We start from the raw sequence: 54,823 nt of genomic DNA on the forward strand, positions 1-54,823 counted from the left end.
TCGCGCTGATAGCGCTTGGCTTCTTCGTCATTGAGTACGCCGCGGCGCAGGGCAGCGGCGATGCACACCACGCCGTCCAGTTGCTGTTCGGTGACGAAGGTGCGCCATTGCTTGGGCAAGTCCAGCTCATCCTGCGGCGTGACCACGGCATCGGAGGCGTTATAAACGCCGTCCTGATAGAAAAACAGCCGGACAATCTCATGCCCCCCAGCCAGTGCAGCCTGCGCGAACAGCAGGGCACGGCGCGAGGAGGGCGCATGGGCGGAGGAAAACACGGCAATGGCGAACTTCATGACGGACTCGATCAGCAAAACTGCGGCCATGATAAAGCTTTATCGGCGAGGCGGCGAAGTCGATATTGCCCACACGGCCTCATCGCCAGCAGGCTGGCTCCCACATTGACCGCTGCCGATCACAACTTCCCAGTGGCAGCTAGCCTGCTAGCGATGGCGGCAGGGGGGATGTCACAGGAAACCTCAGCGCGGCATATAGCCGAGCTGCCAGCGCCGGGGGATGCTCAGCGACAACAGCGCCACCACGCCCGCCAGCAAACCGCTGACGAACAGTGCCCTGAGTCCCAGATGATGCTCCAGCACCGCGCCGATGATGGCGCCGATGAACATCCCGCTCCAAGGCACCAGTTGCACCCGCCAGCCATTGCGCCGTTCGCCCAGCAGCCATCGGCCCAATCCGCGACCAAACCGTGATAACGCGCCGGTCACGTAAGTCAGTCCGACCGGCAGACCGTTCACTTCCTCCACCGCCGCGTTGAGCATGCCCATGGCGATGATCGCCGCCAGCAGCGCCGGTAGCTGCGTGTCATACGGCCAGGCGGCCGCTGCGCAGAGCAGGGTGGCGATGCACAACATCAACGGCAGTGCCCGTCGTCCGCCGAGCCGCCCAATGACGATGCCCAAAGCGTTGCCGACGATAAAGGTGAAAATCAGGATCACCAGCCGCAAGATCAGCCCGAGATTGCCATCGCTGATCGCCACCGCCAGTCGCGTGGTATTACCACTCATGAACGAGACGAAATCGCCGCTGGCCATGAAACCGATGGCGTCGGTCATTCCCGCCAGTACCGACAGGCTGGCAACCAGCGCGAGCCCGATCCGGCCGCGCCACTTCTGCGTGTGCAGGTGGCCGGGGCTGGCGCGATGGCTCGAAGCAGAAGGCAACATCGGCGAAGGTCTCCTTGAAGGGCGTTTACGGCTCTATGCCATATAAATCGCAATATTCCTGCCAGTCCATGCCGGCCATTTCCGCGACTTCGCGGTGCACCTCCAGACGCTGCGCCTGATACTCCTCGGGCGTTGCGACGGTGAGCTTCAACGTCAACTCCCAGGCAAACAGTTTCTGATTTTCAGCCTCGGCTTCGAAGGCTTCGTCCAGGCGTTCCTGACGGTATTGCGCCTGGGTTTCACCTTTGGCCTGGGCCAGCAGCGGGTTGAGATGGTCGAGGGTTTCGCGCAGTTCGGGACGTGCGTCGAGAAACAGCTGCAGGGCGTGTTCGTGTCGGTGGTCGGTGGCCGCCATATGTGCTCCTTGTGAGGCTGATGACCTTAGGGTGCCAAAGCGCCCCGTGCCTGTCGCGCTATAAATCCAGTAAAGCAGAACGATTCTTCTGGCTGCGGTGATACAGTCCGCTTTTTTCTGAATGAGCGAATGCAATGCGAATTCTGATGGTAGCGCTGGCAGCGACTGTGCTGGCCGGTTGCGCGGGTTCGGTAATGAACGATGCTCGCACCAAAAGCCCCTACAAAACCCTGACCTCGGACAAGCCCGAGAACGTCGTGGCGCAGTGCGTGCAATTCGCCTGGCAGGACGAGGCGGTGTTCGGGGTTGATGCGGGTGCGTATCTGCAGCCGGGCAAGAAGGGTGGTTCGACGGTTTACACGCGTTCGGCGGAATCGTTTGTCGATGTGGACGCTGGCGCCTCGGGTACGGTTTTGAGCTATTACGCGCAGAAGGACGACTTCTTCGCCAAGCGCCGGTTGGCGGCGTTGGCGACCTGTTTGTGAACAATCAACTTTTGCGTTGATTGATCGGTCGTCTTCGCGAGCAAGCTCGCTCCCACAGTTGTTGTGTTGGAACACGATCGGTGTTCAACCTGGATCCCTGTGGGAGCGGGCTTGCCCGCGATGAGGCCGGCTCAGTCAATCCATCAAGCGCTTTTGGAAAAAGTGCCGCTTGTGCCCCGGCGGATAATCGACAATCTCCCCGAACTCGCTGTACCCAAGCTTCTTGTAAAACTCCGGCGCCTGAAAATCGAAGGTGTCGAGCCAGATGCCTATGCAGCCCTTGTTCCTGGCGAACTCCTCGGCCATGTGCATCAGTTTCGAGCCAACGCCATGGCCCCGTCCCGCTTCCGGCACGGACAGCAACTCAATAAACAACCACTGATAAAACACCCGGCCATACAGCCCGCCGAGGATCGCGTCGTGCTCATCACGCACCAGCAGCGCAACCGGCTCAGGCGTTGTCGCGCCAGCCTTGGCCGCGTTATGGGCGCGCAGGGGCGCGAGAATGGCTTGGCGTTGTTCTTCCGTGGGGTTTTGCGACAGCTCGATACGCAAAGTCATGGCGACATCCTTATGGCGGTGAGCCCGCAGCCTATCGCGCCTCGGGGATTTCTACCAATCCTGTCTAGATGAGGTGGAACCGCTGCTTGTACGCCGGGGTCTAGCCTTTACAGCGTCATTTCAAACGCTAGCCGTCGAGGACTCCCCATGAACATTTTCGAAGCCCTGCGCGAAAGCCATGACCGCCAGCGCAGCTATGCCAAAACCCTGATCGAAACCAGCGGCGATACCCCTGAAAGGGTTGAGGCCTACAAGCAGCTCAAGGCCGAGCTTCAGGCCCATGAAACCGCTGAAGAACGCCATTTCTACATCCCGCTGATGGAGTTCGACAACGGCGTCGATCTCAGCCGCCACGCTATTTCCGAGCACCATGAGATGGACGAAATGATGGAAGAGCTGGATGAAACCGAGATGTCGAGCCCGGCATGGCTGGTCACCGCGAAGAAACTGTCGGACAAGGTGCATCACCATCTCAAGGAAGAAGAGCAGAAGTTCTTCCAGATGGCTGGCAAGTTGCTCGACGAAAAGCAGAAAGAGCAGCTCGCCGGACAATACGAAAAGGAGTTCAAGTCGCAGTTGTCGTGAGCGGCGAATGCGAGTTTTCGTACCTTTGGGCTGTACTCCTTTTGCCATAGGTGGGGTAAGAGTCGGCGCAATATACTGTGTTTATATCCAGTGTATTCGGCGTTTTGCTGGAGCAATCGGAGAGCCCTGCGACAAATCCGCCGATGGACAAAAAAATCACCTCCGTTAGCTTGAATGCCTCTCCTCGGGAAGGAGAGTTCTTAAATCAACGGAGTGAAAAACATGAATCAACCACAAGCTCAAACCCAACTGCGACACGGTCGTGTCACGTCTCCATCCAGCCGCGGTGCGGTGGCTATCGAGCAAGGATTGCTTGGTGCCTGGCAGGTCAACGAAATGGAAGGCGGCAAGAATTTTCCGGCACTGACTGCTGGCCCGTTTCCTGCCCCGTACGGCTCCGACAGTGACAGCGTCACGCCGCCTGCCGATGGCTTCATCCTCAGCGGCGGCAAGACCGACGCCCGTGATTGCGTGAACTTCACGGCTACCGAGATGAGCCAGAAATTGGGTCGTCCATTCACCTGGCCGCTGCTCAATGTCGAGCCAGGCCAGACGTTCAAAGTCGAATGGAACTACACCGCGCCGCACACCACTCGTGGTTATCGCTGGCTGATTACCAAGGATGGCTGGGACCCGCAGCAGCGCATCACTCGTGCACAACTTGAGGCGAAGCCGTTCGCCGAGGACTTCTACACTCAGGTGCCGTACTACAGCTATCCGAATGAATTGAAGGCCAAGGTCAATCACGAAGTGAAACTACCGGCGGGCAAAAAAGGTCATCACGTTATCGTGCTGATGTGGATCGTCGCCAACACCGGCAACGCCTTCTACCAGGCATTCGACGTGGACTTCAAATAAGTCCGTAACGCTGAACCCACACGTTCTGAAGGATTAGAACATGTCTAAAATCGACTTTACCTTGATGCAAAATCTGGCAGCCGATGCTGCCTCGCTGATGCCGAGCCTCGTCGGCAAGAAGATCCTCATGGGTTTCTGGCACAACTGGCCAGCAGGGCCGAGTGACGGATACCAACGGGGTCAATTCGCCAATGTCTCCCTGGAGAATGTGCCCACGGAATACAACGTGGTTGCCGTCGCCTTCATGAAGGGCAGCGGGATTCCGACCTTCAAACCGTTCAACGTTTCCGACGCCGAGTTTCGCCGTCAAGTCGGCGTGCTGAACAGTCAGGGACGAGCGGTGCTGATTTCCCTCGGTGGCGCCGATGCGCACATCGAATTGCGCAGCGGTCAGGAGCAACCGCTGGCCAGCGAGATCATCCGTCTGGTGGAAACCTACGGCTTCGATGGGCTGGACATCGATCTTGAACAGAGCGCGATTGACTTCGCTGCCAACAAGACCGTACTGCCGGCCGCGCTGAAACTGGTCAAGGATCACTACGCAGGCCAGGGCAAGCACTTCATCATCAGCATGGCCCCGGAGTTTCCGTATCTGACCACAAACGGTAAATACGTTGGTTACTTGCAGGCACTCGAAGGCTACTACGACTTCATCGCTCCGCAGTTTTATAACCAGGGTGGCGATGGGGTCTGGGTGCCAGAGGCCAACAACGGCGCAGGTGCGTGGATCGCGCAGAATAACGACGCGCTGAAAGAGGACTTCCTCTACTACCTGACCGAAAGTCTGGTGACCGGCACCCGTGGATTCATCAAAATTGCCGCCGACAAGTTTGTCATCGGCCTGCCAGCCAACATCGATGCAGCCGCCACTGGCTACGTGATCGACAAAACCGTCGTGGGCAACGTGCTCAAGCGTCTGGCAATCAAAGGACTGCCGATCAAGGGCCTGATGACCTGGTCGGTAAACTGGGACAACGGCACCAGCAAGGATCGTGTGCCGTATAACTGGGAGTTCAGTCGGCGTTATGGGTCGCTGATCCATGGCGCGGCTTCAGCCACGAAGGAAACGGCTGATGCGCTATCGAACGTTGCTCGTTAGCTGAAAATAAAGAAGCCCGGTAGCGCTGCCGGGCTTTTTTTATGGACGTAATTATTCGACCATGGGCGTCCATTGATGAGAAGGATCGAACGTCATGCCCAACACCGCCGAGCGGGTCAACATCGTCGAAACCCAAGTGTTGTCCCACGACTGGTATCTGCTGAAGAAGATTACCTTCGACTACTTGCGCAATAACGGCGAATGGCAACGTCAGAGCCGCGAGGTCTACGACCGGGGCAATGGTGCGGCGATTCTGTTGTTCAACCGCGAAAAACGCAGCGTGGTGCTGACTCGACAATTTCGTCTGCCGGTCTTCGTCAACGGCCATGATGGACTGTTGATCGAGGTGGCGGCGGGGCTGCTGGAAGGTGCCGCACCGGAACAACGAATTCGCGACGAGGCCGAAGAAGAAACCGGCTACCGCGTGCATGACGTGAAGAAAGTATTCGAGGCTTACATGAGCCCCGGCTCGGTGACCGAGAAGCTGCATTTCTTTATTGCCGAATACGACTCTGCGTCGAAGGTCGGCGCTGGCGGCGGTCTGGAAGAAGAGACTGAAGAACTGGAAGTGCTGGAGTGGTCTTTCGATGAGGCCTTGGCGGCGTTCCATCGCGGCGAGATCTGCGATGCCAAGACCATCATGCTGTTGCAATATGCGGCGATGAATAACCTGTTCGCGGCCTGAAACCGCTCTTTGTGGCGAGGGAGCTTGCTCCCGCTCCAGTGCGCAGCGCTGGCAAAAATATTGGGGCCGCTACGCAGCCCAGCGGGAGCAAGCTCCCTCGCCACAATCCTTACTCGCAGGTCACTCAAACAGATCGCCTGTTTTACCCGCGACTGACCATTGCCCACCCTCCAGCGTCAACAACCGTTCCTTCGCCTCAAGCCCCCCGGCGAATCCAGTCAACTTCCCCGACGCACCAATCACCCGATGACACGGCGCGATAATCGAAATCGGATTCCGCCCATTCGCTGCACCCACTGCCCGCACCGCGCTCGGGTTACCGATCTGCTCGGCAATCTGGCTATAGGTTCGGGTCTCGCCAAACGGAATGGTCAGCAACGCCGCCCAGACCTTTTTCTGAAACTCGGTACCGACAAAATCCAGCTCCACATCGAAGCAGTCACGGCTGCCGGCAAAATATTCTGCAAGTTGCCGAGCCGTTTTCACCAGAACCGGATTGTCTGGCGCCTCAGTCATCGGCCCGAGACGCACTCGCCCCGGTTTGTCGTTTTCCCAGAGGATGGCCGCCAGTCGTGAGCCGTTCGCGACCAGCTTCAACTCGCCGACGGGCGAGGGCAGGGTGATGAAGGTGAAAGACATGCAGGCGAACTCCGGATCAGGACAGCAATGGCGCCCAGCATACTGCCTGACCGAGGAGGCGCAATACGCAAACGGAGCCATACTGCTGGTTGCTCTTGAAGCGCTCCCTCTGTTGTTCACAGACCCTAAAAACAAAAAAGAGACCGACTCATGAAGTACGAACCTTTAGCCAAATCGCTGATAGCGACCTCCCTGGCACTCAGCTGTCTGATGGCCCACGCCGCGTCGGTGGCGTCGGTCGCCGCCGAAAACGGCATGGTGGTTACCGCTCAACATCTGGCCACGCACGTCGGTGTCGATGTGTTGAAAAGCGGTGGCAACGCAGTGGATGCGGCGGTCGCGGTGGGGTATGCGCTGGCGGTGGTTTATCCCGCAGCGGGCAACCTTGGCGGTGGCGGTTTCATGACCATTCAGTTGGCCGACGGGCGCAAGACGTTCCTCGACTTCCGCGAAAAAGCCCCGTTGGCGGCGACAGCCAATATGTATCTCGACAAGGACGGCAACGTCGTCCCGGACCTGAGCACTCGCGGGCATCTGGCGGTCGGCATCCCCGGCACCGTGTCGGGCATGGAGCTGGCGCTGACCAAGTACGGCACCAAACCGCGCAAGGAAATGATTGCCCCGGCGATCAAACTGGCGGAAGAAGGGTTTGAGCTGCAACAGGGCGACGTCGATCTGCTCGACTACGCCACCGATGTGTTCAAAAAGGACATGCGCGACTCTGGTTCGATCTTCCTGCACAACGGCGAGCCGATGCAGGTCGGGCAAAAACTGGTGCAGAAAGATCTCGGCAAAACCCTGCGGACGATTTCCGAGAAGGGCACTGACGGCTTCTATAAAGGCTGGGTAGCCGACGCCATCGTCACGTCGAGCCAGGCCAACAAAGGCATCATCACTCAGGCCGACCTCGACAAATACAAGACCCGCGAGCTGGCCCCGGTGGAGTGCGACTATCGTGGTTACCACGTGGTCTCGGCGCCGCCGCCAAGCTCCGGCGGTGTGGTGATCTGCCAGATCATGAACATTCTTGAAGGTTATCCGATGAAGGATCTGGGCTTCCATTCGGCCCAGGGCATGCACTACCAGATCGAAGCGATGCGCCACGCTTATGTGGATCGCAACAGCTACCTCGGCGATCCGGATTTCGTGAAAAACCCTATCGAGCACCTGCTCGACAAGAACTACGCGACCAAGCTGCGCGACGCGATTCAGCCGCAGAAGGCCGGTGTTTCGGCTGAACTGAAACCCGGTGTGGCGCCGCATGAAGGCAGCAACACCACCCACTATTCGATTGTCGACAAGTGGGGCAACGCAGTCTCGGTGACTTACACCCTCAACGACTGGTTCGGTGCGGGTGTGATGGCGAGCAAAACCGGGGTGATTCTCAACGACGAGATGGATGACTTCACCTCCAAGGTCGGCGTGCCGAACATGTACGGTCTGGTGCAGGGCGAGGCCAACGCCATCGCTCCGGGCAAGGCGCCGCTGTCGTCGATGAGCCCGACCATTGTCACCAAGGACGGTAAAGTGGTGATGGTGGTCGGCACGCCGGGTGGCAGCCGCATCATCACCGCGACGCTGCTGACCATGCTCAACGTCATCGACTACGGCATGGGCTTGCAGGAAGCGGTTGATGCGCCGCGCTTCCACCAGCAGTGGATGCCTGAGCAGACCAACCTCGAAGATTACGCCGCCAGTCCAGACACGAAGAAAATCCTCGAGAGCTGGGGCCACAAGTTTGCCGGGCCGCAAGATGCCAACCACATCGCGGCGATTCTGGTCGGCGCGCCATCACTGGGTGGCAAACCGGTCGGTAAAAACCGCTTCTACGGCGCCAACGATCCACGGCGCAACACAGGGTTGTCACTGGGTTACTGAGAGGCGTAAATAGGGGGCGGACTCGCGTCCGTCCCTGTCTCAAGTTCCGATCAAGGAAGACACACCATGGCCACCGCACTGCTGATCATCGACGTACAGCGCGCCCTCTGCTCGGGCGAATACGAGTGCTACGACATCCCCCGCGTAATCAACACCATCAACCACCTCAGCGCCCGCGCCCGCATGGCCGGAGTGCCGGTGGTGCTGATTCAGCACGAAGAAAAGGACAGCCCGCTGGCACACGGTGCTGAAGGCTGGCAACTGGCCGAAGGCCTGGAAACCTCGGAAAAAGACCTGCGCGTACGCAAAACCACCCCGGATTCGTTCTACCAGACCAACCTGCAAAAACTGCTGCCCAAGGAAGATTTCGATTCGCTGGTGATCTGTGGTCTGCAAACCGACTACTGCGTCAACGCCACCGTGCGCCAAGCCCATCAACTGGGCTACGACGTGGTGCTGGCAGCAAATGCACATTCCACCCTCGACAACGGCAACATGTCAGCCGAAGACATCATCGCCGAACACAACAAGGATTTGGCCCACCTGACCGGCGCCATGGCCCGTATCGACGTCAAACCCGCCGCTGACATCATTTTCTGAAAGCCCGGTAAACCCTGTGGGAGCGGGCTTGCCCGCGAAGGCTTAGGCACATCCGGCATCAACGTGACCTGACACTACGTCTTCGCGAGCAAGCTCGCTCCCACAGGGATTTGTTGCGCCCCAAAAATGGTGGGCGCATGCATAATGCCGCCGTCTGAAGAATGGAATCTGTCGATGCTCGCGTTCAATCTCCGCTATGCCTTGTTACTGACATCCCTGGTATTTATCCCGGTCGTTCACGCCAGCAGCTTCGATTGCGCCAGCGCTGCCAGCAAGACTGAAAAAACCATCTGTAGCGATTCTTATATTTCTGATCTTGATAAGAAACTGGGTGTTCTATGGCGTCCGACTTTGGCCAAAGTCGCTGATCCGAAAGCGTTGAAGGCCGACCAGCGAGGATGGCTAAAAAACCGCAATCAATGCGCCGAGGATGTTCCGTGTCTGCGTCGCGAGTATTTGATGCGGCTCAAGGCGCTTGAATACATGGTCAAGCCGTTCAGTTGGGATGCCACCTGGCAGATTATTCCCTGGGGCGTATCCTCCGGGGCCACGTTGCAAACAAAGCGCATCGACGCCGACCACATATCTTTCGATATATCGGCGGTGGCCGGCGCCAACTCGGGCGATATGGACGGTATTGCCACCATTGTTGGCACCGAAGCTCATTACAGCGGAACAGGTTGTTCGCTGAGGTTCAGTGCGTTCAATGGTTTGCTGGACGTTGCGCAAGACGGCTCCGATCCAGCTTGCGGCGGTGGGATGGGGGTCTACTACGGCGGACGTTATGTTGCGTCGGAACAATCACAGTCAATCGACTACGATCTGCTCAGCCTTGGCGTGGCACGAACTCAGCAGGAAGATGAACTGCTACATGCGCTGCTCAAGGATGATTACCAGACATTGCTGCAAAACAGCGGATCAATGGCGTCGGGCGATGCCTCCAGCGATATTCCGAATGCTCAAGTCGATGAATTCTGGCTGCGCGGCTTGGCCAGTAGCAACGCGGGGATTCTGATGCGCGCACCGGAAGGCAGACTGTGGCTGGTGTTGCTGGTTTTAGATGATCAGCGCGAATCCCGCGCTCGCTACTACACCAACGTGCCGGAATGGAAAAAACGAGTACCCAATGCATTGCTCGCCTGGCACAAACGAATATCGGGCGACCAGACTTTGCCACTGGACCTCATGCCCTGAGCTTGCAAAACCCGGTGGCGAGGGGATTTATCCCCGTTGGGCTGCACAGCAGCCCCGACCGCCCTCAAGTCGCAAACAAAACCCCGCGAATCTCCCCAACCCTCTGCGCCATTACCCCCTCCAGCACCAGCCGCGTAATCGTATCCGCTGCCGTCTGATAATCCTCATCCTGCGGTTCCTCACGGCCGGTGATGCGGCCCATTTGCCAGCCGATATTGGTGTAGGTGCGGGTGGCCGACCAGATAAACAGCATCAGATGTTCAGGATCAACCGGCGCCAGCAGGCCACGGTCGATCCAGCTGCGCAGGCAGTCGACGTTGCGTCGGGCTTCGGCGTGCAGAAGGTCGCGGCATTCGTCGGGCAACTGGCGGCCGCCGAGCAGCAGTTCGCCGCTGAATACCTTGGCGATGGCCGGGTGCTCGCGAGCGATACGGATACGGGCGGCGACGTAGGCGCGCAGGCCGATCAGCGGATCGTCGCTTTCGCGCAGCACGGCGGAAGCTTCCAGCAGCGGTTCGACAAACCCCAGCAACACTTTGCCGTAGAGGTTTTCCTTGGTCTGGAAGTAGTAATACAGGTTGGCCTTGGGCACCCCGGCACGGGCCGCGATGTCGCGGGTCTGGGTGGCGTCGAAGCCGTTGGCAGCGAATTCTTCGCTGGCGGCGGCAAGGATCAACTGCTCGTTGCGTACTCGGATGGCGCTCATGGATACACGGAATTGATGGACGGCATGGACAGGTTCTGGCGATTTCGGTTTCGCAATATACAAAACTATATAGCGGTCAGGCCAGCTTACTCGACGGACAGCGCTATGCTGGGTCGATCATTTAAAGGAACGAGGCAGGGATATGACGATTAAGGCACTGCGGGCCGACGCGACCCATCTGGATGCGGTGGCGCAGTTATTCGACGCATACAGAGGGTTTTATCAGCAACCGTCGAACCTTGAGCAATCGCGGGCGTTCATTGCCGAGCGCATGGCCAACAGCGAATCGGCGATTTTTCTCGCCCAGGATGAACGTGGTGAGGCACTGGGTTTTGTGCAGTTGTACCCGACGTTTTCCTCGATCGATGCCCACCGTACCTGGCTGCTCAGTGATCTGTTCACCGCCCAAGTCGCCCGTGGCCGGGGCGTCGGCAGACTGCTGATGAATACAGCGCGGGATTTTGCTGTGGAAACCGGCGCGAAGGGTCTGATGCTGGAAACCGCGACCGATAACTTCACCGCTCAGGGTTTGTACGAGTCGCTCGGTTATGTGCGGGATACGGGTTACTACACCTACCTGCTCGATTTGCGGCAGGGTTGATCCGCCTCAGCCGTGTTGAGCGAGCAAGCGTTCAATCTGCCCCAACTCCCAGGTACTGAGCAAACTCACCGGATCGGTGCCGTAGTTTTGCCAGCTGTCGAGCGCACCTTCGCGTCCATCGGGGCAGCGAGCGGACTCGCAGTGATGCAACCGTCCACCTTCAAAATCCAGTACCAGACACCAGCCTTCAATATCGACCGCGACCAGTCCCGCTCCGGCAGGCGTTTCGCTCAATCTGAGCGCCAGCACCCCCAGCGCAGCATCGCGCAAGGGCTGACAAACCTCGCGAGCAGTGAGAAGTGGCGGCATGTTCGAACTCAATGGGCAGGAAAGACCGCGCAAGCATAGAGCGCAGGCACGTTGATGTCAGCGATGACTGGCCCGATCCCGAACAATTCCGTAACATTCGCCACCCTCTTTTTCCGCGAAAAACAGCGACCACTCCCGTCGGTCGCCAGTCAGGTAAACCATGAAAGCTAAACGTCTGCGCGCCGATGTCCTGGCCGGACTCACCACCTCTTTTGCCCTGTTGCCCGAGTGCATTGCGTTCGCACTGGTGGCCCACCTCAACCCGCTGATGGGCCTGTATGGCGCCTTCATCATTTGTACGCTGACGGCATTGTTCGGCGGTCGGCCGGGAATGGTCTCCGGCGCGGCGGGTTCGATGGCGGTGGTCATCGTCGCGCTGGTGGTGCAGCACGGCGTGCAGTATTTGCTGGCGACGGTGTTGCTTGGCGGTTTGATCATGATGGCGTTCGGGCTGTTGCGGCTGGGCAAACTGGTGCGGATGGTGCCGCATTCGGTGATGCTCGGCTTCGTCAACGGTCTGGCGATCATCATTGCGCTGGCGCAACTGGAGCACTTCAAGTCCGGTGAACACTGGCTCAGCGGCACGCCGTTGTACCTGATGACCGGGCTGGTGCTGCTGACCATGGCCATCGTTTACATCCTCCCGCGTCTGACCCGCGCCGTGCCGCCAGCCTTGGTGGCAATCCTTGGCGTCGGGCTGCTGGTCTACCTGTTCGGCTTGCCGACTCGTACCCTCGGGGACATGGCGCACATCGCCGGTGGTCTGCCGACGTTCGCACTGCCGGATATCCCGTGGAACCTGGAGACTCTGCGCATCATCGCGCCGTACGCGATTTTGATGGCGCTGGTTGGCCTGCTGGAAACCCTGCTGACCCTCAACCTCACCGACGAAATCACCGAGAGCCGTGGTTATCCGGATCGCGAGTGCGTGGCGCTGGGCGCGGCGAACGTGGTGTCGGGTGCGTTTGGCGGCATGGGCGGTTGCGCGATGATCGGGCAGACCGTGATCAACCTCAGTTCCGGTGGGCGCGGACGTACGTCCGGCGTGGTGGCGGGGGTGTTGATTCTGCTGTTCATTCTGTTTCTGTCGCCGCTGATCGAGCGCATTCCGCTGGCGGCGCTGGTGGGTGTGATGTTTGTGGTGTCGCAGCAGACTTTCGCCTGGGCTTCGTTGCGCGTGCTGAACAAAGTACCGCTCAACGATGTGCTGGTGATCATTGCCGTGACCACGATTACCGTGTTCACCGATCTGGCGACGGCGGTGCTGTGCGGCATCATCATCGCCGCGTTGAACTTCGCCTGGCAGCAGGCTCGCGAACTGTACGCCGACGAACATCTGGAGGCTGACGGCAGCAAACTCTATCGCCTGCATGGCACATTGTTTTTTGCCTCGACCGCGCCGTTCCTCAATCAATTTGATCCGGCCAATGACCCGGCGCGGGTGACGATTGATTGTCGGCATCTGAGCTTTGTCGATTACTCGGCGATTGCTGCGCTGAAAACCTTGCGCGAGCGCTATGAAAAGGCTGGCAAGGATTTGCAGGTTTTCCACTTGTCCGAGCGCTGCAAGAAGCTGCTCAAACGCGCCGGGGTCGAGCACGCCTGAAGACTTGGGTGATCCCGCCAGATTTAATGAATCAACAGAAATACCTGTGGGAGCTGGCTTGCCAGCGATGGCGTCAGGTCAGCCAGCATCAATGTCGGATGTACCGGCCTCATCGCTGGCAAACCAGCTCCCACAGGGGGTTTGTGTTTTGGTCGGCGGTTAGATGGCCGGGAAGTCGATGTCGGTCAGGGCAGTGTTGTTCAGGTAGTTGGTCAGGGTCTGCACCGCGACCAGCGCAATCACTTCGATAATTTTTGTGTCATCGATTCCGGCAGCACGGGCTGCGGCGATCTGCTCATCACTCAAGTGACCACGACTTTCAGTCAACTGATAGGCGAGGGCGGCGTAGGCGTTCAGTTCGCCCTGACGCGCGGCCACGATGTTCTGCGCTGAAAGTCCGGACTTGCTCGCGAACAAAGTGTGCGCCGCCAGGCAGTAATCGCAACCGTTGACCTGCGAAGTGGCGAGGTACACCGCCTCTTTTTCCTTGGCGCTCAGCGAGGTCTTGCCGAGGGTCGCGGAGGCTTGCACGTAGGTATCGAGCGCCACGGGCGCCTTGGCCAGCGTTGCAAACAGGTTGGGCAGGAAACCGATTTTCTTTTGTACACCTTCAAGCACCGGGCGAGTGGTTTCGGTAGCGTTGGCGAGGCTGATTGCGCTGATGCGGCTCATGTTGACTCTCCAGAATCCCGGTGCGTTGTGCGCCGGGGATGGAGGTCATCTTATTCAGCGTGACTGGTGCTTTGGATGCATATCGTCGAGGATATGCGACAGATCGTCCAGAATCGTACTCGGGAGTTGCCCATGGATCGCCTTTCCACGCTGCTCAGCCATTTCGGCGTCAATGCCGGAACCTTTCATAGCGGCACCTTCTGCGGCGTCAACGTCCATGAGGGCGAGCCGTGCGGGCATGTGCATCTGTTGCAGGCGGGTGAGTTGTTGCTCAAGCCGGGCACTGAGCGCGAGATCCGTCTGGACGAGCCGTCGCTGATTTTCTTTCCCAGACCCTTTGCCCACCGAATGTTCGCCGACGAGGCGATGGACACCAAAGTGGTGTGCGCAACGCTGACGTTCGACGGCGGCTCGGGCAATGCCTTGGCGGCGGCGCTGCCGGATTATCTGGTGCTGAAACTGACTGAAATTCCGGAACTCGGCCCTACTCTCGAATGGCTGTTCAAGGAAGCGCTTGAGGGACATTGCGGGCATATGGCGGTCTTGGATCGGTTGTTCGAGTTGCTGGTCATTCTGCTGTTGCGCCACCTCATCAGCCGTCGCGAACAACAACCGGGGATGATCGCCGGGCTGGCCGATCCACGCTTGTCCCGCGCCTTGAACCTGATGCATGAGCAGCCGGCCACGCCGTGGAGCGTGGCCGAACTGGCGGCTGCCGCGAACCTGTCGCGGGCCGGGTTTGCCGAGCTATTTCGTCGGGTGGTGGGCCAGTCGCCCGCCGATTATCTGGTGAGTTGGCGGGTCAGCCTGGCGCAGAAGCGTCTGCGCGAAGGCAAGCCAATTGCGTTGATTGCCGAGGAGGTCGGTTACGAAAGTCCTTCGGCACTGGCCCGGGCGTTTCGCCGCAAGACCGGGCTCAGCCCGCGCGAGTGGAAGGCTGGCGAGGCTTGAACTTCATTTGGCGAACTTCTTCGCGCCCGCCACACACAGAATCACTCCCAGCGTCACCGCGAGCATGCCAAGGCTGACCTGCTCGTGCAGCAACGTCGCCGCCAGCGCCAGGCCGAAAAACGGTTGCAGCAGCTGCAACTGTCCAACCGCCGCGATTCCGCCCTGGGCCAGTCCGCGATACCAGAACACAAAACCGATCAGCATGCTGAACAACGAAACATAGGCCAGACTCAGCCACGCCGGAAGGCTGATGCCGCTGAACGTGGCGGGCGCCAGCCACAGACTCGACAACGCCATCACCGGCAAAGACAACACCAGCGCCCAGCAGATCACCTGCCAGCCACCTAAGGTTCGCGACAGTTTTGCACCTTCGGCATAACCAAGACCGCAGGCGACAATCGCCGCCAGCATCAGCAAATCACCGGTAGGCGAGGCGGTCAGACCTCGGGACATCGCGAAGCCGACCACGAGCGCACTGCCCAGCACCGAGAAGATCCAGAACACCGGGCGCGGGCGCTCACCGCCACGCAGCACAGCGAAAATCGCCGTCGCCAGCGGCAGCAATCCTACAAACACAATCGAATGGGCTGACGTCACGTGTTGCAGCGCCAGCGCGGTCAGCAACGGAAACCCCAGCACCACGCCCATGGCGACAATCAACAACGACAGCCACTGATCGCGTGCCGGTCGGCGCTCGCGAAAAAGCCACAACAGGCATAGCGCCAGCACCCCGGCTATGGCGGCGCGGGCGACCGTGAGAAACACCGGATCGAACTCCAGCACCGCCAGGCGCGTTGCCGGCAGCGAACCGCTGAAGATCAGCACGCCGATGAAACCGTTGATCCAGCCACTGGTTTTTTCCAGTGCCGGGTGAGGCAGGTGCGAGGTTCGTTCCATGTGCGATCACGCTCGAAAGTGGGGTTGCGTCGGTTGAATCCTATGACTGAGAATCAGCACAATCAAAAAATCGTCATGGATACAGTCGACATGCCGCGCTCCCGTTACAAGACGCTGGTTGATGCTTACGCGGCGGACATCCGTTCGGGGCTGTTGTCGCCCGGGACTCGGTTACCCACGCATCGACAATTGGCCGCCCGCGAAGGGTTGGCGCTGGTCACCGCTTCGCGGGTGTATGCGGAGCTGGAGGCGATGGGACTGGTCAGCGGTGAGTCCGGACGTGGCACTTTTGTTCGGGAGACTTCGCTGTCGCCGGGGCAGGGCATCGATCAGAAAGATGTCGCGGTCGGTATGATCGATCTGAATTTCAACTATCCGTCATTACCCGGTCAGGCTGATTTGTTACGCACCGCGTTGCGCCAGTTGGCATTGTCCGGCGATCTGGAGGCTCTGCTGCGTTACCAGCCGCACGCCGGTCGCGCCCATGAGCGGGCATCTGTCGCCAAACACCTGAAAACCCGTGGGGTAAGCGTTGATGCCGAGCAAGTGCTGATCGTCAACGGTGCCCAGCAGGGCCTCGCGGTGACGATGATGGCGCTGCTCAAACCCGGTGATGTGATCGCGGCGGATGCGCTGACTTATTCGGGTTTCAAAGTGCTGGCCGAAGCGCTGCATCTAGAGGTGGTGGCGATTCCTGTCACCGAGCACGGGCCGGATCTCCAAGCGCTGGAAAAACTTTGCCGCCAGCGCTCGGTGCGGGCCATCTACTGCATGCCGACGCTGCACAATCCGCTGGGCTGGGTGACGCCAATCGAGCAGCGCGAGCAATTGGTGGCGATTGCCCGCAAGCATGATCTGACGATCATCGAAGACGCGGCCTACGCCTTTCTGGTCGAAAACCCACCGCGTCCGCTGATCGATCTGGCACCGGAGCGCACGGTTTATGTGTCGGGTATTTCGAAGAGCATCGCCACCGGTCTGCGCGTCGGTTTTATCGCAGCGCCCGCGCAAACCGTGCCGGCGCTGGAACGGATCATCCGCGCCACCACCTGGAACACTCCCGGCGTGATGACCGCGATTGCCTGCGGTTGGCTCGACGACGGCACCGTCACCGTGCTCGAAGCGCAAAAACGCGATGACGCGCAGGCTCGTCAGGCGCTGGCCGCCGAGTTGCTCAAAGGGCTGCGTTACGTTGCCCATCCGTCGTCGTACTTTGTCTGGATGCCGTTGCCGGAAGACGTCCGCACCGATCAGGTCGTTGTCGAATTGATGCACGAACAGGTTTCAGTCACCAGCGCCGAGCCTTTTGTGGTGTCGGCGCATGTGCCGCACGCGATCCGCCTGGCGCTGGGCTCGGTGGGGATGGACGAGTTGCGCGAGGCATTGATCAAAGTCAGAAAGACCATCGCCGCCTACCTGTAAAAATCCCCGATCCCTGTGGCGAGGGAGCTTGCTCCCGCCGGACTGCGCAGCATGCCCTGCTCTGGAGTAAAAGAGCGGGGCCACTTCGTGACCCAGCGGGAGCAAGCTCCCTCGCCACAAAGTGTTAGCCTTACCCGGATTGCATTACGCCGTTTTGGACCGCCAGATGAAAAACACCGCCTCACTCATGCTTGCCTTGATCCTTTGCAATGGCCTGCTCAGCACTTCCGTGCTGGCAGCCGGCGACCCGCAAGCCGGCGCAAAGATCTTCCCGCGCCTGTGCGGCGGTTGCCACCAGGTCGGCGAATCCGCCCGCCCGGGCTTCGGCCCGCAACTCAACGGGATCATCGGCCGACCTGCCGGGACATCGGAAAACTACGTCTACTCGGACGCGATGAAAAACTCAGGCGTGACCTGGGATCGTGAAACGCTGACGGCGTATCTGAAAGACCCGAAAGGTGTGGTGCCGGGAACGCGGATGATCTTCTGGGGGCTGAGTGACGAAGAAAAACTCGATAACTTGTTGGCCTATCTGCAAACCTTTTCCCCGCCGGCACAAGCCAATCCCCAGTAGACGCGTGTGTTACTGCTGAGCTTTTGCCGCAAACCATTGCATGACCAACGCGGTCGCCGGATGTGAAGCCGCCGCAGGCTGCAAACACAACGAATAAATCCCCCCGGTGTTCAACGGCTCGCCGAACGGCACAACCAGCAATCCACGTTCAATCGACTCCGCCGCCAGTGTCATGTCCGTCACCGCCACTCCCAATCCTCGTGCTGCCGCATCCAGTGCCAGTTCATCGAGGTTGAATGGAATGTGCCGGTAATCCTCCAGCGGTTTGCCGTCGTTTGCTGTCAGCCATTCGAACCAGGCCTGACGATCCACCGAGCGATGCAGCAACGCAAAGCGCGATAACTCTTCTATCGAGCGTGGCGCATTTGCCAGATCGGGTGAACACACCGGCACCAGCATTTCCTCAAACAGCGTCAGGCAATCCGGGTCGCTGGAGGCTTGCGGCAGATAGAGAATGTAGGCATCGCTGTCGATGGCCGGTTCGACGACTTCGGTGGCGACGGTTTCAATCGCCAGCGAGACCTCTGGATGGCTCACATAGAAGTCGCTGAGTTTCGGCAAAAGCCAACGCACCGCCAGCGACACATGCATGCGAATGCGAAACGGGCGTTGCTGCGGGGCGAGGCGTTCTTCGAGGGTGTTCAGTTGTTCAAGGATGCTGCGAGCGCTGGCCAATACCTGTTCACCTTCCGGCGTGAGGCGCAGGCTGCGGCTGGTTCTGATCAACAGTGCGACATTGAAATGACTTTCCAGTTGCTGAATCTGCCGGCTCACGGCGCTTTGGGTCAGGCACAGTTTCTGCGCCGCCAGGGTGAAGCTGCCGCAAGTAGCGACTTCAACCAGCGCTTGCATGGCTTGCAGCGACGGAACGTGGCGAATTTTATCCATGCGTTTTCAGAATGGCTCGATGATTTTATAACGTTGGTTGGTCCAGCGAAGACCTTATAGATTTTAGCTCTGGCGGCAGTCTTCTCAAGTTGAGCATGCGATTCACGCATGACGGATGTTGAGAAGCAAGCCCAGTACGATAGTCAATGAGGTGAGCATGGAAAACGTATGTGGCTGGATCGCGCAGGCGGGTGGATCAGCGGAGCGCGGTCGCCTGAGTGGTGCGCAACGCGCCGACTGGCTGGTAATCGGTGCGGGAATCACCGGGCTCAGTGCCGCTCATACACTTGCTGAAATGCACCCTCAGGCGCGCATCGTGGTTGTGGACCGGCAACGTGCGGCGCAAGGCGCTTCGGCACGCAACTCCGGGTTTGTCGTGGCTCACGAACATCCGGCGACAAGTGAGCTGATTGGTGCATCGGGCTTTGCCGGGTTCGAAATCGACACGCAGATTTCCCGCGCAGCCAGCGAAGAAGTGCGCCAACGCATTGCCCGGCATGCCATCGACTGCGACTTTCGTGACAGCGGTTACTACTTTGCGGTCAATGACCCGGCCAAGCTCGATCATGTCGACGCCAAACTCGCGACGTTGCGTGCACTCGGTGCCCGCGCCGAGTTTTTGCAGGGTGAACAACTGGCCGCGAAACTCGGTACCCGTCACTACGAATCGGCGATCTGGTGCGGCCAGGGCAACGGCCTGCTGCAGCCGGCCAAATACGTAAAGGGCTTGCTCGATGCGTTGCCGGATAACGTCACGGTTTTCGAGAACACGGATATCAGCGCTCTTGAGCGCCTGAGCCATGGGCGTCTGCGGGCCACTGCTGTCGATGGCAGCATCGAGGCAAAGCAGGTTCTAGTGTGCCTGAATGCGTTCATCCCCCGAGTCGGGATCAGCGATAGCGCGACGTTCCCGATGGAACTCAGCGCCAGCCTCACGCGGCCGTTGACTGACCGGGAGTTTCAATCGATTGGCGCGGTCGAGCCGTGGGGCGTGCTCTCGACCCGACCGCTGGGCGCGACGGTACGGTTAACGCCTGACCGGCGCGTGATGATCCGCAACACTGCCGAATACCGCACGCGCGATCTGTCCAACAGCGAACTGGCCCAACGTCGGCAACACCATGCTCGGGGACTGCAACGGCGCTTTCCGTTCCTTGGCGAGCGAGACATTCAGTACACCTGGACCGGCCATTTGAGTGCGACCCGCAGCGGTCAGGCCTTTTTTGAACGGGTGCAAGAGGGCATGTTTGCCGTCGCCGGTTGCAATGGCTCGGGCGTGGCACGCGGAACCTTGTGGGGACGGTTGCTCGCGGAACTGGCGAGCGGCGTTGACTCGCCACTTCTGCAATCGGTGATGCAACGGGCCGAGCCCGGCTGGCTGCCGCCACGTCCTTTCTTCGATATCGGTGCCATGCTTCGCATGCGCGTGGAGGCGGTCAGGGCCAGAACAGAAATCTGAAATTCCGCATCGCACAAGAATAAAAGCCATTCAACACAGGTGATAGAACATGCGCATCAACTCACTTTCCCTGGCAGTCGCACTCGCAGCCAGTTCGACGGCCGCTTACGCCGACGAAACCGTCAACATCTCCAACTGGAACAGCTACATCGCCCCGGACACTTTGGCCAACTTCACCCGGGCCACCGGCATCAAGACCACTTATGATATTCACGACAGCAACGAAGTGCTGGAGTCCAAGTTGATGACCGGCAACACCGGATATGACGTGGTCAGCCCGTCGAACCACTTTCTGTCGCGTCTGATCAAGGCCGGAGCGATCCAGAAACTCGACAAGTCGCAGTTGCCGAACTGGAAAAACCTCGACCCCGTATTGATGCAAAAGCTTGAAGTCAACGACCCCGGCAATCAGTACGGTTATCCGTACATGTGGGGCACTGCTGGCATCGGTTACAACGTTGAAAAGATCAAGGCGATCTTCGGTAACACTGATATCACCCATTCGTGGAAGATGTTTTTCGATGAAGAAAACATCAAAAAACTCAGCCAGTGCGGTGTAGCGTTCATCGATAACCCGACCCAGGTGCTGCCGATCACCCTCAACTATCTGCACTTGCCGCCACACAGTCACGAACCGGAAGATTACAAAAAGGCCGAGCAGGCATTGCTGAAGATTCGTCCGTATATTCAGTACTTCCATGCTTCGAAATACATCAGCGATCTGGCCAACGGCAACGTGTGCGCGGTGATCGGTTTCAACGGCGATATCGTCCAGGCTGCCGCGAGCGCCAAAGAAGCGAAAAACGGTATCGACATCGCTTACTCGATCCCGGACGAAGGCACGACATTGTGGTTCGACATGATGGTCATGCCGAAAAGCGCGCCGCATGAGAAAAACGGTTACGCCTACATGAACTACCTGCTCGAACCCAAGGTGATTGCCAACATTAGCAACAGCATCCATTACGCCAACCCGAATGCGGCGGCGAATGAGTTCTTGAATCCGGACGTTAAAGACGATCCGGCGATTTATCCGCCAAAAAGCGTGCTGGAGAAGTTGTTCACCGTCGAGGAGTTACCTGCTGCGATTGCGCGGCTGAGTACGCGGTTGTGGACCAAGCTGAAGACCAATACCTGAGTCGGTAAAACACTCATTTTAGTGGCGGACGGACCGCGCTCTTTCGCGACCCGAGAGGGCGTTTGCAGCAAAAATAACCGTTTGTAATGGCTGGGAGCCACTGCGCTTATGAAAAAGCCCGGCTGATCAGGCCGGGCTACTTTTTTGCCGTTGGTACAGCCAGCGATTTATACAGCGCGGCGCTCGTTCAGACGATCCGAACCACCTTCAGCCACACGGCGCTCGTTCAGACGATCCGAACCACCTTCAGCAACACGACGTTCGAGTAGACGATCCGATCCACCTTCAGCTACACGGCGCTCGTTCAGACGATCCGAGCCACCTTCAGCAACGCGGCTTTCGATCAGTTTGTCCGAACCGCCTTCGGCGATCATCGTGTGAGCTGGAACAGCAGCAAAAGCGTTGATTGCGAAAACCGAGAATGCGAGGCCGAGAAGGGTTTGGCGTTTCATGATCGTGTGCTCCGGGGGTAGTTGTTTGGTATGGAGCCGATCTTACGCCCGGGATTTTTTATGAGAACTTCATTGACGTGATGGTGACTATCGACGCCAACGATGTATGCCTTGGCTCCGGTTTACCGGGCTGTCGCTCGAACGCAGAGTTCGCCGGTGGCGCGGGTCAGGGCCAGCTCGTGCAGCGTGTCGTGGGTCAAACCTTTGCGCGCATTGGCCAGCCAGGTCGGGCAAGCCGGGTCTTGGCGATAGGGGGCAAATGCGGCGTATTGCTGCAAAAGCCGCGTTTGCAGTTCATCCAGGCGCGGGCGAATCTGCTTGGCCAGATCCGGGCGCGGCGTGTTCGGCGCGGCGCCGGCTGCTTGCCATTGCGCGAGCAACCCGTATTGCACCAGTTTGTTGGCTTCCATCTGGGCGGCGATCAACTGCGCGACATCTTCCGGATCGAGTTTACGTTCGCTGGCAAGCGTCCGGGCATTGGCGATGACCTGTGCTTCACGAGCGCTGTCCTGAATCGGCTTGCCGCTGTCCCATTTGGTCAGCGCCACCAGATCACCGATGTTCAGGCGTTCGTTTAGCGTGACCAACAACGGTTGCAAGGTTTCGGGTGCCGGGGCGGCGTGGGCGCTGCCAGCGATCAGCGCGAGCAGGGCACAAGTCAGCAGACGTGGAGCGTGGGGCATGGGCAAGACCTCGATAGGGGCGAAAGGCCCTTTGTTTATCACGATTGGGCGGATGCATGCGCGTTTAAAACCGAAAAAATAATCAGCTGTCCCAGATGTTAATTGCACCTTGGCGGCAACTCGTCGAAGCTATCCTTCACCTGCCAACCCGTAGCCGAGATGGACCTCAATCCCATGCAAAGTGCCGCCGCTGCCCAACGCCCACTCTGGCGAACCTATCTGCTGTTTCTCGCGCCGATGGTGCTGTCGAATTTCCTGCAATCGATGTCCGGCACGATCAACAGCATCTACATCGGGCAGATGCTCGGCACGCAGGCGCTGGCGGCAGTCTCGGGGATGTTCCCGATCGTGTTTTTCTTCATCGCACTGGTTATTGGGCTGGGCGCGGGCGCCGGGGTGTTGATCGGTCAGGCGTGGGGTGCGCGTGAGTCGCATATGGTCAAGGCTATCGCCGGGGCGACGTTGTTGCTTGGGGTGATGATCGGGCTGGCGGCGGCGGTGCTGGGCAGTGTGTTTGCGCGGCAGGCGTTGCAGGGCCTCGGCACGCCGGCTGATGTGCTGGACGATGCGGTGGCGTATGCGCATGTGATGATGTGGATTTTGCCGTCGATGCTGGTGTTTGTGCTGTTCACCCAGTTGTTGCGCGGGGTCAGCGACACGTTGTCGCCGCTGTTGGCGCTGATTGTCTCGACCAGTGTCGGGCTGGCGCTGACACCGGCGCTGATTCGTGGCTGGTTCGGCTTGCCGCAACTGGGCATTCAGAGCGCGGCGTATGCAGGACTGGCCGGTAACCTGGCGGCGATGGCGTGGCTGGCGTGGCGCTTGATCCGCAAGGGCCATCCGCTGGCGCCGGACCGGGAGTTTTTCAAAGCGCTGCGACTCGACGGGGCGATTCTCGGCAAGGTGTTGCGCATCGGTCTGCCGACCGGCGTGCAGATGATCGTGCTGTCGCTGTCGGAACTGGTGATTCTGGCGCTGGTGAACCAGCACGGTTCCCAGGCGACGGCGGCGTATGGCGCGGTAACGCAGATCGTCAACTATGTGCAGTTTCCGGCGCTGTCGATTGCGATCACCGCCTCGATCCTCGGCGCGCAGGCCATCGGTGCCGGGCGACTGGAGCGGATGGGCCCGATCCTGCGCACCGGGCTGTTGATCAACGTGTGTTTGACCGGCGGCTTGATCGTGCTCGGCTATCTGTTGTCGCACTGGTTGCTCGGGTTGTTCCTGACCGAGGATTCGACTCGGGCGATGGCCGAACACTTGTTGCACATCATGTTGTGGAGCCTGTTGGTGTTCGGCTTCCAGGCGATCATCGGCGGGATCATGCGTGCCAGCGGCACGGTGTTGGTACCCGTGGCGATTGCGATTGTCTGCGTGGTCGGCATTCAGTTGCCGGCCGCTTACTGGCTCGATGGGCAGTATGGATTGCAGGGTGTGTGGATGGCGTTCCCGGTGGCGTATCTGGGGATGCTGGTATTGCAGACCCTGTATTACAAACTGGTCTGGCAGCATCAGAAGATCGAACGCCTGGTTTGACTGATTGACCGTAAATTGGCGTTTCTGACACCTGCAAACGCTTTTTTTCAGCGGCAAAGCATCGTAGGTTAAGCACCATAATTACAATGACGTAAGAGGGTGCAAGTGGGGGCGTATCGACTGTTGCTGGCCGTTCTGGTGGCCATGTCTCACATGGGGATAACCATCGTCGGGCTCAATCCGGGCGTGGTTGCGGTAATTTCTTTTTTGATCATCAGCGGATTTGTGATGACTTCGCTCATTGAGCGCAATTACAGCACGCCGAAAAAAATCGGCCTGTTCTATCTTGATAGAGCACTCAGGCTTTATCCGCAGTTCCTGCTGTATTTCGTCATCTCCTGCGCCGTGCTTTATTTCTTTTTGCCGGATACGCCACAAGCCGCCGAGCTGACATTGGAGCGCGTTGTCTCAAGTCTTGCGATTGTACCGCTCGGCTTCTACATGTTCGGATTCGCCAGTACCTGGATTTTGCCCCCGGCATGGTCGCTGGGGCTGGAAATGTGTTTCTATCTGGTGATCCCTTTTCTGCTTATCTTCAAGTTGCGCGGTGTTGTGTTTGCGCTGTCTGTTGCTGTGTTTATGGTCGCGGTCTTTGGCTACATCAACACCGATATTTACGGTTATCGCCTGTTGCCGGGCGTGCTGTTCATGTTTCTTTGCGGCAGTTATCTGTACCGAGCGCAAGCCAAGGGCTTGATCATTGCCGTCGGCACCACTGTGCTGGCTGCGCTGATATTTTCGGCAATCATGGCCGGGATGATCGAACGCCATCCTTTCAATGCCGAAGTCACTCTCGGTGTCACACTGGGCATTCCAGCGGTGTATCTGTTGACCCGATTCAAGTATCACCGGATCGACGAACTGCTTGGCAATATCAGCTATGGGGTGTTTCTCAACCATTATGTGGTGATGTACTTTCTGCATGCGCTCTGGCCGGCTGACTATGACTCCTCCAGAGTCGCGACAGTGTTGGCGCTGGCTTTTGTTCTGAGTGCCATGTCCTATTACTGCGTTGAGCGGCCAGCCCTGGTTCTTCGTCACCGATTTCGTGCAGGTGAAAGGTTTGGCGTGGCTTCGGCGCGAGTCGGTGAAGCAGCTATTTGAGAGCCCGTCCAGGGCCGAGGATAACTGGCGTAACCACCGGTTGTTTGCTTAAGTCAATCGAGACCCTCAAAGGCAAGCCTCATCCGGAGCCCGTCATGTTGATCCGATTGTTGTTGGCTGTCGCCTGTTGCCTGATCGTCTTACCTGTCGCGCAGGCGGTCGAATACACCCGGGTCAACACCACCGCCAGCCAGATCAGTTTCACCTACAACCAGATGGGCTCGCGGATGTACGGCACGTTCGGCAAGTTCGACGCGACGCTGGACTTCGACACCGACAACCTCGCGAACGCCCGCACCACGTTGCACATTGACCTCAACAGCATTGACGCCGGAAGTGAAGACGCCAATACCGAGCTGGTGAAACCGGCGTGGTTCGACACGGAAAAATACCCGCTGGCGGTGTTCGAATCGACCCGCGTGACTAAGGACAAAGACAATCACTATCTGATTGCCGGCAAGCTCACGGTCAAAGGCATCACGCGCGAGGTGCAAGTGCCGGTGGAGTTGAAACCGGACAACGCCATCGGCATCTTCGACGGCGAACTGGTGCTCAAGCGCGATGATTTCGGACTCGGTGCCGGCGAGTGGGCCGACACCGTGGTTTCCAAAGACATCGCCATCAGGTTCAAGGTAGTGGCGCCACAACAGTGACGTCGTAGCTGTGGATCAATATGCCCGCCAGTGCCCCGGCACCCAGCGCCATTCATTGCCGCCCCAGCGATAATGGCCATTAACCCAGTGATACCCCGGTGCGGGCATGACCGGCACCACTTCCACTGGCGGTGGTGGTCGATGCGGGCGGGCCGGCGCGACAACGCAGCCGGACAGTGTGATCGCCAGCAATGTGGCGCTGATCAGGGTTTTTACGGTTCGCGACATGGTGATGATTCCGGTAAGTGATGTTTGCATGCTGATCGGGGCTTAACGCACCCAGTGACCTTCGACCCAGAACCAGTTCGGCCCGCGAGCCTGCCAGTGCCCCGGTTTCCAGCGGGCGCCATATCGCACCGGTTGCCAGTGCCCGGGTATCCACACGTAGCCGCGTCCTTGCCAACGCCAATGGCCCTGATCCCAGACATAGCCGGGCCGGGCACCGGGCATCACTTCCATGCGCATCGGCGGTGGTGCTTGCTGGACGATGACCACGGGTTGCGCAAACACCGGCGCACTCGCCAGCGTGGCCAGGGTCAACGGCACCAGCAGCAGGGCTTTTCGCCATTTGAACAGAGAACGCAGAACGCTCATGAAGACTCCTCAAGGCCTGCGTCGAAAAGTGAACGCAGCTAAAGGGTTGGACGCCAAATCGGTGAAAAGTCCGATCTTCAGCAGATGAAATTTTCTTCAGGGTATGATGTTGCGGTTTTCCGCCGGAGCCCGTTTGCCATGCCACGCATCACCCATTTCAAAACCCCGTGTCCTGAGGGTGTCAACAGCCAGATTTTGCAGATGGTGGTCGATTACCTGACCGACATCAGCGCGGTCGGTCTCGGCCCGAGCAACCTGCTGTACAACGTCTATCAGTACGCGGTTGGCTACGAGATGCATCTGTATCTGGAAGCGCTCAACGGCGAGAAGGGTATCGAGGTGGAGTTGCTGGTTGCCACTGCCGAGGAAGATCCGGAGCAAGTCACCGGTTTCCTTTTGTACCTGCCGGTGCAAGGCGACTGGGAAGCCTGCAGCGTTGCTTACATGGCCGTGCGCGAAGGGCATCGGCGCCAGGGTGTGGCGCGGGAAATGCTGGCCGAGATGGTCGGGCGTTATCCGCATGCTGAGCTGGCGTGCAGTGTCGGCAAAGTGCCGTACTTCGAGAACCTGGGTTTTGAGGTGATCGGTCAGCGCGAGACGCAGGTGCTGATGAGCACCCGGCATTACCGCAGCAACGGCTTGCATGGTTTTATCGACACCATGCCGATTTACCGCTCACTGGAAGTGCAGCAGATTCACACCTATCTGCTGCAAAAGAATGGCAAGCGCGCCATGGTCGACGCCGAGAAACAGCGCGACCGGCATCTGGACCAAGTCACCCGCCATACCGAAGAATTTGTCCGCCAGCGCCTGACGGTTCACTGAGCACGCTTGAGAAACGCAAAATAAAAAAGAGCCTCAAGACTCTTTGATGGGGAGAGTAGAGCCCGTGAGGCTCAAGCTGCGCGTGAAACAAGAGTGGGCTTGTTTGGGGTTCAGAACACCCACTCCCTACGCAGCCGCTCAGGAGTGAAACGACCGCGTATCTTTATACTGGGAGCGCGCAAGGGCCGACTCAAGTACCGCTAGTCGCCCGGGTGGCGGTACGTTCGACCAGCGCAATGATCGTGGCAAACAGTTCGTCCCGTGCCTGTTCGGCACTGATCTCTTCGCCCGCCGCCGCGTTGGAAAGCGCCTCGGCGGCGCCCAGCATTGCTCGCAGACTCGCTTGGGTAATCACGCCGCCCTCGGCGAACGGTTGCAGTACGTTGCGGCATTTTTCGAGGAAGATCGCCTCGTACTCGCGCTTGATTTTCTCAAGCTCCGGCGAGCTTGCCAGCGCAGCGATCACTCCCGGAATTTCATTTCCCTGAAGCAACACACAACCGACGTATTCGGTGGCGATTACCGTCGCGGTATCGATCAAATTCGCCGCGCAATTCGCCAGTGCGGCATCCATCAGCGTGGTCTGCCGTTTGTCGAAATCCCGGTACAACGCTGCCAGCAAACCCGCACGTGTAGTGAAGTGGTCGTAGACCACCGGTTTGGTCACGCCGGCCTTTTCCGCGAGATAACCCAAAGTCAGGGCGTCGGTGCCTTCGGCGCGAATGAGCTGCCAGGCGACGTCGAGCAATTGGCGTTGGCGGTCTTCGCGGGACAGGCGTCGGCGCGGCTGGGCAGGTGAAACCGTTTCGGGATTTTCAGTGGTTGACATCGCTTATATACCAAACGTAACTTACTGTTCGTAACTTACCAAGAGTATATAAGCCTTGGTCGGTATAAACCAACAGGAGAATTCCCATGCACGCACTCATTGTTGTCGCCCATCACGAGCCACTTTCGCTGACTCATGGGCTGGCCCGGCAGATTGGCGAAGGGCTGGTTCAGGCCAATCCGGACGCTACTTTTGAAATCGCCGATCTCTATGCCGAAGGTTTCGAACCGCGTTTCGGCGCTGCCGATTTCGCCGTGCATCATCGCGAGGCACAGCCGCCCGCAGATGTGTTGGCTGAACAGGCGCGCATTGATCGCGCCGATGCGCTGGTGCTGGTGTATCCGGTTTATTGGTGGTCGATGCCGGCGCTGCTCAAGGGCTGGATCGACCGGGTGTTCAGCAATGGCTGGGCGTTCGATTTCGGCGGTGACTTGATGCACGTGAAAAAGCTCCAGCATATGCGCGTGCATCTGGTCGGCCTCGGCGGGGCGGATGCACGCGCTTATGAACGCCACGGCTATGGTGCGGCGATGAAAGCGCAGATCGACCACGGGATTTTCGATTACAGCGGGGCACAGGTGATCAGTTCGACATTGCTGCTGGATTCCGAGGTGCAAGACCCGGCATTGCACCTGAAAACCGCGCATGACCTCGGCAGCCAAATGTTCACCTGACCCTGTGGGATTACCGGGCGCCGGGCCAGCCTGCTTTTGCGAGGGACGCGAGCAGGGTTTCAGCATCCAGTCCCGGCACCGAATGCCCGTTGCCTTCGGTGCTGTTGCTGGTCAGCAGGGCATTGATGATTGCTTCTTCAACCGCCTCGGTGGCAGCGAGGAACAATTCGCTGATGTGGTCGTTGTTGACCATGCGCAAACCGTCGCAGGTCGGCGCGCCTTTGCCTTCGTAGGCTGCTGGCTGAATGTGGTCGTTGCCAGTGGCGAAGGCGATGAAGATGTCACCGCTGTGGTCTTCATTGCCGCCGCCGGTACGCGCCAGACCGAGGCTGGCCCGTTGCGCGAGGCGCGTGCATTGATGCGGCAACAGTGGCGCATCGGTGGCCAGGCAAACCACAATCGAGCCCATGCCCGGATGCGGTAACGAGGCGCGCAGGAATGGCGAATCGACCTGTTCCATGTAACGCCCGACCGGATAGCCATCGACCCGCAACTCACCGCGAATGCCGTGGTTGGCCTGCACAATCGCGCCGACGGTCCAGCCGCCCTGAGCTGTGCTCAACTTGCGCGAAGCGGTGCCGATGCCGCCCTTGAATTCATGGCAGATCATGCCGCTGCCGCCGCCGACCGCACCTTCCTCGACTGCGCCGCTTTGCGCGCTGTGCAGCGCCTCGGCGACGTGCTCGGGGCGTACGTGAAAACCGTTGATGTCATTGAGCAGACCATCATAGGTTTCCAGCACCACCGGCATGTTCCAGTACAGACGACCGTCATCGGGTTGCTGCTGACGATCCAGCACAATCAACGCATCACGCACCACGCCGAGGCTATGGGTGTTGGTGAAGGCGATCGGGCTGGTGAGCAATCCGGCCTCGCGAATCCATTCCAGCCCGGTGGCATCGCCATTGCCATTGAGCACATGCACCCCGGCGAAACACGGTTGCTGATTGGTCGAACCGGCGCGGGGTTCGATCACTGTGACCCCGGTGCAGATATCGCGGCCGGCGTCACTGCGGCCACGCACATTGCTGTGGCCGACGCGCACCCCGGGCACATCGGTGATGGCGTTGAGCGGGCCGGGCTGCATCTGGCCGATGCGGATGTTCAAGTCACGAGCACGTGGGTTCATTGGTTTTGTCTCTTAACAGAAAGGTAGGGCTTGTCACCGATCCTGTGGGAGCTGGCTTGCCAGCGATAGCGGTGGTTCAGTCGGTATAAATGTTGACCAGGACGACGCCATCGCTGGCAAGCCAGCTCCCACAGAGTTTTGCAGTGGTTGTGTGGTGTTTTTACTGGCCGTTTTTGACCTTGCTCCACACCCGCGTGCGCACCCGTTCGGTGGCTTTTGGCAGTGGCTCAAGGGTGAACAACGTGGCCATTGCCGTGGCCGACGGGTACACCGCCGGATTCTCACGAGTGGCTTCGGCAACCAACGCAGTCGCCGGTCGATTGCCGTTCGGGTAGGACAAATGATCGGTAACCGGCGCAATCACTTCCGGGCGCAGCAAGTAGTCGATAAACGCCAGGCCCTGAGCCGGATGCGGCGCATCCTTGAGCAGCACCAGCGTGTCGAACCACACCGGAGCGCCTTCCTTGGGCAGGCTGTAGGCGATCTTCACGCCGTTGCCGGCCTGCTCGGCGTTGGTCTTGGCTTCGAGCATCGCCCCCGACCAGCCGACCGCTACGCAGATGTTGCCGTTGGACAAATCACTGATGAATTTCGATGAGTTGAAGTAAGCGATATGCGGGCGCAACTTCAGCAGCAACGCTTCGGCTTTCTGATAATCCTCGGGATTGGTGCTGTTCGGCGGCAGACCCAGATAGTGCAGGGCGACCGGGATCATCTCCGACGGCGAGTCGAGCATCGCCACGCCGCACTGGCCGAGTTTGGCCAGGTTCTCTTCCTTGAACACCAGATCCCATGAATCCACCGGCGCCTTGTCTCCCAGCGCGGCACGCACTTTGTCGACGTTGTAGCCGATGCCGTTGGTGCCCCACAGATACGGCACTGCGTACTGATTGCCCGGGTCGTTGTTGGCCAGTTTGCTCAGCAGATCGCTGTCGAGGTTCTTCCAGCCAGACAATTGCTCGCGGGGCAGCGGGGCGAGGGCGCCGGCCTTGATCAGGGTCGGCAGGCTGTAGTTGCTCGCCACCACCACGTCATAACCGCTGCGGCTGGTCATCAATTTGCCTTCCAGCACTTCGGCGCTGTCGAAAGTGTCGTAGACCGGTTCGATGCCGCTGTCGCGTTTGAAATCGTGCAGGGTATTGGGGCCGATGTAGTCGTACCAGTTGTAGACATGCACGGTCGGCGCATCGGCCGCATTTGCGGTGATTACGGCAGACAGGCAGGCAGTCAGGCCCAGGTTGATATACCCGTGATGACGACGCATGATGCGGCACTCTTGGCCTGTGCAGGCCGGTGATGAACAGGAGCCGTCAGCCTATCGGGCGGGCTGCGCCGGACCCATTCCCATCATGGGTTACTCAAAAGGGGTAGAGCGTGGACGCGTTGTTGCAGGAGTTGCCGGTGCATCAAAGTCTGGCGCGGGTGTTTGCCGGGGTCGGACAGGACGGTTTCTGGCGGGCGCTGGTCGATACGCTGCGATTGCTGGTGCCGCTGGATAACGCCCTGGTCGCGCTGATGTCGCCGGGTCAGGCGCCACGCTTGCTGATCGACTTCGACAGCAAGGGCCGCGCTGATGAGCAGGAGGATCTGGCCGGTTATTGCGCTGGCATGTACCTGCTCGATCCGTTTTATCAGGCAGCGTCGGCGGGGCTTGCCGATGGCTTGCACAGCCTGGCCTCGGTGGCGCCGGATCAGTTTCTACAAAGCGAGTATTACCAGAGCTACTTTCGCTCGGTGGTCGGCGCGGATGAGCTGCAATTCATGATCAACGTCGAGGGTGGCGTGCTCGGCTTGTCACTCGGGCGCGACTCGGCGTTTGCTCTGGCCGAGCAGGGGCGCTTGCTCTGTGTGCGGGACTGGGTGCTGGCGGCGATGCGTCGGCATGTGCAACTGGTGCCGCCGCAAGGGCCGATTGCCGAAGTACCGGTGGGTGACCTGGCGACGTTGCTTGATCGCTTCGATGCTCGGTTGACGACCCGGGAAATCGACACCGCCCGGTTGATCCTGCAAGGCTTCTCCAGCAAGGCGATGGCGCAGCAGATGGGCATTTCGCCGGAGACGGTCAAGGTCCATCGGCGCAACCTGTATCACAAGCTGAATGTCACCGGACACGGCGAACTGTTCGCCCTGGTGCTACGCCCCCAAATCTCTTGAATCAACATCAACCCCTGTGGGAGCGGGCTTGCCCGCGATGAGGCGGGCAAATCTTGCATCTTTGTTGGCTGATACACCGCCATCGCGGGCAAGCCACGCTCCCACAGGGATCAGGTTGGCAAAGGTATTTGAATTGGGTTATTCGAGACGTTTGAAAATCAGGGCCTTGAGGCCGCTTTCCGGGTCGATGTCGGGGAATTCCGGTGGATTTTCCAGGCGCTGCTCGAAGCGCAGACTCGGCGCTTCCTGCATCACGCCATCAATCAAAAAGTCCGAACCAAACGCCGGATCGTTCATGCACGCCAGCACCGTGCCTTGCGCAGTGAGCAGTTCCGGCAGGCGACGCAGCACGCGCCGATAATCCTTGGTCAGCAGAAAACTGCCTTTCTGGAACGACGGCGGATCGATGATCACCAGATCATACGGGCCGCTGTTGATCACCTTGCCCCAGGACTTGAACAGGTCGTGGCCGAGGAAACTCACCTTGCTCACGTCATGCCCGTTCACCCGATGATTGTCGCGGCCACGGCTCAGCGCCGCGCGGGACATATCGAGGTTGACCACATGGCTCGCGCCGCCGGCGATGGCCGCCACGGAAAAACCGCAGGTGTAGGCGAACAGGTTCAGCACGCGCTTGCCGGCAGCCTGCTCGCGCACCCAGTTGCGCCCGTAACGCATGTCGAGAAACAGCCCGGCGTTTTGCTTGCGGCCCAGATCGACCCGGTACTGCAAGCCACCTTCGACAATGCCCATCTCATCGATTTCATCGCCCAACAGCCATTCGGCGGTGCTTTGCGGCAGGTAGCGATGTTGAATCAGCAAAGTGTGCGCGCCGGACTGCTGCCACTCGGTGCTGGTGCTGAGGTCCATCAGCAAATGCTTGAGTGCTTCGAGCTGCTCGGGTGGCGGTTCCTTGAACAGCGACACCAACACCACGCCTTGCAGCCAGTCCACTGTGAGTTGTTCCAGGCCCGGCCAGCAACGTCCACGCCCGTGGAACAAACGACGGGTTTCGCTTGGCGCCGCTGCGAGGGCTGGCAACAAGTGAGCGCGGAGGGTGGCGAGGGCTTCAGGGTTCATCAGTCACGATCGGCAAGCAAAAGGGCCGGCATTTTAACCACAAATGAGCGGTCGCGAACGTCCGCTGGTAAAGCGTAAGACTGACCATTTGGAAAAGACCTGTATCAAAAATGAATTAATGCCGGGCCTGCTGCTCATACCAGATAAGCAGCGGATTTGAGCCGCTAAATCGTTAATGCAAATCAGGGAGTGCCACTACATGAGCCCAACACCGACGGCGAGCGCGCACCTTCCTGGCGGGTTGATTCTGGTGGTCGAGGATGATCCGTTGATTCTGGAGTTTCTCTGCGAAATTCTTCAGGAGGAAGGTTTTTTGGTCGAGCCGCAGACCAGTGCGGATGCGGCCAGTAAATATCTCGAGGAACACGCGCCGGAAGTCGCGCTGTTGCTGACCGACATCACCATGCCCGGCACCCTCAACGGTGCGGATCTGGCCAATCTGGTCGGCGAGCGCTGGCCGGACAAACCGGTGATGGTCATGTCCGGTTATGAAACCCCCGAGACCTCCGGGGTAAAGCGTCCGGTGGCGTTCATCAAGAAGCCTTGGGCCATCGGCCAATTGCTTGATTGTGTGGAAAGCGCGTTCAAGTCCAAGGCGCCGAGTTTGCACTGACAGGCTGGGTCGATCCGCCGCGCTAATGCTACATTGCCGGGCAAATCTGCCCGGCCCATTGCCAGAGGACTCGACCCTTTGTCTGCTCACGACACCGTTTTCAACCGCGCGTTTGGCGCGTTCCTGTTCGACATGGACGGCACCGTCCTCAACTCCATCGCCGCTGCCGAACGCGTCTGGTCTGCCTGGGCGGTACGTCACGGGGTGGACGTCGAAACGTTTTTGCCGACCATTCATGGCGCGCGGGCCATCGATACCATCAATCGTCTGAACCTGCCGGGCGTGGATGCCGAAGCGCAAGCCGCGTTCATCGCTCAAGCGGAAATCGACGACGTTGAAGGCATCATCGAAATCCCCGGCGCGCAGGCGTTTCTCAATTCGTTGCCAGCGAACCGTTGGGCGATGGTGACGTCTGCTCCGCGTGATTTGGCGTTGCGCAGGATGGCGGCGGCGGGGATTTCCGAGCCTGCGATGATGGTTACTGCCGAGGACGTTACGGCTGGCAAACCTGATCCGGCCGGTTATCGACTCGCAGCCAAACGCCTCGGTCTTGAGGCAAGTGAGTGCCTGATCTTCGAAGATGCGGCCGTGGGCATTCAGGCGGCGGAAGCGGCCGGCGCTGCGCTGTTGGTCGTCACCACCACGCATCATCATCCGATTGAAACGCAGCACGCGACGATGGCCAGCTATGAAACGCTGAGCGTAGAAGTCGACGCGGACGGCAAATTGCGTTTGGAAACCCGTTAACCGGCATCGATAAAGCCCTGTGGGAGCCAGCCTGCTGGCGATAGCGGAGTGTCAGGCGACAAGGCTTTTGGATTTGCAGGCCTCATCGCCAGCAGGCTGGCTCCCACACGGGATTTGTAGTGTTTAGTAGACGCCCGGTAACAGCCGCCAACTGCGACTGCAATAAGCGTCGTACTCCGCGCCGAACTGGCTGCGCAGCAACGCTTCTTCGGAATGAATACGAGCGATCAGCGGGATCAGGGTCAGTACCGCGAGCAACAATCCAACGCTTGAGCGAAACGCCAGCGCCCAGCCCACAGCGTTGACCACCAACCCCAGATAACTCGGATTACGCAGACGCTGATAAATGCCATCCGTGACCAGCCGATGCCCCGGTTGAATCGCCACCAACCCACTAAATCGTCGCCCCAGCACAAACACCGGCCACAAGCGCAACGCACCGCCGATGATGAACAGCAACGCCCCCAGCCAACGCACGCCCTCGCCACCAAAGGTCCAGAAATCGATGCGGTCGCAATACGCCGGCAGGAATCCGCTGAGCAGGCCAATCACCCCGAATGCCGGAAGCACCCAGCGGTTGGCGCGGTCTTCACGTTCACCTGAACTCAGATTGACCTCGGTGAACATGGACGCGACGACCATCAGCAAGGTCGCCAGCGCCACTATCACCAGCGAACCATGGGCAAAGAAAATCGCCGGACCGCCGATGCCCCACACCGCCAGACCCAGGTAGGCGAGGGTGGCGAGCACCGCGACCACAGTCATTTGTGCGGACATTTTCATGGGCACCTCACGGCAGACAACTCTCCCATAAAGTGTAGATCCCCGGTAAAACCTGTGGGAGCCAGCCTGCTGGCGATGACGGCGTATCAGCCAGCAGATATTCTGGATATGCCGGCCAAATCGCCAGCAGGCTGGCTCCCACAGGGATGCGTATCGGTGAGGACTTTACGAAAGGTCTCCACTAACGGCCGCAAATTGATCCGGTGCCACGCTGCCCACAGCGGTGTCGTGAACGCCAGCCATGGCACGTCCCGCAGCACCACACCGGGTGGGGCGTTGTGGCTCAGGCCTTTCTGGATCATCGCAATCCCCAGCCCAGACGCCACCAAACCCAGTGCAGTGAACGGCTCTGTTGCCTGCATGCGCACATCCGGAGTGAACCCGGCGCGGATGCAGGCACTCACAAAGTCATCCTCCGCGCCTTGACGCGGCTGGACGCCGATCCATTCCTGATCGGCCAGATCCGCAGGACTCAAAACGGCCTGCTGCGCCAGCGGATGCTGTTCCGGCAGCGCCAGCAGCATCGGGTCGTCGAGCACCTGAAAACCCAGCAGATCCGGATCGTCATAGGTCGGCGGCTCGTTCACCAACGCGATATCGAGACTACGCTGACGCAGTCCTTCCAGTTGCTCGGTGGAACTCAGGTTGTACAGCGCGACGTGCACGTTAGGCCGATCCACCCGCAGCACCCGCAAGGCATTCGGCAAGACCCCGGCGTGCATGGCGTTTTCGATGTAGCCGATGCACAAACCGCCTTCTTCGCCCCGGCCCAGACGTTTGCCAAGGGACTCCAGGCGATTGGCGTGCGTCAGCAGAGCGCGGGTTTCGGCGAGAAAAGTCTGGCCATCGCGGGTCAGCCGAATACGTTGCTGACTGCGCTCGAACAGGGTCAGGCCCAGGCGTTCTTCGAGCTGGGCGATCTGTCGGCTAAGTGGCGATTGGGAAATATGCAGCCGTTCAGCGGCGCGGCCGACGTGTTCTTCTTCGGCGACGGCAACGAAGTAGCGCAATTGGCGGATGTCGATCATGTCAGACCTGTAGGGACTCAAGTGCTGCGGATTATGTCTTGGACGGTCTCGGCTGCGCAATCTAGGATCTGCTCAACGGTCACACAGACCCAGACACCTACGAGGACAAACCAATGAGCTTGAAAGACAAACTGCCCGGCAAACTCGGCTTCGGCACTGCACCACTGGGCAACATGTTCCGCGCCATCCCGGAAGCAGAAGCGCAAGCCACCGTGCATGCAGCCTGGGATGCCGGCGTGCGCTACTTCGACACCGCGCCGTTCTACGGCTCAGGCCTGTCGGAAATCCGCCTCGGTGCCGCGCTGGCCCAATACAAGCGTGACGACTACGTGCTGAGCACCAAGGTTGGCCGGGTCATTCTCGACGAAGTCGAAGACGCTGCAGCCCGTGATCTCGGCGAGAAAAGCGGTGTTTTCGAACACGGCCGCCCAAACAAAATCGTCAACGACTACAGCGCCGACGCCACGATGCGTTCGATTGAAGACAGCCTCAAGCGCCTGCAAACCGATCGTCTGGACATCGTCTGGGTGCACGACATCGCCCAGGATTTCTACGGTGATCAGTGGCTGGAGTATTTCAATCAGGCGCGCACCGGCGCATTCAAAGTTCTTACCCGTTTGCGTGAAGAAGGCGTGATCAAGGGCTGGGGTCTGGGGGTGAACAAGGTCGAGCCGTGCGAACTGACGCTGGATCTGACCGAAGCGCAGCCTGACGGCTTCCTGCTCGCCGGCCGTTACACCCTGCTGGATCACGACCGCGCCCTGCAACGATTGATGGACGCAGCGCTGGCGCAGAATGTCGAAATCGTCGTTGGCGGCCCTTACAGCTCGGGGATTCTTGCCGGTGGTGCGCACTTCGAATACCAGAAGGCCAGCCCGCAGATCATCGCCAGGGTTGAACAGATCAAACACATCGCTGCTGCATACGGCGTTGATGTAAAAGCTGCGGCGCTGCAATTCTCGCTGGCCAATCCGGCAGTGGCGGCAGTGATTCCGGGTGCCAGCAAACCGGGGCGAATTGCTGAAGATATGGCAGCACTGTCGGCAGTGATTCCGGCCGGTTTCTGGCAGGCCATGCGTGAAGCGAAACTGGTGTCCGAACGTGCACCATTGCCAATCGATGAGGTGAAAGCATGAAAATCGATCTGAGTGGAAAACTTGCAATCGTCAGCGGCAGCACCGCTGGCATCGGTCTCGGTATCAGCCAGTCGCTGGCCGAAGCCGGTGCCACGGTAGTGGTGATCGGCCGCGAAACCAGCAAAGTCGATCAGGCGCTGGAGAGCATTCGGCAAAAAGTCCCGGGTGCACAATTGCGTGGTTTGACGGCGGATCTGGGCACTGCCGAAGGTGCGGAAATACTCTTCGCCGCCGAACCGCGTGCGGACATTCTGGTGAACAATCTCGGGATCTTCAATGATGTGGATTTCTTCGAAACACCGGACAGCGAGTGGACGCGTTTCTATGAGGTCAACGTGATTTCCGGCGTGCGCCTGTCGCGGCATTACGCGCCAGCGATGGTCGAGCAGGGCTGGGGCCGGGTGATCTTTCTGTCTTCGGAATCCGGTGTGGCGACGCCGGCCGACATGCTCAACTATGGCGTGACCAAAAGTGCCAATCTGGCGGTGTCCCACGGTTTGGCCAAGCGTCTGGCTGGCACTGGCGTGACGGTCAATGCGATTCTGCCGGGGCCGACGTTTACCGATGGCCTGGAACAGATGCTCAAGGACGCCGCTGCCGAATCCGGCCGTAGCCTGCGCGACGAAGCCGACGCCTTTGTGCGCAAGGCGCGGCCGACCTCGATCATCCAGCGTGTGGCCGATGTCGAAGAGGTCGCGCATCTGGTGACCTACATCGCTTCACCGCTGTCCTCGGCAACCACCGGCGCGGCCCTTCGGGTCGATGGTGGTGTGGTCGACAGCATGGCAATCTGAACCCGAATATTTTTGGAGACACGTTTATTTATGGCAACTGCATCAGCGTACATCGACATCCCGGCCTCGGCCGAGCAGGTTTGGCAATTGATCGGCGGGTTCAACACTTTGCCGGATTGGCTACCGTTCATTCCGAGCAGCGAATTGAGCGAAGGCGGGCGCGTGCGCACCCTGAAAACCGCCGATGGCGGCACGGTGATCGAGCGTCTGCAGACGTTTGATAATGCGGCGAAGATTTACAGCTATTCGATTGTAGAGGCACCGTTCCCGGCGACGGAATATCTGGCGACGATCAAAGTCGAAGCTCAGGGGCAGGGCGCACGGGTAACGTGGTCGGGGCGCTTCACGGCCAATGGCGTCAGTGATGAAGAAGTGGTGGCGCTGTTCAACGGGATCTACCAGGGCGGCCTCGAAGCCCTGCGAGCCAACTACCCGGCCTGATTGATCACCACAAAAACCTGTGGGAGCTGGCCTGCCAGCGATGGCGTCGGTCCAGTCAATATTTATGCCGACTGAACCACCGCTATCGCTGGCAGGCCAGCTCCCACAAGGGGTGTATTGAATTGGAGGTTTGCAATCAACCTCAGGATCGCTGTTCACCGGCATCTACCAGGGCGGCCTCGAAGCCCTGCGGGCCAACTACCCGGCCTGATTGATCACCACAAAAACCTGTGGGAGCTGGCCTGCCAGCGATGGCGTCGGTCCAGTCAATATTTATGCCGACTGAACCACCGCTATCGCTGGCAGGCCAGCTCCCACAAGGGGTGTATTGAATTGGAGGTTTGCAATCAACCTCAGGGTCGCTGTTCAACGGAATCTACCAGGGCGGCCTCGAAGCCCTGCGGGCCAACTACCCGGCCTGATTGATCACCACAAAAACCTGTCGGAGCTGGCCTGCCAGCGATGGCGTCGGTCCAGTCAATATTTATGCCGACTGAACCACCGCTATCGCTGGCAGGCCAGCTCCCACAGGGGGGCGTGAATTGGAGGTTTGCAATCAACCTCAGGATCGCTGTTCAACGGCATCTACCAGGGCGGCCTCGAAGCCCTGCGAGCCAACTACCCGGCCTGATTGATCACCACAAAAACCTGTGGGAGCTGGCCTGCCAGCGATGGCGTCGGTCCAGTCAATATTTATGCCGACTGAACCACCGCTATCGCTGGCAGGCCAGCTCCCACAAGGGGTGTATTGAATTGGAGGTTTGCAATCAACCTCAGGGTCGCTGTTCACCGGCATCTACCAGGTCGGCCTCGAAGCCCTGCGGGCCAACTACCCGGCCTGATTGATCACCACAAAAACCTGTCGGAGCTGGCCTGCCAGCGATGGCGTCGGTCCAGTCAATATTTATGCCGACTGAACCACCGCTATCGCTGGCAGGCCAGCTCCCACAGGGTGGAGGTTTGCAATCAACCTCAGGATTGTGAAATCAGGCTCTGTTTGCAATCCAGTGCCAGTTTCGCACCGCCCAGATCACTGCTGCCCACTTCCAGCGTGAAACCATGCAGGCTGACAATCGCCGCAACGATCGATAAGCCCAGACCAAAACCGCTTTGCGGTTGCCCGCCCTCGGCGCGATAGAAACGCTGAAACACCACCTCGCGCTCTGCTTCCGGAATCCCGGGGCCCGAATCGTGCACTTCGATGCGCGTATGTCCGCCGTCATTCACACCGCGCAAAATCACCGTGCCACCGGGCGGGGTGAACTTGATCGAGTTGCTCAACAGATTCGCCAACGCCTCAAACAACAGCGCCCGGTCGCCATTCAGTGGCGGCAAGGTTTCCGGCATGTTCAGTTCGAAACGCAATTCGTCTTCTTCGGCCAGCGGCAGATAAAACTCATGCAGTTCTTCCAGCAATTGCACCGGGTCGAGTTCGACAAAACCGGAGCGCCGCTGCCGATCCTCAAGCTCGGAAATCCGCAACAGCCCACGAAACCGCGCCATCAGCGTATCCGCTTCGCCCAGCACCAGATCCAGTTGCGCCGCTTGCTGCGAGCCTTCACCGGCTTGTTGCTGCATGCGATACAACTGCGCCCGCAGACGAGTCAGCGGCGTGCGCAGATCATGGGCGATGTTGTCGCAGACCCCTTTGACCTCGTGCATCAAGCGCTCGATGCGTTCGAGCATGGCGTTGACGATAGCGGCGAGCATGTCCAGTTCGTCACGGCGATTGGACAGCGGCAAACGATGGGTCAGGTCGCCGGCAACAATCGCCTGGGCGCTGGCCTGAATCGCCCGAATCCGCCGCAGTGGCCGCCGCCGCAGCAGATGCCAACCGGCAATCCCCGGCAGAATCGTCAGCGAAACACCCCAGAACAACGCGTGCAAAATGATCCGTGTCACGGCAAACAATGAGCCGTTGTCGCGCAGCAACACCAGCCAGCGACCATCACGAGTCTGGGTCGCGACCGCGTCGCAACTGTCGGCGGGCAGGGTCGGGTCATCGGAGTCGGCGCAATCGGCCAGGGTGTGGATCTTGCCGTCGAGCGGCAGGCCTTCGGGGATTTGCTGCAATGCACCACCGAGGTAGCGCTGCTCGGCGTCGAACAAGCCGTAGGCGTCGATGCCGCGAATATCAAAGGTCATGCTAGCGGCCAGGGCTTCTTCCAGTTGCTCGCCGCGAAAGTGCGAGAACAGGTGCTGACGTTGCATCAGCGAGTGCTTGGCCAGGTTGTCCAGATACCCGGACACCTCGAAATACATGACCCCCATGAGGATCGCACTCCAGGCCACGAACAGCGAACTGTAAAGCGCCAGCAAGCGGCTGCTGGAGGAACGCCAACCGTCAGACGGGTTCGGCAATGACATAACCCGAGCCTCGTACCGTGCGGATCAGCGGAACATTGCCCGCTGCGTCGATCTTCTTGCGCAGACGCCCGATGTGCACGTCGATCAGGTTAGTGCCGGGGTCGAAGTGATAGCCCCAGACCTCTTCGAAAATCATCATCCGCGAGAGAATCTGGCCGCTGTTGCGCATCAGGAATTCCAGCAGCTTGTACTCGGTCGGCAGCAGCGTCAGCACCTGATCGGCGCGGCGCGCTTCGTGGCTGATCAAGTCCAGTTCCAGATCCGCTACGCGCAAGGTGGTCGGTTGCGTGCCGCCAGTGCTCTGGCGCCGCAGCAACACTTCGACCCGCGCGGCCATCTCGTCAGTGGCGAACGGTTTGGTCAGGTAGTCATCACCGCCGGCGCGCAGCCCGCGCACGCGTTCATCGACATCGGAAAGGGCGCTGATCATCAGAATCGGCGTGGCCACGCCCATGGTGCGCAGGGTAGTGACGATGGCCAGGCCATCTAGTTCGGGCAGCATGCGGTCGAGAGTGATCAGGTCGTAGTTGCCACTGACGGCACGGTCCAGGCCTTCACGGCCATTGTCGACCCAATCCACATCCAGGCCGTGGCTGCTCAATTCGGCAACGATTTCCCGGGCGGTCACGGCGTCGTCTTCGATGGTCAAAATACGAGTCATAGGGCAGGCCTTGATCGGTTGAAACGGAATGGCAGCATTTTGCCAAGTATTTTCCGTGACGCTTTAAATTAACTTTCATGTTGAGCCTGTCACAAACGCAAATAACAGACTTTGTGCCAATGCATAAAACCCGCTGATATCTGCACCTTGTTGCAAATTGCACGGCTCAAGGAAGTTCATTATTTATAACTTATTGAAAAATAAGGATTTATTTATTTCTGACGACTGGCACGGTCGCTGCAATTCATCTCGTGACGAGTTGTAACACCATTTTTCATGCCTGGAGCAGAACAACAATGAATAGATCCTCAGATGGGTTTTATCCTGCCTTCGAAGGAGAGTCGAGCAACGTCTCAGGTGTGTCCTGGGGTGCGATCTTCGCTGGCGCGGCAGCGGCAGCCGCATTGTCGATGATTCTGGTGCTGCTGGGCTTCGGGCTTGGCTTCTCTGCAGTTTCACCGTGGGCCGGGGAGGGCATCAGCGCCAAGGGCCTGGGCATTTCAACCATAGTCTGGCTGGCGGCGACGCAGATCATCGCTTCCGGCATGGGCGGTTACATCGCCGGACGCCTGCGGGTGAAGTGGGCGAACATGCACGGCGACGAAGTGTATTTCCGCGACACCGCGCATGGCTTCCTCTCATGGTGCGTAGCGACTCTGGTGACCGCGATTCTGGTGGTCGGCTCGGTCAGCAGTGTGATCAGCGGTGGCGTTCAGGCCGGTGCGAGTGTTGCCGGCGGCGCCGCCAGCGCTATGACTCAAGCAGCGGGTACCGCAGCAGCCAAAACCGACAGCAACCAGTACGGCTACTTCATCGACAGCCTGTTTCGCGATGACCGTCCGGCATCTGTCAGTGACGATGCTGCGCATGGCGCCGTAGCGCGAATCTTTGCGCAGAGCCTGGCCAACGGTCAGCTCAGTGCCGAAGACCGTACCTACCTCGCACAACTGGTAGCGCAACGCACCAACCTGACTCAGGCCGACGCCGAACGTCGTGTTGATGAAGTCTACGCTCGCACTCAGAAAGCCATCGCCGACGCCAAAGTCAAAGCCCAGCAGGCCGCTGACGCTGCTGCAAAAGTTGCTGCGCTGACTTCCCTGTGGATGTTCGTTGCGCTGCTGATCGGTGCGTTCTTCGCCAGCTTCGCGGCCACTTTCGGCGGTCGTCGTCGGGATGCGGTCGAGTACGTTGAAGTCGACACCTACACCACAGCCACCACCCTGCCTCCAGTCCGCTAACAAGGAGCATCACCATGCGCTCATTACTGCTGTTTTTCCTCGGTGTACCGATCCCGATCATTATCCTGATTGCCCTGTTCGTACACTGATCGAATGCTCCCTTGAGGCCACTGTCTCGGCCGCTTGCACTACACGGTGCAAGCGGCTTTTTGCTTTCCTGGAGGCCAACGGCGAGAATCGCCGGCGGAAGTGGATTGGCCGCTTTCACCGCGATTTAAGGATGAACACGTTGGACAAGAAGGAAATCAAACGGCAACTGGTCGAAATGCTCGACGCCGGACGCTCCAGGACCGAAACCTTCAATGCGCTCTCGGGCGGGAAGGTCAAGGATCGTGTATTGGCCGCATGGATTGGTGGCCGGCCTGATCCGGCACTCAGAGAGCGCCATTCACTCAAAGTCACGATCCTCGTCGTGCTGACCTGCATTCAGGCATTGATCGGTGCGGTGGCCGGCTTTTTCCTGTTTTACGAATTCAGCGCGGGTATGGCTCTGACGGTGATGCTGATCGCCGGTGGCATTCCACTGCTGTTTGCCTGGGGCTTCTACAAGAACATCGCGTCGGTTTACACCGTCTACGTGATCCTGACGCTCAGCCAGCTATCGCGCATGTTCAAGGGTTTCGAAGAAGACCCGGTGACCACCCTGATCGTGGTGGGCATTACCCTGGCGATAGTCGGTTACGCGGCGTGGCTGAAAACCCTGCTGTTCCCTGACCTCGGGTTCATCGGTGCGAAAAAGATCAAGGGACAATTCGTCTTCTCGAACTGATCGTTGAACAATCCGACGGCTTTCACTGGCCTGGATCAATATTTCCTTTGGCAATATCACCTAACTTAAATGATCCAGGCCTTTGCTGGTGTTTGAGCTACAGTGCTCCCGCGCGCCTTGTTGCGCTGACGGAGTACCCGCGTCGACGTCCCTAATCAAAGAAATAAATGCGTCGATCAGGTGTAGTGCAGCAAGGAGCTGACACAACCTCAACCGAACCTTCACGGATGAACATTGCAATGCACTGCCAAGACAGAACCTTCGATATCCAGCCTTTGGCGCAGGCGGATATGACCGTCCACATCAACGGTCAACCGGTCAACGCTGCCATTGGGGAAACCGTCCTCAGTGTCATCCAGGCCCTCGGCGTGCGCCAGGTCGCGCGCAACGATCACAACCAGATCAGCGGCGCCTACTGCGGCATGGGCGTGTGCCAGTGCTGCCTGGTGAAAATCAATGGCCGGCACAAGCGCCGCGCCTGCCAGACCGTCGTGCGTGACGGCATGCAGATCGAAACCCAGGTTAACCGCGTCGCCGCGCAGGAGGTCGTATGAGCCTGCAACCGGTAATCGTCGGCGGTGGGCCGGCAGGTATGGCAGCAGCCTGCGAACTGGCACGCCACGGTGTGCGCAGCACTCTGCTCGAAGAATCTTCACGACTCGGCGGCGTGGTCTATCGCGGGCCGCTGCGTGACGGTGTGCAGCTGGATTATCTGGGGCCGCGCTACTCCGAAGCCCTGAGCAAACTGCATGGTGAATTCCAGGAGCAATCCGGGCTGATCGACGTGCTTCTCAACCATCGCGTGGTCGGTGCTGAAGGCACTCGCGCACTGGTGGTACTGGACGCCGATGAACAACTGCACGAAATCGAATATCCGCAATTGTTGCTGGCCGCCGGTTGCCATGAACGCAGCGTGCCGTTTCCTGGCTGGACCTTGCCGGGCGTGATTCTGCTCGGCGGTCTGCAACTGCAAATCAAGAGTGGCGTGGTCAAACCGCAGGGGCCCGTCATCATCGCCGGCACCGGTCCGTTGCTGCCGCTGGTGGCGACGCAGTTACATGCATCCGGGGTCAAGGTGGCGGGCGTGTATGAAGCCTGCGCCTTCGGCAAGATCGCCCGTGAAAGCCTGGCGCTGCTGAACAAGCCGCAGCTGTTTCTCGACGGTTTGAGCATGCTCGCCTACCTGAAACTGCACGGCATCCCGATGAATTACGGTTGGGGCATAGTTGAAGCCCATGGCGAGGGCGAGCTGAAAAGCGTCAGCGTCGCACCGTATTCGGCCACCTGGGCGCCAGATCTGACACGGGTCGAGCGTTTCGAAGCGCAGACACTGGCGGTTGGTTACGGCTTCATTCCGCGTACTCAACTCAGTCAGCAAATGGGGCTGGATCACGGCTTCAGCGACGACGGTTACCTGCGCGCCAACTCGAATGTCTGGCAGCAAAGCAACGAGCGGCACGTGCATCTGGCGGGCGACGTCAACGGCATTCGCGGCGGCGAGGCAGCGATGCTGGCGGGCAAGATCGCCGCGACCTCGATCCTGCTGCAACGCGGTGTGATTGAAGCAGAACTGGCGCGGGTCCGTCGTGACCGCTATCTGGGCAAGCTCAAGTCCATCGTGCGCTTCCGTGCCGCTGTGGATCGCTACACCGAACGCGGTGTCGGGCAAACTGCACTGCCAGCCGCCGACACGGTGATCTGCCGCTGCGAGCACGCGACTCGCGCCGACATTGACCGGGCGCTGGAGCAGGGCGTGCAAGACATCGCCAGCCTGAAAATGCGCACCCGCGTGAGCATGGGCGACTGTCAGGGACGGATGTGCGTCGGCTATTGCAGCGACCGCTTGCGCCAGGCCACCGGGCGTCAGAACGTCGGTTGGCTGCGTCCACGCTTCCCGATTGATCCGATACCTTTTTCCGCATTCACATCCGTCGGCACGGAGGCCGCTTCCCATGAGTAAGTTCTATGACGTGGTCATCGCCGGCGGCGGTGTGATCGGGGCGTCCTGCGCCTATCAATTGTCCAAGCGCAAAGGCCTCAAGGTTGCGCTGATCGACGCCAAGCGTCCGGGCAACGCAACCCGTGCTTCGGCCGGTGGCTTGTGGGCGATTGGCGAGTCGGTGGGGCTGGGCTGCGGGGTGATTTTCTTCCGCATGATGTCGGCCAACCGCAAGCGCGAAACCCAGGGCGCAGCAGTCGCGGTGGATTCCAGTACGCCGCATATCCTGCCGGACTCGTTCTTCGATTTCGCCTTGCAGTCCAACGCGCTGTACCCGGCATTGCACCGTGAGTTGATGGAAAATCACGGGATGGATTTCAAGTTCGAGAAGACCGGATTGAAATTTGTGATTTATGACGATGAAGACCGGCTCTACGCCGAGCACATCGTCGGCTGCATTCCGCATCTCGCCGATCAGGTGCGCTGGCTCGATCAGGCAGAACTGCGCGAGGCCGAGCCGAGCGTCAGTCACGAAGCACGCGGGGCGCTGGAGTTTCTCTGTGACCATCAGGTCAGCCCGTTCCGTCTCGCCGATGCCTACACCGAAGGTGCACGGCAGAATGGCGTGGATATCTTCGTCAACACCAACGTCACTGGCGTATTGCATCACGGCAGCCGCGTGACTGGTGTGCAGACTGCCGAGGCTGGCGTATTTCACTGCAAGACCCTGATCAACGCCGCTGGTGCCTGGGCGGCAGATCTGAGCGAGTGGGCCAGCGGCATCCGCATCCCGGTGAAACCGGTGAAAGGGCAGATTCTGCTCACTGAACGCATGCCGAAAATCCTCAACGGTTGCCTGACCACCAGCGACTGCTACGTGGCGCAAAAGGACAACGGCGAGATCCTGATCGGCAGCACCACCGAAGACAAAGGCTTTGACGTCACCACCACCTACCCGGAAATCGCCGGGCTGGTGCAGGGCGCGGTGCGGTGTTTGCCGGAGCTCAAGGACGTCAATCTGAAACGCACCTGGGCCGGGCTGCGTCCGGGCTCGCCGGATGAATTGCCGATCCTCGGGCCGATGCGTGGGGTGGAGGGTTATCTGAATGCCTGCGGGCACTTCCGCACCGGGATTCTGACCTCGGCGATTACCGGCGTGCTGCTGGATAAACTGGTCAACGATGAGCCGTTGCCGCTGGATATCACGCCGTTCCTGGCGGATCGGTTTGAGACTGCTCCGGTCAAACAGGAACCAGAGCTGGAAATGGCCTGACCTGCATGAATTGATGTTGAATGTGAGGGCCTCATCGCGGGCAAGCCCGCTCCCACAGGTTTTGTGAACACTCAATAACACTGTGGGAGCGGGCTTGCCCGCGATGGCGGCTTGAGCCGCGCCTGACTTCTCAGGGCTTGCGCGCTTCTTCTTCCAGTTGATCCGATTCAAACAACCGCGCCAGTTCCGCCCGGGCTTCCTGGGCGGTTTGCAGGACTTTGGCCGCGTCGTCATAGATCGAGTGTTGCGCCTCCAGTACCTGTTCGTCGTGATGCTTGAAGCGCTTGATCCGCGCATCAGCCTGGGCCTGGGTCAAACCGAGGCCGACCAACGTGCGCCGGCTCATTTCCAGACTTGAATAGTACGTCTCACGAATCGCCTCGGCGCCGACATCCACCAAGCGGTGCACGTGCTGACGGTTACGCGCACGGGCGATGATTTTCATGTGCGGGTAAAGTTTGCGCACGATCTCGGCGGTCTTGATATTGGTTTCCGGATCATCAGTGGCAATCACAAAGTATTCTGCGTCGCCGACCTTGGCTGCACTGAGGATTTCCGGGCGCATCGGGTCACCGTAGAACACCGGCACCCCACCAAAACTGCGCGACAACTCGATAGTCTCCACCGACGTATCAAGGGCCACGAACTTGATGTTCTGCGCGCGCAGAATCCGCGCCACGATTTGCCCCATCCGGCCCATGCCGGCAATCACCACGCGCGGCGCATCGGTATCGATTTCGCGGAATTTCTCCGGCACTTCCACCGGCTGCACCTTGGGACTGACCAGTCGGGCGCAGATCAATAGCAGCAACGGCGTCACGGCCATAGACAACGTGATAGTCAGCACCAGCAGGTCGTACAGGCGCGGTTCGAACAGGCCCTGATCGCGGCCGATCTTGAACACCACAAAGGCAAACTCACCGCCCGCCGCGAGGACGATCCCCAGGCGAATCGCACTGACCTTGTTCAAACCACCGGCCAGACGCCCGACGACAAACAGCAACGGCAACTTCAGGCCGATCAGCAGCAGGGTCAGGCCGAGCACGGTGATTGGCGCACTCAGCAGCAAACTCAGATTGGCGCCCATGCCGACGCTGATGAAAAACAGCCCGAGCAACAGACCTTTGAACGGTTCGATCTGCGCTTCCAGTTCATGCCGGTATTCCGAATCCGCCAACAGCAGACCAGCGAGGAACGCCCCCAGCGCCATCGACACGCCTACCTGATCCATCAACCATGCTGTGCCGATCACCACCAGCAACGCAGTGGCGGTGGAAACTTCCGGCAGACCGGTTTTCGCCACAATGCGAAACACCGGTCGCAGCAGATAACGCCCGCCGATCACCACCACGGCGATGCTGCCGAGCACTCGCAAACCGTGATTCAGATCTTCGGCGGCGCTGGTGGTGTGATCGCCGCCCGCGAGCATCGGTACAAGGGCGATCAGCGGGATTGCGGCGATGTCCTGAAACAGCAGAATCGCAAACGCCAACCGGCCATGGGGGCTGGTCAGCTCCTTGCGCTCAGCCAGGCTTTGCAGGCCAAACGCGGTGGACGATAGCGCCAGTCCAAGGCCAAGCACGATGGCGCTATTGAGCGACTGGCCGAAGGCGAACAGTGCGAGCACGCCGATCACCGAACCGGTCAGCAGCACCTGCGCCAACCCCACACCGAACACCGACTTGCGCATCACCCACAAGCGTCGCGGCGACAGCTCAAGACCGATGATGAACAGCAGCAGCACCACGCCCAGTTCCGAGATGTGGCTGACACTCTGCGGATTACCGATCAGCCCCAACACCGACGGACCAATGATCACCCCGGCAAACAGATAGCCGAGCACCGCTCCCAGTTGCAGCCGTTTGGCCAACGGCACGGTGAGCACCGCAGCAAACAGAAACACGACGGCGGCTTGCAACAAATTGCCTTCATGGGGCATGGGACTACTCCTGACAACGGTACGGCGGGGGCGACAAGGATAAGGGCTGATCCTGTGACACACCACATACACCTGCGCATGGCGTGATAAACGCAGCGGATTTTCAGGCGCAGACCTTTCAAATAGATTGAATGTAGTGGTTCGGGGGGGGGGGGGCTGCAGCGGCGAAGAAAATTGATGCGATGTAAAGTTATACTTTCGTCTTAGAGGCTTGATGATTAATTAAGTAAATACCAGTGTCATATTTCGTGTAGTTGTTCTAGTTAGTTAATTGTCCGTCGTGGCTGTGTGATGAATTTATGTCTATTAAACTTTTGCTACAGCATTGACAAAGTAATCACTTCGAATCTACTATTTTTGTCGGTCACAAGATGTGTCGAAAAACACTGTACAAAATGCCGCTTTAAGGTGAGGTTTTCATAAGGATTTGAAACTTTGTACTTGAAATACGTTGGTCCCAATCATTCTTGGTTTCTGCCCGGACAGTTCACTTCCTGCACGTCGACAAAGACGACTCAGTGGCGTGTGCGTATCCTTTCCCGTAACCAGTATGCATTCGAGAATCCGAGCGTCTCTTGGATCGCGCGTGCTGGCCATGTATCAATCCATTCGGAATTCCTGCCAAAGTGCAGCTTCAAGCCTTGAGGCCAAAGCGCTGCGGCACGTAATCAAACATATTAAAAGTAAAGTTCTCATAAGGTTTTGAGGGTTTTTACGCGAACTTGTTTGTTTTTTGTTTTGTGCGGTGAAGTCTGCTTTTCTACATTTTGTATGCCGCATGAAGTGGCGGATGAAGTGTGAAAAATATAAAAAATATTTCGTCGTTATGCACTCGTGAACATGGAAATAACTTGATGTTTAGCCAAATGGTATGGCGTTCGTCGAGCGTGTTTTTCCTGGCGTCAAATTGGCGCCGGCAGAGATGTTGGTTTTCGGGATTATTGACCTGGAACTTCGGTGCTTTCGTCAATACACAGACTAAAAGTGCCGTGACTGTATGCGCTGTGGTGGGCAAACAAGCACATTTAATGTGAAGTTTTCATAAGGATTTGAAACTGTGTACATAGATTCCATTGGACCAGAACGTCAGCGATTGCAGCCCGATCAGGACCCCTCCAGGACATCCGCGGGGGAGAGTGAAGCCGTGGCTTCGTTGCGACCGGTGCGCAATTATGACAATAGCTCGATGTATTCCCGAGATAACACCGAGCCGAATGAACACATCTTTTTGAGTGGCCAGCAAGCGCTCGTCAGGCTGCTTATTTCCCAGGCTGCACTTGATCGATCTGTTGGCATACGCACCGCTGGTTTTGTCAGTGGTTATCGTGGCTCGCCTCTAGGAGGCGTGGACCGGGAACTGGTGAAGGCCAGGGATGTTCTGGAGAAGTCGAACATCCGTTTTCTCCCGGCAATCAACGAAGATCTGGCGGCCACCGCGTTGATCGGCACCCAGCGCGTCGAGAGTGACCCGAAGAGGCGGTATGACGGCGTATTCGGCATGTGGTATGGCAAGGGGCCGGGTGTTGATCGTTCGGGGGACGCGATCAAACACGGCAGTTCCTATGGGTCTTCGCCCCACGGTGGGGTTCTTGTGGTCACCGGTGATGATCACGGCTGCGTGTCTTCGTCGATGTCTCATCAATCCGACCGGACTTTGATTGCCTGGGGCTTGCCGGTGATTCACCCGGCCGGACTCGCCGATTACGAACGATGCGGTTTGTGGGGTTGGGCGCTCTCTCGCGCTTCAGGCTTGTGGGTGGGCTTCAAGGCCATTACCGAGACGGTCGAGGCAACAACGTCGGTCAAGTCATCCCCGTTACCCGAATTCGTCACGCCCGAAATCAATCCGGGTCCAGACGGTTTGCACTGGCGTTGGCCCGATCTTCCAGGCATGCAAATCGAGCGCCGGACTTCCTTCAAGTTTGAAGCGGCTCGCGCCTTTGCGCTGGCGAATCCAATTGACACCGCGGTGACGGCGCCGGCGCAACCGGCCCTCGTCATTGGCGCCGTCGGCAAGGCTTACGGCGATGTTCGACAGGCGTTGCAGCAATGTGGCATCTCACTCCAACAACTTGAAAACGCTGGTGTCGCGCTTCTGAAAATCAACCTGGTTTATCCGTTGTCGCCGTTGCTCGACGCCTGGACGGAACGAGCCGGCAAGGTATTGATCATCGAAGAAAAGCAGGCCATCGTTGAAGAGCAGCTCAAGCAGAAGTACTACAACGTCGCGTCCGATCAACGCGCGGTCATCATTGGTAAAACCGATGAAAACGGCGACGCACTGATTTCGGATCACGAGGAGCTCCGGCCGTCCCGAATCGCTTCGATGCTCCAACAACGACTGCAAGGCCTCGGCATCACGCTGAGCATTCCCGAGTTCTGGCACATACCTACTGTCCTGCGGATCAATGACTGGATTCGACGTACTCCGTATCTGTGTTCCGGCTGCCCGCACAATACCTCGACGAACGTGCCCAAAGGCAGTGAGGCAAGACTTGGCATCGGTTGCCATGCGATGGCTGCGCGTATGCCTGAAAGGTCGACCAGTGGCAGTGTGCAGATGGGCGGGGAAGGTGTCGACTGGCTGGGACAGGCTCCGTTTGTCGAGACGCCGCACATCTTTCAGAACATCGGTGACGGGACCTTTTTCCACTCCGGTTTTCTCGCGGTTCGTCAGGCCATCGCGGCCGGCGCGACCATCACCTACAAGTTGCTTTACAACGATGCCGTGGCCATGACCGGTGGACAGCCTATCGACGGCACGCTGACCGTGAAGAAGGCCGTAGAGTTGGTGAAAGCCGAAGGTGCCCATCGGATTGTGGTGGTGGCGGATGATCTGGCGCGTTATCAGGCGCAAGACAGCCTGCCTCAGGGTGTCGAGCTGTTTCATCGCGAGAAACTTGAGGAGGTTCAGCTTCAACTGCGCGAGACCCGCGGCGTCAGTGTTCTAGTGTTTGATCAGGTCTGCGCCATCGAAGGGCGTCGCCGCAAGAAGCAACTGCCAGCGCCGGTATTGAAGACTGAAGTGGTCATCAATGAGGCGGTTTGTGAAGGGTGTGGTGATTGCCAGGTCAAATCCAATTGCTTGTCGGTGACGCCGGTCGAGACACCTTTCGGAGTGAAGCGGCGCATCGACCCGCACTCCTGCAACAACGACCTCTCGTGCATCAAGGGTTTCTGTCCCAGCTTCGTGACGGTGACCGGCAAGCCGCGCCGGCGTCAGCAAAAACCTAGCGACAACAAGCTGGTGCTGGCGCGGGCCGAAGCACTGGCTTTGCCGCAACCGACGCGTTCGCTCGACACTCCTTACGAAATGCTGCTCGTTGGTGTTGGCGGCACGGGGATCGTGACAGTGGCGCGCACAATCGCTTTGGGCGCTTATCTGGATGGTCGAGCAGTCAGCGTGCTCGACTTCACCGGGTTCGCCCAGAAGGGCGGTGCCGTATTAAGCCACGTGCGGCTGGCCAACGATGCCGATACGCTGCACCAGCACCGTATCGACGTGGGTGGCGCCGACCTGTTGCTTGCTGCCGACCTGGTCGTGGCCAGTGAAGACGATGCGTTGTCTACGCTCAGGCAAGACAAAACGGTGGTTATCGCCAACAGCGCTCAGACCCAAACCGGCGCGATGTTACGCAATACCGAACTGCGTATTGAAAACGAGGCCATTGAAGACTTTCTGAAGCGAAGGGTGGGTGCCAGTAATTATCACCGTCTGGATGCGGCACAACTGGCAAGCGCGCTGGTCAATCCGATGCAAGCCAACATGCTGTTGCTGGGCTACGCGTGGCAGCTAGGTACGGTGCCAGTGTCGCTGCAAGCACTGAAAAAAGCGATTGATCTGGCCGGCAGCGCCGAAGCCAACCATCTGGCATTTGCCTGGGGCCGGTTGTGGGCACAGGACGCCGAGTTCGTCGTGCTCTACCTTGATCAGCCAACGGATGCAGAGTCGGCGATTTCAATCGCCGGCATGTCCGGCAAGCGTGAAAGCATCGAGCAGATGGTCAATACGCGAAGTGCCTTCCTCACGGATTACCAGGACGCGGCCTACGCCGAGCGTTACCGCACAGTGCTTGAGTCTGTTCGCTCGACGCCGCTGGCCGGCGATGAATGCGCGCTGGTAGAGGCAGTCGCACGCAACCTCTTCAAGTTGATGGCATACAAGGATGAATACGAAGTTGCGCGTCTGCTTACCGCCAGCAGTTTCATGGAACCGCTGAAGGCAAAATTCGAAGGGCGCGTGCAATTGAAATTCCACTTTGCGCTGCCATTGCTGCGCAATAAGCAAAAGAAAATCGCGTTCTCCGGTTGGGTGTTGCCATTTCTACGGTTGCTGGCCAAGGGACGTGTGTTGCGCCACAGCCGATTCGATCCGCTCGGCTGGTCGGCCGAGCGCCGTGAAGAGCGGCGCCTGCTGGTTGAATATGAGCAAACCTTGCAGCGTCTGTTGCCGAAACTGAGCCAGGACAATTTGGCGCTTTTCGTCGCTTGGGCGAGCCTGCCTGACTCGATTCGAGGGTATGGACACGTCAAGGATCAGTCGATTGCTTCTGCACGTATGCGAGGGGAGAAACTCATCGAGCAGATCCTCGCGCCTCCGCAACCTAATGGCCAGGGCTATGAGTTGATCCATCGGCAAGTAGCAGGTGTTGAGTCATGGGCTCCGTCCACGATTCACCTCGCACAGCCAGACAAGCTCGCCGCGCCGGATGTGATGGAGGCTTCGTGATTTAGCGACCGTCGCCAATGCCAGAGCCGCAGCACAAAATTATCAAGGATGAGTCAAGCAAACGATGAATAACGACACCATAACGCCCGATCTCCTGCATAAGGGTTCGGCTGACGACGTTTTGATCTGCGCGCCGAGAGTCGCGGCACCGTTGTATTTGAACCAGGAGACTGTTGCGTCAAGTGCGCACAGCAAGATCCTGCGCAACTATGTGGAATGCGCGAGCCGACGTAGAAAGTTCGATATGTCCGCGGAGCTGCTGGGCAAGCGCGCGATGGAGAGCGCGTTTGCCAGGGGCGTGGACACAGATGATGACTGGAGCAAGGTCAGGGCACTTCCGTACCAGATCGTCACCCCGCACTTACTCAAGCAATCAGACGCTAGCGCAACTGCAATTGATAGCCCGGAGGCTGCGGTGTCGGTGCTGTGCGAATCGATTCCGGCCATTCAGCGTTCCAGTTCGTTTCAGTTGATCAACAACGCCGACAACTATTTTTTCTATCGCAAAGCACATGAACACGTTCCGGGAACCATGTTCATCGAAGCGGCGCGCCAAGCGGTTTATCACCACTTGTACCATCACACCAATTACGCACGCGGTTCCGTCACCGTCAGCGTCAACGAGTTGAACGCAAGTTTCTTCGCTTACGCCGAACTGATGTATCCGATCGAACTGGTGGTCGACAACATGACCCCGACCGATACGTTCTCGCCCAAGAAGATCCATTTGCGGGTCGCCTTTTATCAGCGGCAGATGCTCTTCGCCACGGTCGATACCAAAGCCACCGTCATTGATATCGGTCTGTTTGAGAAGACACGCAATATCTTCATTTACGCTGACGACTGGTTTGCGCCGATCCATCCTTCGAGGCTGGTCTGCACGCTCAGCGACGGAGAGGGACGCCAGGCGCAGGTGATGCTCAAGGGCCTGGGCAAGGCCGGTTGCGTGACGACAGCGGCGGATATTGATTTGACCGAAGTGGTCTCTCTGCATGTGTTGTACGAGGGCAAATTGAGCTTCACCGGCTCAGTGCGAAACGTCGGGCAGGGCCGACATTGCACATGGGAGTTCTCGGAGGTGGACTTCAACGGCCTTCAGGTCTTGAGCGACATGATCAAGCGCGGTTTCGTCCACCTCGATGAAGCCGACGTCGCGGCGCTCAAGGAATAACCGTGAATAACAACACCTTGATGCCTGCAACCCGGGCGCTGCATTTTGGCGCTCACGCCGTCTCGAAAAATCGGCTGTATTTTTCGTCGCTGGGTATGGATCTATGTGATGAGAACGGGTTCCCACGGCCAGAATTCTT

57 protein-coding genes (2 of these 57 running past the window's edge) are annotated in these 54,823 nt (G+C 58.9%); 34 read left to right on the forward strand and 23 right to left on the reverse strand.

Features of this window, described 5'->3' with window-relative positions:
* From tusD to ACTWLJ_RS18145, 3 genes are all read right to left on the reverse strand, one after another.
* Positions 1-293, reverse strand: the 5' portion of a protein-coding gene (gene tusD / locus ACTWLJ_RS18135) for a sulfurtransferase complex subunit TusD (RefSeq protein ID WP_445181369.1). Its footprint begins 100 nt before the window's first position; only the first 293 of its 393 coding nucleotides appear in the window; the start codon lies at positions 291-293; its stop codon lies off the left edge, out of view.
* 183 nt (positions 294-476) lie between these two features.
* Positions 477-1,181 (reverse strand): YoaK family protein, encoded by a 705-nt coding sequence (locus tag ACTWLJ_RS18140; RefSeq protein ID WP_445177833.1) that lies wholly within the window; start codon positions 1,179-1,181, stop codon positions 477-479.
* A gap of 25 nt (positions 1,182-1,206) precedes the next feature.
* Entirely contained in the window at positions 1,207-1,536 is a 330-nt protein-coding gene (locus ACTWLJ_RS18145; protein ID WP_445177834.1) for a DUF6388 family protein, read from the reverse strand.
* Positions 1,537-1,670: 134 nt separating this feature from the next.
* On the opposite strand from ACTWLJ_RS18145, the gene ACTWLJ_RS18150 reads away from it, so the two are divergent.
* On the forward strand, positions 1,671-2,021 hold the full coding sequence (locus ACTWLJ_RS18150; protein WP_445177835.1) for a hypothetical protein: 351 nt from the start codon (positions 1,671-1,673) through the stop codon (positions 2,019-2,021).
* Between the two features lie 135 nt (positions 2,022-2,156).
* On the opposite strand, the gene ACTWLJ_RS18155 is transcribed toward ACTWLJ_RS18150, so the two are convergent.
* Positions 2,157-2,582, reverse strand: coding sequence for a GNAT family N-acetyltransferase (locus ACTWLJ_RS18155; RefSeq protein WP_445177836.1), 426 nt, complete (start codon positions 2,580-2,582; stop codon positions 2,157-2,159).
* Positions 2,583-2,729: 147 nt separating this feature from the next.
* Here ACTWLJ_RS18155 and ACTWLJ_RS18160 point away from each other — a divergent pair, with 147 nt between their 5' ends.
* The 4 genes from ACTWLJ_RS18160 (at position 2,730) to ACTWLJ_RS18175 (ending at position 5,809) form a co-directional block, all read left to right on the forward strand.
* Entirely contained in the window at positions 2,730-3,167 is a 438-nt protein-coding gene (locus ACTWLJ_RS18160) for a hemerythrin domain-containing protein (protein WP_445177837.1), read from the forward strand.
* A 222-nt stretch (positions 3,168-3,389) separates the two neighbouring features.
* Positions 3,390-4,025, forward strand: a complete 636-nt coding sequence (locus tag ACTWLJ_RS18165; RefSeq protein WP_445177838.1) for a lytic polysaccharide monooxygenase auxiliary activity family 9 protein — start codon at positions 3,390-3,392, stop codon at positions 4,023-4,025.
* A gap of 40 nt (positions 4,026-4,065) precedes the next feature.
* The gene (locus ACTWLJ_RS18170; protein WP_445177839.1) at positions 4,066-5,124 is read left to right on the forward strand and encodes a chitinase; all 1,059 of its coding nucleotides are present in this window, start codon (positions 4,066-4,068) and stop codon (positions 5,122-5,124) included.
* 94 nt (positions 5,125-5,218) lie between these two features.
* A complete protein-coding gene (locus tag ACTWLJ_RS18175) occupies positions 5,219-5,809 on the forward strand; it encodes an NUDIX domain-containing protein (RefSeq protein ID WP_445177840.1) in 591 nt (196 codons plus the stop codon).
* Positions 5,810-5,929: 120 nt separating this feature from the next.
* Here the strand turns inward: ACTWLJ_RS18175 and ACTWLJ_RS18180 are convergent, their stop codons facing one another.
* On the reverse strand, positions 5,930-6,448 hold the full coding sequence (locus tag ACTWLJ_RS18180) for a methylated-DNA--[protein]-cysteine S-methyltransferase (protein WP_445177841.1): 519 nt from the start codon (positions 6,446-6,448) through the stop codon (positions 5,930-5,932).
* Between the two features lie 150 nt (positions 6,449-6,598).
* On the opposite strand from ACTWLJ_RS18180, the gene ggt reads away from it, so the two are divergent.
* The 3 genes from ggt to ACTWLJ_RS18195 all read left to right on the forward strand — a co-directional run bounded on the left by ggt (position 6,599) and on the right by ACTWLJ_RS18195 (position 10,120).
* A complete protein-coding gene (gene ggt, locus ACTWLJ_RS18185) occupies positions 6,599-8,326 on the forward strand; it encodes a gamma-glutamyltransferase (protein ID WP_445177842.1) in 1,728 nt (575 codons plus the stop codon).
* Between the two features lie 66 nt (positions 8,327-8,392).
* Positions 8,393-8,926, forward strand: coding sequence for a cysteine hydrolase family protein (locus ACTWLJ_RS18190; RefSeq protein WP_445177843.1), 534 nt, complete (start codon positions 8,393-8,395; stop codon positions 8,924-8,926).
* A 174-nt stretch (positions 8,927-9,100) separates the two neighbouring features.
* Positions 9,101-10,120 carry a lysozyme inhibitor LprI family protein gene (locus tag ACTWLJ_RS18195; protein WP_445177844.1) on the forward strand — a complete coding sequence of 340 codons (1,020 nt, stop codon included), beginning with the start codon at positions 9,101-9,103 and terminating at the stop codon, positions 10,118-10,120.
* A gap of 64 nt (positions 10,121-10,184) precedes the next feature.
* On the opposite strand, the gene ACTWLJ_RS18200 is transcribed toward ACTWLJ_RS18195, so the two are convergent.
* The gene (locus ACTWLJ_RS18200; protein WP_445177845.1) at positions 10,185-10,826 is read right to left on the reverse strand and encodes a TetR/AcrR family transcriptional regulator; all 642 of its coding nucleotides are present in this window, start codon (positions 10,824-10,826) and stop codon (positions 10,185-10,187) included.
* A gap of 142 nt (positions 10,827-10,968) precedes the next feature.
* On the opposite strand from ACTWLJ_RS18200, the gene ACTWLJ_RS18205 reads away from it, so the two are divergent.
* Positions 10,969-11,427 carry a GNAT family N-acetyltransferase gene (locus ACTWLJ_RS18205; RefSeq protein ID WP_445177846.1) on the forward strand — a complete coding sequence of 153 codons (459 nt, stop codon included), beginning with the start codon at positions 10,969-10,971 and terminating at the stop codon, positions 11,425-11,427.
* Positions 11,428-11,433: 6 nt separating this feature from the next.
* On the opposite strand, the gene ACTWLJ_RS18210 is transcribed toward ACTWLJ_RS18205, so the two are convergent.
* Positions 11,434-11,736 carry a DUF7693 family protein gene (locus ACTWLJ_RS18210; protein ID WP_445177847.1) on the reverse strand — a complete coding sequence of 101 codons (303 nt, stop codon included), beginning with the start codon at positions 11,734-11,736 and terminating at the stop codon, positions 11,434-11,436.
* A 160-nt stretch (positions 11,737-11,896) separates the two neighbouring features.
* Here ACTWLJ_RS18210 and ACTWLJ_RS18215 point away from each other — a divergent pair, with 160 nt between their 5' ends.
* The gene (locus ACTWLJ_RS18215) at positions 11,897-13,342 is read left to right on the forward strand and encodes a SulP family inorganic anion transporter (RefSeq protein ID WP_445177848.1); all 1,446 of its coding nucleotides are present in this window, start codon (positions 11,897-11,899) and stop codon (positions 13,340-13,342) included.
* A 159-nt stretch (positions 13,343-13,501) separates the two neighbouring features.
* Here the strand turns inward: ACTWLJ_RS18215 and ACTWLJ_RS18220 are convergent, their stop codons facing one another.
* On the reverse strand, positions 13,502-14,014 hold the full coding sequence (locus ACTWLJ_RS18220; RefSeq protein ID WP_445177849.1) for a carboxymuconolactone decarboxylase family protein: 513 nt from the start codon (positions 14,012-14,014) through the stop codon (positions 13,502-13,504).
* A gap of 132 nt (positions 14,015-14,146) precedes the next feature.
* Here ACTWLJ_RS18220 and ACTWLJ_RS18225 point away from each other — a divergent pair, with 132 nt between their 5' ends.
* Entirely contained in the window at positions 14,147-14,965 is an 819-nt protein-coding gene (locus ACTWLJ_RS18225) for a cupin domain-containing protein (RefSeq protein ID WP_445177850.1), read from the forward strand.
* Between the two features lie 3 nt (positions 14,966-14,968).
* On the opposite strand, the gene ACTWLJ_RS18230 is transcribed toward ACTWLJ_RS18225, so the two are convergent.
* Positions 14,969-15,862, reverse strand: coding sequence for a DMT family transporter (locus ACTWLJ_RS18230; protein WP_445177851.1), 894 nt, complete (start codon positions 15,860-15,862; stop codon positions 14,969-14,971).
* A gap of 90 nt (positions 15,863-15,952) precedes the next feature.
* Here ACTWLJ_RS18230 and ACTWLJ_RS18235 point away from each other — a divergent pair, with 90 nt between their 5' ends.
* Both ACTWLJ_RS18235 and ACTWLJ_RS18240 read left to right on the forward strand, forming a co-directional pair.
* Entirely contained in the window at positions 15,953-17,284 is a 1,332-nt protein-coding gene (locus ACTWLJ_RS18235; protein ID WP_445177852.1) for an aminotransferase-like domain-containing protein, read from the forward strand.
* 166 nt (positions 17,285-17,450) lie between these two features.
* A complete protein-coding gene (locus ACTWLJ_RS18240) occupies positions 17,451-17,858 on the forward strand; it encodes a c-type cytochrome (protein WP_445177853.1) in 408 nt (135 codons plus the stop codon).
* 9 nt (positions 17,859-17,867) lie between these two features.
* Here the strand turns inward: ACTWLJ_RS18240 and ACTWLJ_RS18245 are convergent, their stop codons facing one another.
* Positions 17,868-18,746, reverse strand: coding sequence for a LysR family transcriptional regulator (locus ACTWLJ_RS18245; protein WP_445177854.1), 879 nt, complete (start codon positions 18,744-18,746; stop codon positions 17,868-17,870).
* Between the two features lie 157 nt (positions 18,747-18,903).
* On the opposite strand from ACTWLJ_RS18245, the gene ACTWLJ_RS18250 reads away from it, so the two are divergent.
* Both ACTWLJ_RS18250 and ACTWLJ_RS18255 read left to right on the forward strand, forming a co-directional pair.
* Positions 18,904-20,205, forward strand: coding sequence for an NAD(P)/FAD-dependent oxidoreductase (locus ACTWLJ_RS18250; protein WP_445177855.1), 1,302 nt, complete (start codon positions 18,904-18,906; stop codon positions 20,203-20,205).
* A gap of 49 nt (positions 20,206-20,254) precedes the next feature.
* On the forward strand, positions 20,255-21,343 hold the full coding sequence (locus ACTWLJ_RS18255; RefSeq protein WP_445177856.1) for a polyamine ABC transporter substrate-binding protein: 1,089 nt from the start codon (positions 20,255-20,257) through the stop codon (positions 21,341-21,343).
* 167 nt (positions 21,344-21,510) lie between these two features.
* Here ACTWLJ_RS18255 and ACTWLJ_RS18260 read toward each other — a convergent pair whose 3' ends face one another.
* Both ACTWLJ_RS18260 and ACTWLJ_RS18265 read right to left on the reverse strand, forming a co-directional pair.
* Entirely contained in the window at positions 21,511-21,795 is a 285-nt protein-coding gene (locus ACTWLJ_RS18260) for a hypothetical protein (protein WP_445177857.1), read from the reverse strand.
* Between the two features lie 122 nt (positions 21,796-21,917).
* The gene (locus tag ACTWLJ_RS18265) at positions 21,918-22,478 is read right to left on the reverse strand and encodes a chorismate mutase (RefSeq protein ID WP_445177858.1); all 561 of its coding nucleotides are present in this window, start codon (positions 22,476-22,478) and stop codon (positions 21,918-21,920) included.
* Between the two features lie 174 nt (positions 22,479-22,652).
* Between ACTWLJ_RS18265 and ACTWLJ_RS18270 the strand changes: the two genes are divergently transcribed.
* The 3 genes from ACTWLJ_RS18270 (at position 22,653) to ACTWLJ_RS18280 (ending at position 25,771) form a co-directional block, all read left to right on the forward strand.
* Complete coding sequence (locus ACTWLJ_RS18270; protein ID WP_445177859.1) at positions 22,653-24,014, forward strand: MATE family efflux transporter; 1,362 nt, start codon at positions 22,653-22,655, stop codon at positions 24,012-24,014.
* 105 nt (positions 24,015-24,119) lie between these two features.
* Positions 24,120-25,118: an acyltransferase family protein gene (locus tag ACTWLJ_RS18275; protein WP_445177860.1), complete on the forward strand. Its 999-nt coding sequence runs from the start codon at positions 24,120-24,122 to the stop codon at positions 25,116-25,118.
* A gap of 95 nt (positions 25,119-25,213) precedes the next feature.
* Positions 25,214-25,771 carry a YceI family protein gene (locus tag ACTWLJ_RS18280; RefSeq protein ID WP_445177861.1) on the forward strand — a complete coding sequence of 186 codons (558 nt, stop codon included), beginning with the start codon at positions 25,214-25,216 and terminating at the stop codon, positions 25,769-25,771.
* Positions 25,772-25,786: 15 nt separating this feature from the next.
* On the opposite strand, the gene ACTWLJ_RS18285 is transcribed toward ACTWLJ_RS18280, so the two are convergent.
* Together ACTWLJ_RS18285 and ACTWLJ_RS18290 are read right to left on the reverse strand one after the other, a co-directional pair.
* On the reverse strand, positions 25,787-25,999 hold the full coding sequence (locus ACTWLJ_RS18285) for a YXWGXW repeat-containing protein (protein ID WP_401212066.1): 213 nt from the start codon (positions 25,997-25,999) through the stop codon (positions 25,787-25,789).
* A gap of 42 nt (positions 26,000-26,041) precedes the next feature.
* A complete protein-coding gene (locus ACTWLJ_RS18290; RefSeq protein WP_401212069.1) occupies positions 26,042-26,365 on the reverse strand; it encodes a YXWGXW repeat-containing protein in 324 nt (107 codons plus the stop codon).
* 138 nt (positions 26,366-26,503) lie between these two features.
* On the opposite strand from ACTWLJ_RS18290, the gene ACTWLJ_RS18295 reads away from it, so the two are divergent.
* On the forward strand, positions 26,504-27,190 hold the full coding sequence (locus ACTWLJ_RS18295) for a GNAT family N-acetyltransferase (protein ID WP_445177862.1): 687 nt from the start codon (positions 26,504-26,506) through the stop codon (positions 27,188-27,190).
* Positions 27,191-27,380: 190 nt separating this feature from the next.
* On the opposite strand, the gene ACTWLJ_RS18300 is transcribed toward ACTWLJ_RS18295, so the two are convergent.
* Positions 27,381-28,019 carry a TetR/AcrR family transcriptional regulator gene (locus tag ACTWLJ_RS18300; protein ID WP_445177863.1) on the reverse strand — a complete coding sequence of 213 codons (639 nt, stop codon included), beginning with the start codon at positions 28,017-28,019 and terminating at the stop codon, positions 27,381-27,383.
* 86 nt (positions 28,020-28,105) lie between these two features.
* Between ACTWLJ_RS18300 and ACTWLJ_RS18305 the strand changes: the two genes are divergently transcribed.
* Complete coding sequence (locus ACTWLJ_RS18305) at positions 28,106-28,693, forward strand: NAD(P)H-dependent oxidoreductase (protein WP_445177864.1); 588 nt, start codon at positions 28,106-28,108, stop codon at positions 28,691-28,693.
* Between the two features lie 10 nt (positions 28,694-28,703).
* Here the strand turns inward: ACTWLJ_RS18305 and ACTWLJ_RS18310 are convergent, their stop codons facing one another.
* Both ACTWLJ_RS18310 and ACTWLJ_RS18315 read right to left on the reverse strand, forming a co-directional pair.
* Positions 28,704-29,822: a DmpA family aminopeptidase gene (locus ACTWLJ_RS18310; RefSeq protein WP_445177865.1), complete on the reverse strand. Its 1,119-nt coding sequence runs from the start codon at positions 29,820-29,822 to the stop codon at positions 28,704-28,706.
* A gap of 160 nt (positions 29,823-29,982) precedes the next feature.
* Complete coding sequence (locus ACTWLJ_RS18315; RefSeq protein WP_445177866.1) at positions 29,983-31,086, reverse strand: polyamine ABC transporter substrate-binding protein; 1,104 nt, start codon at positions 31,084-31,086, stop codon at positions 29,983-29,985.
* Positions 31,087-31,196: 110 nt separating this feature from the next.
* Between ACTWLJ_RS18315 and ACTWLJ_RS18320 the strand changes: the two genes are divergently transcribed.
* Positions 31,197-31,976, forward strand: a complete 780-nt coding sequence (locus tag ACTWLJ_RS18320; RefSeq protein ID WP_445177867.1) for a helix-turn-helix transcriptional regulator — start codon at positions 31,197-31,199, stop codon at positions 31,974-31,976.
* A gap of 138 nt (positions 31,977-32,114) precedes the next feature.
* Here ACTWLJ_RS18320 and ACTWLJ_RS18325 read toward each other — a convergent pair whose 3' ends face one another.
* Positions 32,115-33,056 carry a class I SAM-dependent methyltransferase gene (locus ACTWLJ_RS18325; protein WP_445177868.1) on the reverse strand — a complete coding sequence of 314 codons (942 nt, stop codon included), beginning with the start codon at positions 33,054-33,056 and terminating at the stop codon, positions 32,115-32,117.
* Positions 33,057-33,255: 199 nt separating this feature from the next.
* Between ACTWLJ_RS18325 and ACTWLJ_RS18330 the strand changes: the two genes are divergently transcribed.
* On the forward strand, positions 33,256-33,669 hold the full coding sequence (locus tag ACTWLJ_RS18330; RefSeq protein WP_445177869.1) for a response regulator: 414 nt from the start codon (positions 33,256-33,258) through the stop codon (positions 33,667-33,669).
* A gap of 78 nt (positions 33,670-33,747) precedes the next feature.
* A complete protein-coding gene (locus ACTWLJ_RS18335) occupies positions 33,748-34,416 on the forward strand; it encodes an HAD-IA family hydrolase (protein WP_445177870.1) in 669 nt (222 codons plus the stop codon).
* A gap of 123 nt (positions 34,417-34,539) precedes the next feature.
* Here the strand turns inward: ACTWLJ_RS18335 and ACTWLJ_RS18340 are convergent, their stop codons facing one another.
* Together ACTWLJ_RS18340 and ACTWLJ_RS18345 are read right to left on the reverse strand one after the other, a co-directional pair.
* Positions 34,540-35,199 (reverse strand): methyltransferase family protein, encoded by a 660-nt coding sequence (locus tag ACTWLJ_RS18340; protein ID WP_401212093.1) that lies wholly within the window; start codon positions 35,197-35,199, stop codon positions 34,540-34,542.
* 86 nt (positions 35,200-35,285) lie between these two features.
* On the reverse strand, positions 35,286-36,227 hold the full coding sequence (locus tag ACTWLJ_RS18345; RefSeq protein WP_445177871.1) for a LysR substrate-binding domain-containing protein: 942 nt from the start codon (positions 36,225-36,227) through the stop codon (positions 35,286-35,288).
* A 113-nt stretch (positions 36,228-36,340) separates the two neighbouring features.
* Between ACTWLJ_RS18345 and ACTWLJ_RS18350 the strand changes: the two genes are divergently transcribed.
* Genes ACTWLJ_RS18350 through ACTWLJ_RS18360 form a run of 3 tightly spaced genes read left to right on the forward strand, consistent with a single transcriptional unit; the run spans position 36,341 to position 38,598 of the window.
* Positions 36,341-37,363, forward strand: coding sequence for an aldo/keto reductase (locus tag ACTWLJ_RS18350; RefSeq protein ID WP_445177872.1), 1,023 nt, complete (start codon positions 36,341-36,343; stop codon positions 37,361-37,363).
* On the forward strand, positions 37,360-38,157 hold the full coding sequence (locus tag ACTWLJ_RS18355; RefSeq protein WP_445177873.1) for an SDR family NAD(P)-dependent oxidoreductase: 798 nt from the start codon (positions 37,360-37,362) through the stop codon (positions 38,155-38,157). Before ACTWLJ_RS18350 ends, ACTWLJ_RS18355 begins: the two co-directional genes overlap by 4 nt.
* Positions 38,158-38,187: 30 nt before the next feature.
* Positions 38,188-38,598 (forward strand): SRPBCC family protein, encoded by a 411-nt coding sequence (locus ACTWLJ_RS18360; protein WP_445177874.1) that lies wholly within the window; start codon positions 38,188-38,190, stop codon positions 38,596-38,598.
* Positions 38,599-39,570: 972 nt separating this feature from the next.
* Here ACTWLJ_RS18360 and ACTWLJ_RS18365 read toward each other — a convergent pair.
* Complete coding sequence (locus ACTWLJ_RS18365; RefSeq protein ID WP_445177875.1) at positions 39,571-40,965, reverse strand: sensor histidine kinase; 1,395 nt, start codon at positions 40,963-40,965, stop codon at positions 39,571-39,573.
* The gene (locus ACTWLJ_RS18370; protein WP_445177876.1) at positions 40,943-41,626 is read right to left on the reverse strand and encodes a response regulator transcription factor; all 684 of its coding nucleotides are present in this window, start codon (positions 41,624-41,626) and stop codon (positions 40,943-40,945) included. The genes ACTWLJ_RS18365 and ACTWLJ_RS18370 overlap by 23 nt, the downstream gene beginning before the upstream one ends.
* Positions 41,627-41,922: 296 nt before the next feature.
* Here ACTWLJ_RS18370 and ACTWLJ_RS18375 point away from each other — a divergent pair, with 296 nt between their 5' ends.
* The 5 genes from ACTWLJ_RS18375 to hcnC all read left to right on the forward strand — a co-directional run bounded on the left by ACTWLJ_RS18375 (position 41,923) and on the right by hcnC (position 46,845).
* On the forward strand, positions 41,923-42,864 hold the full coding sequence (locus ACTWLJ_RS18375; RefSeq protein WP_445177877.1) for a hypothetical protein: 942 nt from the start codon (positions 41,923-41,925) through the stop codon (positions 42,862-42,864).
* A 220-nt stretch (positions 42,865-43,084) separates the two neighbouring features.
* Positions 43,085-43,633 carry a hypothetical protein gene (locus tag ACTWLJ_RS18380; RefSeq protein WP_445177878.1) on the forward strand — a complete coding sequence of 183 codons (549 nt, stop codon included), beginning with the start codon at positions 43,085-43,087 and terminating at the stop codon, positions 43,631-43,633.
* 239 nt (positions 43,634-43,872) lie between these two features.
* On the forward strand, positions 43,873-44,187 hold the full coding sequence (gene hcnA, locus ACTWLJ_RS18385) for a cyanide-forming glycine dehydrogenase subunit HcnA (RefSeq protein ID WP_401212119.1): 315 nt from the start codon (positions 43,873-43,875) through the stop codon (positions 44,185-44,187).
* Complete coding sequence (gene hcnB / locus ACTWLJ_RS18390) at positions 44,184-45,593, forward strand: cyanide-forming glycine dehydrogenase subunit HcnB (protein ID WP_445177879.1); 1,410 nt, start codon at positions 44,184-44,186, stop codon at positions 45,591-45,593. Before hcnA ends, hcnB begins: the two co-directional genes overlap by 4 nt.
* Positions 45,586-46,845: a cyanide-forming glycine dehydrogenase subunit HcnC gene (hcnC, locus tag ACTWLJ_RS18395; protein ID WP_445177880.1), complete on the forward strand. Its 1,260-nt coding sequence runs from the start codon at positions 45,586-45,588 to the stop codon at positions 46,843-46,845. Before hcnB ends, hcnC begins: the two co-directional genes overlap by 8 nt.
* 130 nt (positions 46,846-46,975) lie before the next feature.
* Here the strand turns inward: hcnC and ACTWLJ_RS18400 are convergent, their stop codons facing one another.
* Positions 46,976-48,784: a monovalent cation:proton antiporter-2 (CPA2) family protein gene (locus ACTWLJ_RS18400; protein ID WP_445177881.1), complete on the reverse strand. Its 1,809-nt coding sequence runs from the start codon at positions 48,782-48,784 to the stop codon at positions 46,976-46,978.
* A 1,057-nt stretch (positions 48,785-49,841) separates the two neighbouring features.
* Here ACTWLJ_RS18400 and ACTWLJ_RS18405 point away from each other — a divergent pair.
* The 3 genes from ACTWLJ_RS18405 to ACTWLJ_RS18415 form a co-directional block, all read left to right on the forward strand.
* Complete coding sequence (locus tag ACTWLJ_RS18405; RefSeq protein WP_445177882.1) at positions 49,842-53,513, forward strand: indolepyruvate ferredoxin oxidoreductase family protein; 3,672 nt, start codon at positions 49,842-49,844, stop codon at positions 53,511-53,513.
* A gap of 64 nt (positions 53,514-53,577) precedes the next feature.
* Positions 53,578-54,684: an AfsA-related hotdog domain-containing protein gene (locus tag ACTWLJ_RS18410; protein WP_445177883.1), complete on the forward strand. Its 1,107-nt coding sequence runs from the start codon at positions 53,578-53,580 to the stop codon at positions 54,682-54,684.
* A 2-nt stretch (positions 54,685-54,686) separates the two neighbouring features.
* On the forward strand, positions 54,687-54,823 hold the start of the coding sequence (locus tag ACTWLJ_RS18415; protein ID WP_445177884.1) for an oxidoreductase. 1,039 nt of this gene lie beyond the right edge of the window; the window shows 137 of its 1,176 coding nt (coding positions 1-137); its start codon is at positions 54,687-54,689; its stop codon lies beyond the right edge, outside the window.

Source organism: Pseudomonas sp. McL0111 (assembly GCF_052567255.1).

Coding starts and splice junctions, on each gene's coding strand:
- ACTWLJ_RS18140 (WP_445177833.1), bottom strand. CDS start 1,181: ATGTTGCCTTCTGCTTCGAGCCATCGCGCCAGCCCCGGCCACCTGCAC.
- ACTWLJ_RS18145 (WP_445177834.1), bottom strand. CDS start 1,536: ATGGCGGCCACCGACCACCGACACGAACACGCCCTGCAGCTGTTTCTC.
- ACTWLJ_RS18150 (WP_445177835.1), top strand. CDS start 1,671: ATGCGAATTCTGATGGTAGCGCTGGCAGCGACTGTGCTGGCCGGTTGC.
- ACTWLJ_RS18155 (WP_445177836.1), bottom strand. CDS start 2,582: ATGACTTTGCGTATCGAGCTGTCGCAAAACCCCACGGAAGAACAACGC.
- ACTWLJ_RS18160 (WP_445177837.1), top strand. CDS start 2,730: ATGAACATTTTCGAAGCCCTGCGCGAAAGCCATGACCGCCAGCGCAGC.
- ACTWLJ_RS18165 (WP_445177838.1), top strand. CDS start 3,390: ATGAATCAACCACAAGCTCAAACCCAACTGCGACACGGTCGTGTCACG.
- ACTWLJ_RS18170 (WP_445177839.1), top strand. CDS start 4,066: ATGTCTAAAATCGACTTTACCTTGATGCAAAATCTGGCAGCCGATGCT.
- ACTWLJ_RS18175 (WP_445177840.1), top strand. CDS start 5,219: ATGCCCAACACCGCCGAGCGGGTCAACATCGTCGAAACCCAAGTGTTG.
- ACTWLJ_RS18180 (WP_445177841.1), bottom strand. CDS start 6,448: ATGTCTTTCACCTTCATCACCCTGCCCTCGCCCGTCGGCGAGTTGAAG.
- ggt (WP_445177842.1), top strand. CDS start 6,599: ATGAAGTACGAACCTTTAGCCAAATCGCTGATAGCGACCTCCCTGGCA.
- ACTWLJ_RS18190 (WP_445177843.1), top strand. CDS start 8,393: ATGGCCACCGCACTGCTGATCATCGACGTACAGCGCGCCCTCTGCTCG.
- ACTWLJ_RS18195 (WP_445177844.1), top strand. CDS start 9,101: ATGCTCGCGTTCAATCTCCGCTATGCCTTGTTACTGACATCCCTGGTA.
- ACTWLJ_RS18200 (WP_445177845.1), bottom strand. CDS start 10,826: ATGAGCGCCATCCGAGTACGCAACGAGCAGTTGATCCTTGCCGCCGCC.
- ACTWLJ_RS18205 (WP_445177846.1), top strand. CDS start 10,969: ATGACGATTAAGGCACTGCGGGCCGACGCGACCCATCTGGATGCGGTG.
- ACTWLJ_RS18210 (WP_445177847.1), bottom strand. CDS start 11,736: ATGCCGCCACTTCTCACTGCTCGCGAGGTTTGTCAGCCCTTGCGCGAT.
- ACTWLJ_RS18215 (WP_445177848.1), top strand. CDS start 11,897: ATGAAAGCTAAACGTCTGCGCGCCGATGTCCTGGCCGGACTCACCACC.
- ACTWLJ_RS18220 (WP_445177849.1), bottom strand. CDS start 14,014: ATGAGCCGCATCAGCGCAATCAGCCTCGCCAACGCTACCGAAACCACT.
- ACTWLJ_RS18225 (WP_445177850.1), top strand. CDS start 14,147: ATGGATCGCCTTTCCACGCTGCTCAGCCATTTCGGCGTCAATGCCGGA.
- ACTWLJ_RS18230 (WP_445177851.1), bottom strand. CDS start 15,862: ATGGAACGAACCTCGCACCTGCCTCACCCGGCACTGGAAAAAACCAGT.
- ACTWLJ_RS18235 (WP_445177852.1), top strand. CDS start 15,953: ATGCCGCGCTCCCGTTACAAGACGCTGGTTGATGCTTACGCGGCGGAC.
- ACTWLJ_RS18240 (WP_445177853.1), top strand. CDS start 17,451: ATGAAAAACACCGCCTCACTCATGCTTGCCTTGATCCTTTGCAATGGC.
- ACTWLJ_RS18245 (WP_445177854.1), bottom strand. CDS start 18,746: ATGGATAAAATTCGCCACGTTCCGTCGCTGCAAGCCATGCAAGCGCTG.
- ACTWLJ_RS18250 (WP_445177855.1), top strand. CDS start 18,904: ATGGAAAACGTATGTGGCTGGATCGCGCAGGCGGGTGGATCAGCGGAG.
- ACTWLJ_RS18255 (WP_445177856.1), top strand. CDS start 20,255: ATGCGCATCAACTCACTTTCCCTGGCAGTCGCACTCGCAGCCAGTTCG.
- ACTWLJ_RS18260 (WP_445177857.1), bottom strand. CDS start 21,795: ATGAAACGCCAAACCCTTCTCGGCCTCGCATTCTCGGTTTTCGCAATC.
- ACTWLJ_RS18265 (WP_445177858.1), bottom strand. CDS start 22,478: ATGCCCCACGCTCCACGTCTGCTGACTTGTGCCCTGCTCGCGCTGATC.
- ACTWLJ_RS18270 (WP_445177859.1), top strand. CDS start 22,653: ATGCAAAGTGCCGCCGCTGCCCAACGCCCACTCTGGCGAACCTATCTG.
- ACTWLJ_RS18280 (WP_445177861.1), top strand. CDS start 25,214: ATGTTGATCCGATTGTTGTTGGCTGTCGCCTGTTGCCTGATCGTCTTA.
- ACTWLJ_RS18285 (WP_401212066.1), bottom strand. CDS start 25,999: ATGTCGCGAACCGTAAAAACCCTGATCAGCGCCACATTGCTGGCGATC.
- ACTWLJ_RS18290 (WP_401212069.1), bottom strand. CDS start 26,365: ATGAGCGTTCTGCGTTCTCTGTTCAAATGGCGAAAAGCCCTGCTGCTG.
- ACTWLJ_RS18295 (WP_445177862.1), top strand. CDS start 26,504: ATGCCACGCATCACCCATTTCAAAACCCCGTGTCCTGAGGGTGTCAAC.
- ACTWLJ_RS18300 (WP_445177863.1), bottom strand. CDS start 28,019: ATGTCAACCACTGAAAATCCCGAAACGGTTTCACCTGCCCAGCCGCGC.
- ACTWLJ_RS18305 (WP_445177864.1), top strand. CDS start 28,106: ATGCACGCACTCATTGTTGTCGCCCATCACGAGCCACTTTCGCTGACT.
- ACTWLJ_RS18310 (WP_445177865.1), bottom strand. CDS start 29,822: ATGAACCCACGTGCTCGTGACTTGAACATCCGCATCGGCCAGATGCAG.
- ACTWLJ_RS18315 (WP_445177866.1), bottom strand. CDS start 31,086: ATGCGTCGTCATCACGGGTATATCAACCTGGGCCTGACTGCCTGCCTG.
- ACTWLJ_RS18325 (WP_445177868.1), bottom strand. CDS start 33,056: ATGAACCCTGAAGCCCTCGCCACCCTCCGCGCTCACTTGTTGCCAGCC.
- ACTWLJ_RS18330 (WP_445177869.1), top strand. CDS start 33,256: ATGAGCCCAACACCGACGGCGAGCGCGCACCTTCCTGGCGGGTTGATT.
- ACTWLJ_RS18340 (WP_401212093.1), bottom strand. CDS start 35,199: ATGAAAATGTCCGCACAAATGACTGTGGTCGCGGTGCTCGCCACCCTC.
- ACTWLJ_RS18345 (WP_445177871.1), bottom strand. CDS start 36,227: ATGATCGACATCCGCCAATTGCGCTACTTCGTTGCCGTCGCCGAAGAA.
- ACTWLJ_RS18350 (WP_445177872.1), top strand. CDS start 36,341: ATGAGCTTGAAAGACAAACTGCCCGGCAAACTCGGCTTCGGCACTGCA.
- ACTWLJ_RS18355 (WP_445177873.1), top strand. CDS start 37,360: ATGAAAATCGATCTGAGTGGAAAACTTGCAATCGTCAGCGGCAGCACC.
- ACTWLJ_RS18360 (WP_445177874.1), top strand. CDS start 38,188: ATGGCAACTGCATCAGCGTACATCGACATCCCGGCCTCGGCCGAGCAG.
- ACTWLJ_RS18365 (WP_445177875.1), bottom strand. CDS start 40,965: ATGTCATTGCCGAACCCGTCTGACGGTTGGCGTTCCTCCAGCAGCCGC.
- ACTWLJ_RS18370 (WP_445177876.1), bottom strand. CDS start 41,626: ATGACTCGTATTTTGACCATCGAAGACGACGCCGTGACCGCCCGGGAA.
- ACTWLJ_RS18375 (WP_445177877.1), top strand. CDS start 41,923: ATGAATAGATCCTCAGATGGGTTTTATCCTGCCTTCGAAGGAGAGTCG.
- ACTWLJ_RS18380 (WP_445177878.1), top strand. CDS start 43,085: ATGAACACGTTGGACAAGAAGGAAATCAAACGGCAACTGGTCGAAATG.
- hcnA (WP_401212119.1), top strand. CDS start 43,873: ATGCACTGCCAAGACAGAACCTTCGATATCCAGCCTTTGGCGCAGGCG.
- hcnB (WP_445177879.1), top strand. CDS start 44,184: ATGAGCCTGCAACCGGTAATCGTCGGCGGTGGGCCGGCAGGTATGGCA.
- hcnC (WP_445177880.1), top strand. CDS start 45,586: ATGAGTAAGTTCTATGACGTGGTCATCGCCGGCGGCGGTGTGATCGGG.
- ACTWLJ_RS18400 (WP_445177881.1), bottom strand. CDS start 48,784: ATGCCCCATGAAGGCAATTTGTTGCAAGCCGCCGTCGTGTTTCTGTTT.
- ACTWLJ_RS18410 (WP_445177883.1), top strand. CDS start 53,578: ATGAATAACGACACCATAACGCCCGATCTCCTGCATAAGGGTTCGGCT.